Origin of the sequence: Halalkalibacter alkalisediminis (assembly GCF_028610705.1) — a bacterium.
Taxonomy (GTDB): domain Bacteria; phylum Bacillota; class Bacilli; order Bacillales; family Bacillaceae_D; genus Halalkalibacter; species Halalkalibacter alkalisediminis.
In genome coordinates this window covers 461,372-508,782 of record NZ_JAQQWT010000001.1, presented here as the reverse complement: position 1 = coordinate 508,782, position 47,411 = coordinate 461,372, and the positions used below count along the sequence as shown (strand labels likewise).

Below are 47,411 nucleotides of genomic sequence, written 5' to 3'. Positions count from 1 at the left end.
GAATATTCTTTCTAATTTAACCTTCAACGAAACAATTCGATTGACAATAGAGATACTTATTTATGCAATGCTAATGATTTCTAATTGCTTATTTCGTTTTCTTAGTTCCGCTAATTCTTTTTGTTCGTCTGTTAAGTTGTCCTTTTCCTTGAAAGAACCGGAGGTCTGACTCTGACTCACCCATTTATCTAAAGATGAAGGAGTAAGGTCATATTCACGAATAATCTCTTTCCTTGGTTTACCGCTGTTATAAAGCTGCACAATCTGTTGTTTAAATTCTTCAGTAAATGTTCGGCGTTCTCTTTTAGTCATCGTAGATTCTCCTCGATTGTATTATCTGTAGTCTACTTGACCTTAATTTTTCTGTCTAGTTCAGTGTAGCCGATTCAATTAATCCAAGACATCACATGCAGTATTACTTTTCCTATTTTAACACCGTAATATATAGCAATTAATAACAACAAACAGATTAAGGTGATTAGAATAACATAGAAGCTTTTTAAATTACTAAAGACTCCTTTTTCAGAAACCTTATTATCTTTATTATTTGAAATCACTACAATGTTCCGATTGAAAGAATCCATGCCGGAGACAATATCATATTTGGAATCTATTTCTTTTTGATATGAATTTAGTATATCAGCAACTGTAATATCTAAGTCTATACCACCGTTAAAATAAAATACCGGTTCAGTGTTCTCGAAGATATAAAGGATTGCTCTTTCATTTATTAGCAATGTTTCTATTTCTTTTTCACTTTCAATATCGGAGTTTAAGCGGTTAATAATGTAATCATAAATTAACCGTTTTACTGATCTATAAAAAGCCATGCTTCGGTAGCGAAGCATAGCCTTTTATAGTCAACAGAAGAAAGAGACGCTATCTTTACAAACTCGTCTTAAATCCCTCAAATCCTGACTCTTCCAATATTTTTAAAATCGTTTCTTTATCGTTACGTGTTTTATAACGGTACTCTTCTGTATAATTTTCCGGACCTTTTCCTGTAATAATCATTCCATCGCCTTTTCTTAATAGAGATAAAACATGTGCTATTGCTTCCGTTCTATCGTCCAAAACAACAATCTTTTGATATGGCTTGCTTAGTTCTCTTAACTCAGCCAACATCTTTTCTTTTTCCGTTTCATTCAAATCATCCAATGTTAGGAATACATAGTCACTAAGGTTTTGACTAATTTCAACCATCGTTTCTCTTTTGGAACAATCTCTTTTTGCCCTAAAACCCAAAATATGATAGAGAGATTGTTCTGTGCATTCTTTTGCTGTTTGTAACGCATACTGAAGACCATCTGGTGTATGCGCATAATCAATGAACGCCCTTGCGCCATTTGGTATTTCCACTGTTTCGAATCTTCCGGGGACACCTTCAAATGTTTCCAACGCCTCGATGACTTCATTAGGAGAAAGCCCTATCTCTCTTGCGCATATATAGCTTCCTATCGCATTATAAACATTGTGTTCACCTTGAATTTTCATTTGGATGACTTGCTCTTTTCCATTGTCATCAAATACTAAATTCACGTTAGGAACAGTCTGATAAGCTTTTAAATAAATCGACTCTCCCCCGCTTGACTGTCCAAACGAAATAGAAGGAATCAATTCTTCCGCTAACTCTTCATACAATCTCTCTCCCCATGAGCCATAGGTTCCAACTAAACCTTTGCCTTCATTTTTTAGACACCGAAATAATTTTTTCTTCGTTCTATAATAATTTTCTAGGTCTTTGTGATAATCTAGATGTTCATGACTCAAATTTGTAAAAAGTGCATAGTCGAACATTGGACCATGTACCCGATATTGGTCTATACCGTGAGAAGAAACTTCCATAACTACATATTCATCTTCACTTTCATGAAGCATTTGTTGTAACAAAATGGCATCCGGCGTAGTTAAACTAGATTCTCTCTTATCCCCATTTATCACATATTCAACGGTTCCTAACCTAGCGACCGTTTTTCCATTATGTTGCAATATATGGTGTAACAAATAAGAGGTTGTTGTTTTTCCATTTGTCCCTGTAATGCCAATCATTTTATGCTTGTGGTGAGGCAAATCGTAGAAATGATTAGCCAATATCGACAGTGCCTTCCTTGAATCACACACTTGGATATATGGAACCGACAGTATTTCTTTAAGTTTCTTCTCGCCAATAATAGCAACAGCTCCATTTTCAATCGCAGAGTGAATGAATTCGTGACCATCTGATTCATGCCCAGAAACCGCTACAAATAAATCCCCATCCTTAATTTTTCTTGAATCGAGTTGAATTCCAGTAATGTCAATATCCTCGTTCCCTTGTATTTCTAAGGATTCTAATAAACCAATTAACGTTTTCTTCATAAATTTTTGCCCTCGGTAAATCGATGATTTAAAAGTATAAGCTTTATTAATGTGTACAAATACTCCTCTATTTAATCGAAAAACATCGTTTTATCTTGAGGTATCATGTCATTCAGTATGTGAATTTATTAACTTCCTACTGGATATTCAGCACCGTTTTCGGTAACAATGGAGATAACAAGGTGATGATTCCACTATTCAAAGGAGCTAATCGTTAGATGGCAGACAATAGGAAGGGAACCGTTAATATCATTACTAATGAAGCCATTCGCGGCAAGCCATATCTTGACATTGACCGTGTAATTACCGAAGAAGGTAAATCAAATAGTTTGAATAAGAAAAGTAATAAATAAAAGCTTTCTAACAAATTCATGGAAAAGCGGCTAAAAAAGTCTTCTTTCACGAATTTTCATTCTGGAATTTTTTAAGACCGCACTTACTTCTAGTATAGTCTCCTTCCTTCATTTCAAGTGAATAAAGTTTACTCTGTTTATAATTCCGTATAGGATATGGAGGCTCAAACATTGAATCTATATTCTGTATCAGCCTAGTACGTGTATGATCAAGGAATTCACTTTAAATTCGACAAAAATCCCTACACACTTCATGTAGGGATTCTCACAAACGAATGACCATCTATTAATAAAATAAGAAAAGACGTCTTAAACTCGGTATATCCATTTGTTTTAGCAGCAAGGCTAACATAATGAAATTCAGAGATGCTTTTCTAACGTTCTTCCTGTAACCCTTGAAATTCTTGAATAACTTGACCGAGTATTCGAACTCTCTCAACAATCTCCTTTTGAGTAGCATAACTAAAGAATAATTAATAGAACAAAAAAAATGTGAAAGCATTTCTACATTTTTTTGCATCAATTCAATATAATACTTTTGAAGATAAACAATATACTCTCAAATTTGAAAATCCATTACATCAATGATAAATTCATCACGCTTATTTATACTAATTCCTTTCACTTTTAATAACTGCTCTAATGATAAATGGTTCAGTTGTTCTTTGTATTTTTGATTCCAATTGACAGTATTAACGGTATCACGAATCGATCCTTTCATACTCGCAAACAAAGTAATAATCCCTTTCTCATGATAGAAATCAATCATTTCCTCCAATGTATCAACCGATATTGTATCAACATCATTGACTCCAGACATATCAATGATCAACCATCTTGCCCCCCTTTTCTTCTTTAAGACGTCTTTTACTTTTTCTTCCACAAAAGAGATATTGGCAAAATGGAGGTTAGAATCGATTCTTAAAATAACTGCCTCATCTGAAGTCTCTGCTTCTTTGTATCGTTTAATATTACGAAACGTTTTTTCTCTTTTTACATAACCCAATTCTACAATCGCTGGTTTCGAACTTCGATTTAACAATAACACTAACGTGAAGACAGCCCCAATAATAATCCCCCATTGGATACCTATAAATAGCGTGACGAGAAACGTTGTAACCCATACCCAGCCTTCGAACCTTTTCACTTGAAAGAGGTGCTTCATTTCCTTTACATCGATTAACTTATATACAGCTACTAAAATAATAGCTGCCAAGACGGCATTTGGTAAATAATAAAAGAATGAAGTAAAAAACAACAATGTAATAATAATCATTACACCTGTTATGATAGATGTCATTTGAGTCGCACCGCCTGATTGATGATTCACAGCGGTCCGTGAAAAACTGCCATTGACTGGAAAGGATTGAAAGCAAGCTCCAATCATATTAGATAACCCTAAAGCCTTTAATTCTTTATTTGGATTGAGTTTATATTTCTCTTTCTTCGCAATCGCTTTTCCGATCGCTAGGGACTCCATAAAACCCAGAAGGGCAATGGTGATTGCCATCGGAATGAGGAGCTGAGCCGTTTCAAGTGAAAACGAAGGGATCACCAATTGTGGAAAACCTTGGGGAACATTTCCAACAATTTGAACACCATTTTTATCTAAGCCAAATAAGGAGACATATAGAATCGATAAAGCAACAACCAATAAAGCACCCGGTACACGAGGAGCCATTTTTTTGGTGATGATAAGGACTATGATACTAGCTACTCCAATCATAACCGTTATTAGATTAATTCCCTTTATATTTTCTAAAACCCCAAGTAGGATATAGTGAACTTGTAAGTGATTTCCTAAATCAATACCTAATATATGTTTGATCTGACTAAGTCCAATAACAATCGCTGCAGCAGATGTATATCCATTCATCACCGAATGCGGAATGAATTTAACAATAAACCCTAATTTACTAACCCCTAACAAAAGCTGTATAGCCCCCACCATCACTGCAAGCATTAAAGCATATGAGATATACTCCCTTGAACCAGGCTCTGCCAAGATAGAAACCCCTGAAAAAACAAGTAAAGATGTGATGGCGACTGGACCAATGGACAAATGTTTGGAAGAAGAAAATAAAGCGTAAATAAACAAAGGAACCGTAGCTGCATATAACCCCATAACTGGCGGAAGCCCAGCTAACATTGCATATGCCATTCCTTGAGGAATAAGCATAACAAAAAGTGTGATCCCCGCTAGTAAGTCTCTCATCAACAGCTCTTGATTATAATGAGCCAACATATTGCGATTAGTATGGTTAAACAATAGACACCCCTCCTTTGCAACTTTTTTTCAGATAATTCCTTATACAATCATTATAGATCAACAGCACTTCTAAATCCCATATTTCCTGTTGAACTATCAGGAGTGTTTTTCGTTCGAGCAGCCACCCTGTAGCGATTACAATAGGATTGATGGCAAAGATAGGAACCTCCCCTCATCACTCTTTCACTTCCTTGTTTCGGTCCTTTAGGATTTTGTATCACATCCTCATTTGGATGTACCTGATGAACCAATCTGAACACCATTCCCATACATTTCCTGCTACATTGTACAAGCCAAATTCATTTGGTTCGAACGCGTCAACAGGGGCTGTTGACAGATAGCCGTCCTTGATTGTATTTTTCACTGGGAATTCTCCTTGCCAAATATTACATAAATGCTTTTTCTTATACGTTAATTTATCTCCCCATGGGTATCTCTTTTGAACAAGACCACCACGAGCTGCATATTCCCATTCAGCTTCTGTTAACAATCTTTTCCCTGACCATTTACAGTAAGCGATCGCATCATTCCATGATACATGAATAACGGGGTGATTCATTCGATCTTCAATGGAAGAATTTAGCCCTTCTGGATGTTCCCAACTAGCTCCTTTTACTGCTAACCACCATGGTGTTTGTTGGGGCGAACCGATGACTTCACGTTTCGTTTGATCGGATGCCAAAAGATGAAACACGTACGACCATCCGAATTGTTCTGCATCCGTCTTATAGCCAGTTTCGTCAATAAATTCTTTGAATTGTTCGTTTGTAACTGTAAAGCGATCAACAGCAAATGGTTTCACGTATACATTGCGAATGGGGCCTTCTCCATCAGATTCGAATCCATCCTTATCATCTGTTCCCATTAAGAATTCTCCACCGGGGAGTTCAATAAGGTTTTCATCATGCCTACGCTTCATAGATTTCTTAATCTCCATTGACTCTTTTTTTTCCACTATTACACTAGTATTTAGATTTCGTTTAACCGAACAACATGATTTCTCTTTCATACGATCACCTCTTCTAAGATAAAGAAAAAGAAAAAGAAATAATATTATGCGCTAAAACAGAATGAGGAATCCTCCTAACACTGCTTTAACGTACAAGATCATTCAATCCTTTTCATTATACTACAAGTTTTATACAAGTTTGATAGATAAGCAATACTTACTTTGTCATTCACGAATGGCAATTTATAGCTAGGAAACATGATTTTTCCCCCAGTGTTTAACAACTGGGGGAAATGTTCATCTAGTTTTTTTCAAAACTAATTTATCTGAAATGATTAATTGAGGTTCCGTTGAATGAATGATGTCCTCAATGGTATAGCCTTCAACAACCTCTACTAATTCTAGACCAGCTTCTGTCACATCTATCACTGCTCGATCTGTAATAATTCGATCAACTACCCTTTGACCCGTCAAAGGCAACGAACATTTTTTTAATATTTTCGGTTGGCCTGCTTTATTTACGTGTTCCATAATAACAACGATTTTTTTAGCACCGTGCACTAAATCCATCGCACCACCCATCCCTTTAATCATTTTTCCAGGGATCATCCAATTTGCCAAGTCGCCATTTTCGGCCACTTCCATTCCTCCTAAGATCGCTAAGTCAATATGACCTCCTCTGATCATAGCAAACGACTCTGCATTACTAAAAAAGCTAGCACCTGGTATCGCTGTGACCGTTTCTTTTCCGGCATTAATTAAATCTGGGTCCACTTGATCTTCTGATGGATAAGGACCTATTCCTAATAAACCATTTTCTGATTGTAAAACGACGTTTTTGTTTTCAGAAATGTAATTAGCAACCATTGTCGGCATTCCAATTCCAAGGTTAACATAAAATCCGTTCTTTATTTCTTTTTCTGCTCTTTTTGCAATTTGAACTCTAATATTTTTACTCATCGTTTCTCCTCCAATTTTTAACCGAATTTTACGCCTGCACCGTTAATCGCTCAATTCGTTTTTCTTGTTTTCCGACTATTAGACCTTGAACGTAGATACTTGGAGTATGGATTTCGCCCGGATTTAATTCACCCACTTCGACAATTTCTTCAACCTCAGCGATTGTGATTTTTCCGGCTGCCGCCATCATTGGGTTAAAGTTTTGTGCTGTTTTTCTGTAAACTAGATTACCGAGCTTATCTGCTTTCCACGCTCTAATTAAACTAAAATCAGCACTAAAGGCTTCTTCCAATAAGTATTCTTTTCCGTTAAACAGTCTCGTTTCTCTTCCCTCAGCGATCGGCGTTCCAACGCCAGCTGGGGTGTAAAAAGCAGGGATTCCTGCCCCGCCAGCTCGAATTTTTTCAGCTAGTGATCCTTGGGGAACGAGTTGAACTTCCAATTCACCACTTAGCACTTGTCTTTCAAATTCTTTATTTTCACCGACATAAGAGGAAATCATTTTTTTAATTTGTTTATTGTTTAAAAGGAGACCAAGACCCCAATCATCTACCCCGCAATTATTTGAAATAACGGTTAAGTCTTTTACCTTTTTTTCACAAAGGGCCTTAATGAGGTTTTCCGGAATTCCCACAAGTCCAAATCCCCCAACCATTAATGTCATGCCGTCTTTAATTTCTTTTATCGCCTCTTCAAAACTTGTATATAATTCTTTCATTTTCCTACCCTCTTCCTATTGATTTTTCTCAATAATAGTAGCGACGCCTTGCCCACCGCCGATACATAACGTCGCTAATCCATATGTACCATTACTCCGTTTTAATTCATGAATAAGTGTGACAAGAATTCTTGCTCCACTAGCCCCAATTGGGTGTCCTAAAGCAATTGCTCCGCCATTTACATTTAAAATGTCTTTAGAAAATTGCAGTTCCTTTCCTACCGCTAAGCTTTGAGCAGCAAAAGCCTCATTTGCTTCAATTACATGTAAGTGATCCATTGTAAGTCCGGCTTTCTCTAGAGCTTTCTTTGTTGCTGGTACTGGACCTAAGCCCATAACACTTGGGTCATTGGCAGCACTTGCATTGGCTCGAATCGTCACTAACGGTTCAATTCCTAATTCTTCCGCTTTACGACGGCTCATCACAAGTACCGCTGCGGCCCCATCATTTAATCCCGAAGCATTACCTGCTGTTACACTGCCATCCTTTTTAAACGCTGGTCTTAGATGACTTAATTTCTCTTTGGTTGTCCCTGCTTTTACATATTCATCTGTGTCAAATAGAACGGGTTCACCTTTACGTTGCGGAATTTCTACCGGAACAATTTCGTCCTTGAACTTACCTACTTCTATTGCTTTTGCCGCTTTTTCCTGACTCCAAGAGGCAAATTCATCCTGTTCCTCTCGTGTTAGTTCATGTTTGTCACAAATATTTTCAGCCGTAATGCCCATATGGGAATCATTAAAAGCACACCATAAGCCGTCATGAACCATACTATCTATAAACTTCTGATCTCCCATCCGAAAACCATCTCTAGCATTCATCGATAAGTAAGGTGCTTGACTCATGTTTTCCATTCCTCCAGCCACAACAACCTCCGCATCTCCTGCTAAAATCGCCTGAGTCGCCAAGTGAACCGCTTTTAAACCAGAACCACAAACTTTGTTAATCGTTAAAGCTGGAACACTTTGAGGCAATCCAGCATGAAGTGCCGCTTGTCTAGCCGGATTTTGGCCAAGCCCCGCTTGAAGAACGTTGCCCATAATCACTTCATCTATTTGACTTACAGTAATCCCTGCCCGTTTCGTTACAGCATCAATAACCTTTGCGCCTAATTGAACTGCGTTTATATGTTTCAAACTTCCTCCAAAACTTCCAATCGGCGTCCTGACAGCGCTTACAATAACAACGTCATTTTTATTCATATTCATATTCTATTTCCTCCTTTTTCTGAAAGCATTTTCTTTTTTCTGAATTTTTTATCTATTAATCTTTATTAAAGTTTACAACATCTTCTTATATGAGTAAAATGAATAAAAGTAATAATTTTTATTACCATACAGAATAAATGAGGGATTGTTTTGGAATTAAAGGATCTGCGGTATTTTATTGAAGTCGTTCATTATGGAAGTTTTACAAAAGCAGCAGCCAATATTTACATTTCCCAGCCAACTCTTAGTAAATCGTTAAAAAAATTAGAGTCTGAACTCAAAGTAGAATTATTTGAGCGATCTACACGCAAATTGAAATTAACAGATGCAGGTGAGATTGTTTACAAACAAGGAGTAAAAATATTAGGAGCTACGAATGAACTTAACTCATTATTGGATGATTTAATGAACCTGCCTACAGGAGAAATAAAAATTGGAATTCCACCATTAATAGGAACTCTCTTTTTTCCTACCATTGCTAAGAACTTCGGAAAGACGTATCCCGAAGTGACATTAGAATTAGTAGAATTAGGGGCAAAACGGATAGAACATCTAGTAGAAGGGGGGCAAGTTGATGTAGGTATTATCGTTTTACCGACAGATACTAGTAAATTTGATATTCTGCCCTTTATAAAAGAGGAATTTATGCTATATACGCATACTACTCACACATTAGCAAAAATGGAAACTGTTAACATCCAACAGTTAGAAGAAGAAAACTTTATCCTTTTTAATCGAGAATTTGCCTTACATGAACTCGTTATTGAACAGTGCCAAAAAGCAGGGTTTCAACCGAAGATCGCTTATGAAAGTTCACAATGGGATTTAATAGCAGAGCTTGTTAGATCCCAATTAGGCATTACAATGTTACCTAAATCGATTTATACGAAGATGGATCAAAAAACGATTCAAATGACCTCATTAGAAGCTCCTCCCCTATGGGAACTGGGAATTATTACGCGAAAGGACCGTTATCAATCTTTTGCGGTTCGGACATTGCTTTCGTTCCTATCAGAAGAGTTTAATGTGTAACGCTCTTCTAAATTACTTTTGTATGGTTCACCTTAACGGTTCTATCGACAAACGAATAGGAGTTACATTACACTTGCTAACTTCATCTAATAAGATAAATATTACAGAAATCCATACGTTTCCATAGATATCAACCAATAAAGAGACTTCAAAAAACTAAAAAAAGAAGCATAAATTTGCCAAAACGGCAATTTATACTTCCACTAACATACGAGTTTCTCTTTTCGGATTTGCTTGTTTTTTATCCACTAAGCCAAGCGTCTGTGCTGTTGAGGTATGAATTTCGTGCAGAAGCTCTGGATTCTCCATTAGTGACACGCCATAAGAAGGAATCATTTCTTTAATTTTTGGTTCCCACTCTTTCATATGTTCAGGGAAGCACTTTGATATTACTTCAAGCATGACATGAACGGCGGTAGAAGCACCCGGAGAAGCGCCAAGCAATGCTGCTATCGAACCATCAGCGGCACTAACCACTTCCGTACCAAATTGAAGCGTTCCTTTGCCGCCAGCTTCAGTATCTTTGATCACTTGCACACGTTGGCCCGCTACTACTATATCCCAATCCTCGCTTTTGGCGTTCGGGAAAAACTCACGTAACTCTTCCATTCGCTTTTCTTTTGATAACATAACTTGATTGATCAGGTATGTTGTCAATGGAACGTTTTTTACACCTGCTGACAACATAGTTAAGAGATTATCCGGTTTTACAGAAGTTAATAAATCAAACATTGAACCGTATTTTAAAAATTTTGGTGAGAAGCCAGCAAACGGTCCAAATAGCAACGATTTTTCATTGTCGATAAATCGTGTGTCAAGATGTGGAACAGACATTGGTGGAGCACCAACCTTAGCTTTGCCGTATACTTTTGCATGATGCTGCGCTACCACATCCGGATTATTACACACCATAAATATTCCGCTAACAGGGAATCCTCCAATATGTTTCCCTTCAGGAATACCAGATTTTTGCAGTAAATGTATACTTCCTCCTCCGCCCCCGATAAAGACGAATTTTGCAGTATGGCGTTCGACAGTACCGCTATCCAAATTTCGCACTTTCAATTCCCACAAGCCGTCGCTAGTACGTTTAATATCATTAACACTATGTTTGTAGTTTATATCTACATTTTCACTTTCTAAGTGGTCAAACAACATGCGCGTTAAAGCGCCAAAGTTGACATCAGTTCCAGAGTCGACTTTTGTTGCCGCAATAGGTTCATCAGGTGTGCGGTCTTTCATAATAAGCGGAATCCATTCCATCAGTTTTTCCGGATCATTGGAAAATTCCATCCCTTGGAATAGGGGATTTGTTGAGAGCGCTTCAAAACGTTTCTCTAAAAACGATACATTTTGTTCCCCTTGTACTAAACTCATATGAGGCAATGGCATGATAAAGTTCTGTGGATTACGTATGAGATTGCTGTTTACAAGATAAGACCAAAACTGCATTGAAACCTGAAACTGTTCATTAATTTTTATAGCTTTACTAATATCTACAGATCCATCTGGTTTTTCGTCGGTGTAGTTAAGCTCGCACAGTGCCGCATGCCCCGTTCCCGCATTATTCCATTCGTTAGAGCTTTCCTCTCCTGCGTTTGAGAGCTTCTCGAATACTGTAATCTTCCAGTCTGGTACCAGTTCTTTCAGAAGTATCCCCAAAGTCGCACTCATGGCTCCGGCACCAATTAAGATAACGTCTGTTTTATTTTGTCTGTTACTCATTTTTACCTTCCTTATACCCTAAGATTTGCAGAAAGGATGTAAACGCTCCCGCTTAGGCGCACAGCAAGCCAGGGCGCAACCTAATCACACATCTTTTCTAGATCAATTATAACCTAGTATTAGTGTATCACTATTTTTAAAAAATTAAAATATTTATCTACTAATATAAGATAGTAATAAGCTATTTAAAAGCTGGTAAATTTCAGTGGTGACATACTGTTACAGTAAAGCTGTTGAACTATTTACAGCTTTTCAAAAAAAGAAAGGCCCTTTCACAATACGATGCGACTGTATAGTTTTTCCTGGTTTTTGTGAATTAATTAGGATTCCCCAGTTTAGCCCAACAACATTTCTAGTTGTTGAATAAGGTTCAGTTCGTAGAATCGCAACCATAACCATGCGATAAGTAAGGCTGTTTTCCTCAGCAACATCTGGCTTCATTCCAACTTACATCGAAGCCCCTTACCAGACTTAATTAAATCGATTTGACTACCTTAATTTGTCGCCGCATTTTTTAAAATATAACCCTTATCATACCGACTTCTAATTTTCCTTTGGATTAATTTATGCCTGCTTTTCTTTTGGTGTTATAGCTGGCTCATTCCTATCTGGTATGACACCTTCTTATCTGTTTTTCATTGGATCTATCGTTCTCCTTTTTGTTGTTATTTTATTTAATCTGGTCACTAGTTTAAAAACATACCTATCCATAAAGTGAAAAACAAGAGCAACGGCAAGGTTGCTCTTGTTTTTTTCTAGACAGTACAACTACGATCTAGGATGTTATTAGTATTATGAAAATTATAGTTCTTAAAAGTAATAAATGTAGCTCTTTGTTTTAAGAAAGTTCACCTCAGTCTGGCCGTACAACCAGCTACCGACTACATAAGATATTACCATGTTTTGTATGGTGGCGACCCTGGTGGTGCATTCCCGATAATTTCTATCAACGGAATCACGTATCCTATTGCAATAACAACTAGCATAATGACAATCACACGTCCCCAATTTTCTGTCCAATAAGGTGTTTTCGCTGCATTCTCTTCTACTTCAGCGATAGGAAATTCTGTTTCTCCTTTTGGTGCAAAGAACATTAGATGGACGACTGCATAAACTTGGAGAATGACCCCGATCATTAATAGAGTTCCTCCGACAGCTAAGAACATTAAATACGGGTCCCAACTCAATGCCGTTGCATTGTCAAAATAGGTAGTATAGGACGTTCTACGAGGTGAGCCTAGTAAACCAACCCAATGCATCGCAACTGCCATTAATGCCATTCCTACTGTCCAAATCAATGTTTGGATCACTCCTAATTTATTCATTTTAGGCGTTAACACCCGTTTTGATAAATAAGGAACTAACCAGTAACTAATTCCGAAGAACGTAAGAACAACAGAGGTTCCTACAGTTAAATGGAAATGCCCGACAACCCACATCGTATTATGAACGACTTGGTTTAGCTGATTCGTACTTTGAACAATTCCACCTGCACCACCTGGAATAAAGGCGATCATGGCAATCATGGGTGCCAAGAAACGAACATCGCCCCAAGGCAATTTTTTGAACCAACTAACTACGCCTTTTCCTCCTTTCTTCTTTGCCGTTTTCTCAAATACAGAAAACATAGCGTATGCTGTCATTAGCGAAGGAAAACCAATCGCTAGACTCATAAAGACGTGTAGAAACTTGACATGCTCTGTTATTCCAGGGTCAATAATTTGATGGTGAAAACCACCCGGAATATTCATTATGACGAGTAACATAATAACGACACGAGTTAATGTATCACTAAATCGTCTTCCACCGATGACCTTAGGTACAACCACATACCATGCAGAGACCGCTGTTAAATACCAAATATTTACCAACGTGTGTCCAAAAGCCCAAAATAGTGTTCGGGCAAGCATCACATTAATCGTTTCGACCCAGCCGATTGCCCAAGGAATAATCATTAACACTTCAATCGTTACAGGAATGCTTCCAAAAAACAACAGGACAAATACTCCAGTGGCAAAATAAGCAAGGATTGGTACATGTTTTCCTTTGTTAAGCTTTCTCCAATTTGCTACCTGAATAAAAGCTCCAAATGCGCACATCCATACACCCAACACAATGAAGACTAAACCAATATAAAAAACTGGATGGGCTGCCATAGGTGGATAAAATGTATATAAAACAGTTGCTTCATTCATTAAAATCGGAACAACGGCTAGCACAAACCCTATCATTTTCAATCCAAAACCGGTCCATGCCAACTTTCTCACTTTAGGAAGAAGGCTCCCTAACGTATGAGAGAGTACTGCATAGAAATAACCAACCGTAAAGAACGCTGTTAATACAAGAACTAATAGTAAACCATGTGCTGTTAACACTTGATAATAAGAAAACCAGGATGGCAATTCTAAAAGACCCGCACGGTTTAATCCTTGCAATAAACCTAATGTTCCACCAATAAAAAGAGCTGCAAATGCGATAAGTAAATAAGATTTTGATAGAATAGCATCTTTGGAATTAATCCCGAACACTTCATTTGCCTTTTCATTAAATACATTTTCACTAGCTGTTTCCACTTTTTTATTCCCCCCTTTATTTCACCGTAATCGTTGTAGCCATATGCTGGTGACCGACACCACAGAATTCATTACATACGACTAAATATTCACCTGTTTGATTAAATGTCTGTGATATTTTTTGTATATGCCCTGGCGTCACCATTGCATTTAAATTGGTTCCTGCAACTTGGAATCCGTGGACCACATCTTTTGACGTCATCGTGAAATGTACCGTTGACCCAGCAGGGATTTCAATGTTGTTTGGGTTGAATCTAAAAATTTCCAATGTCATAACCACTTCATATTCGTTCTCCCCAATTTGTTTAACACCTGGTTGATCAAATGGTGCTGTTTCATCCACCTTTTGTGGATCAATGGTTTCCATGTGGCTTGGTGGCCCCATGCCTAAAACAAATGTTTGATAACCAGTAAATAACATAAATCCTATGATCATACCAAAGCTTACAATAAGCCATATTTTTTCATCGAGATGGAATTTCATCACTACTCCCCCTATACTCTAGCTAAATATACCGAAAACATTAATAGATACGTTGCGAGAATAACTGCCGCTACCACTCCTAAAGAAAACCAGGTACCTATCCGTGAACCATGCTCTTCCATATACTCTTCCACAGCTTTCTGCTTAATCTGTCTTTCTTCCATAAATATCAACCTCCTTATCTTCTTACTCACATCTTATTTAATAACGCTTCTTAGAGTGGTGAGTTGAATCACTTATTAAGTGACTAAATAGTGAACAGCTAACTCCCTAAAAGAAATGTAAATGCGACTTTCCCAAAGTAGAAAAGAGAAAAACAGATTCTTAAGGAAAATCGAAAAAAATACCCCGAAAGTTTGCAATAAAATTGCAAACTCCGGAGTCATGACTTTGGTTAACTAGATATGGGTAAGGTAACAATAATCATCAGAATAAGTATTATCATTAAATAATTAACAGAAAACAAGAACATAATGCGTGCCCACTTTAAATCATTTCTTGTGAAAAGTCCGTATAGACTTAAAGCGAGCCAAACTACGTTTAGTAAAGTTGCGATAACAACGAAGGCTGTTCCAAGTGGCGTTAAATAATAAGGCAATGGCAATAAGCAACCGACATAGACAACCATTTGACGCTTCGTCACGTTAAACCCGTGTACTACGGGTAGCATCGCAACTCCTGCAGCTTGATATTCTTCATATTTCCGTATCGTTATAGCAAAAGTATGTGGCATTTGCCAAATAAATAGGAAAAGAAATAAGACGATCGGGACGATAGTTGAAGCTGGTTGTATGGCAGCCCAACCAATTAGTGGAGTAACGGCTCCAGAAACACTTCCAATAAGAGTATTTAGGGTATATCTTCGTTTTGACCACATTGTGTACAAAACAACATAGGTGAACCACCCAACAAACGCATAAATGGTTGCTTCCACAGTTGTAAAAAGTAAAAGAATTAATCCAAGAATTGTCAAGATGATCCCCAGCGTGAAAACGACATGAAGAGGAATCGTACCCGTTACCGTTGGGCGATTTTTCGTTCTTTCCATTAACTGATCTATATCAACATCGTACCAGTTATTGAGGATGAGAGCACCTGCAATGACGAATGTACTCCCTATTACCGTTAGGAAAAATACACCCAAATGATTGACAAAGGAGGCATTGGAAAAATACAGTGCTAACCAAAATCCAATAAATACAGGTAACACATTGGAAAGCAACACCCCTCGTTTAACAAGTGTGGTTAATTCAGAGATTAAATAGAAACTCTCACCCCACTGTAAAGAAGGAAACTTATTTAGTCTCATCTACTACCCCTCCCTTTGAATAAAATTGAAAACTAATAAGCTAGAAAGAGATCTTAGCTTCTAGCATTAATAGTATCAATTTTATAAAGGGAGCATAGTGACCTAAGTCACGTACCGCAAAATGCAGTTTTCTTACACCGATTTAAATGTATGAGAAACGTGATTAGATTTTGGCAACTATCGTATTGAAAATCTGTTACAAGACATAGATGCAATCAAACGGAAAAGCAACCTAATTATTTGATTAGAAAATCACTAATGAATAACAGTTAATAATCATTATTAGTGAGCTCCAAAATCTGTTTGTAAGCACTCTGATAAAGGTCAAGATTAGGATCTTCCCCCTTTATCTTTGGTACGTCAAAGTCAGATAGTACAAAATAATGCATGGGTTTAACGTCATGTCTAGCTAAAGAATGTTTGCAACATGATAAGGGACAGCCATCAATGGCGATGATATCTCGCCCAGATTTCGCTGTTCGAACAAGTGGTTTGACATCACCTCCAACACCAGCAATACAAGACATTTCAGCAACTTTCTCTCGATCCATTTTTATCGCAATCATGTTAGCGGTTTGTGCGGCCGAGGAACAACCAGAGCATGAATACACTAGAGGTAAATCAGTTCTTTTCATCTTTTTAGCTCCTTCCCTACTTTACTTTAGTAAACAACATTAAGTCTTAATTGACTTGAGTCAAACTTCTTTCTTCACTTTAATTTATTTGTTTTGATAAATCTGTGAATTATGGCACATCTTTTAATAATGATTCACAAATATAATGGATAAAAACAAGGGGGACTTTTAAAAGTCCCCCTTGTTTCTCTAGTTATACTCCCATTTCCTCCAAAATAACATTGCGGTTATGGCTACTACCGAAGATAGTAAAGCAATAATGGTATTACGAAAGACTAATTCAAATTCTAATCCAAGATATGCTTCAATCGTCCACTGTAACATCACCACATTAATGGCTAATGTGATAAAAATGATAGCCCAACAGATCTTTTTAGCCATGTCTAATCTTCCTTCCAACTGCATAGACAGTACCATTTTGAACTTCAATTTCGATTAAAGGCAATTCACGCTGAGGTGGTCCTGCAATCGGATGACCATTATTTAAATCAAAATATCCTTGATGACACGGACATAACAGCACTTCACTTTCTTGCTCATAAAACACCGGACACATTAAATGAGTACAGGCACTATTATAGGCTTTTAGCTCCCCTGCTTTTGTATGAATTAACAGGGCAGGATCTTTTTCTGTCGGATAATGAAACGTGATGGACGAGCCTTTAGGGATAGAATCTAATTTGGCAATTTCTACGAGTTCTCTTTCCTCTTCAAAATCTCCTAAGAGTGCCTTTACTGAGAATGGTAATGTTGTGAGACCTAGAGCTACAGTTGCTCCAACTGCCGTTTTCAAGAAAGCTCTTCTATTAAACTTTAAGTCATCAAAACGACTGATGTTATCCGTTAAGTTGATCATATCTTCCTTGCTTTGATACTTCTCACGTTTACATTTTATATTGTCCGTCATGCTTATTCCTCCTCTCTAGTCTGAATACACCCCGAAAAATTCTGGTACATATTTCCATTTATCATTTTCACTTGGTTTCTTACCTTCGATTAAGTTCATTTGTGTACGACGTCTCCGGAGTGACTGCATTTCTTCAAAATCGATAAAACGAATGGCGTCACTTGGGCATACGGAAGCACACATTGGAGCAATATCATATTTTGAGCGGTCATAACACATGTCACATTTATACATTTTGTTTTCTTCAAAATCAAACTTAGGAATCCCAAATGGACAGGCAAATGTACAGTTACGACAACCGATACACTTTTCATCCATCGCTGATAAGACGACTCCCTCCTCCGTAATCTGAATCGCATTGGCCGGACATACTCTCGCACAGGCAGGGTCTTTACATTGCATACACATCATTGGAAATGTCTGTCTGCTCTCAGTAAAATCAATGTATTCCACATAATTCCGTTCTTTCGCGTCATGATCTCCACATTCTCGGCATGCTGCTTGACATGCACGGCAACCGATACACCGTTCAAATTCTAGATACATGATTTTATTCATAAATGGGTCCCCCAATAAGCTTTTGTTTTATATTCTTTCAAGTTTCACGGCTGCGACTTTAAATTCTGGCATTCTTGAAGTTGGATCTAATGCAGGGTTTGTTAGCAAATTAGCTGCAAGTTCTTTTCCCCAGTGATAAGGAATAAAGACGGTATCTTTTCGTATCGCTTTAGTAATTCGAGCCTCAACTGTCATCGTAGAACGAGGACTGGTTACCTTAACAAGATTTTTCTCTGAAATGTTATATTGACTTGCAAGTTCAGGGTGGATCTCGATATATGGTAAAGGACATTGCTGCATTAAAAAGTCAACACGTCTTGTTTGCGTACCTGATAAATAATGAAAGACTACGCGGCCTGTCGTTAAAATGTGAGGATAGTCCTTAGTAGGTGTTTCACCTGGTTCAGCCCAATCAACAGCAGCCAAGTTCGCTTTTCCGTCCTCTGTCCCAAACTTCTCTTTAAACATAGTTGGTGTTCCAGGATGATCTTCAGACGGACACGGCCAGAAAACTCCATCTTCTTTTTCAATCCGTTCCCATGTAATACCGTAATAATCAGCTTTTCCACCTTTAGAAGCCATTCTTAATTCTTCAAAAATTTGTTTTGGATTATCGTAGTTAAAGAATTGTTCTTTCCCCATTCTTTTTGCAATATCACACATGATTTCCCAATCAGTTTTGGACTCTCCAACTGGCTCAGTCACTTTTCTAACGCGAATGACACGCCCCTCTAAATTCGTCGTCGTCCCTTCATCTTCTGCCCATGTCGTTGTCGGTAGAACCACATCAGCAAATTCGGCTGTTTCAGATAAGAAGAAGTCACTAACTACTAAAAAGTCTAGCTTTTTTAAACCACTCCAGATGTACTCGAGATTAGGTGCAGATACGGCAGGATTGCTACACATAATATGCATGCCACGAATGTTCTCTTTTTGAATTTCATGAAACATTTCATAAGCAGAGACGCCTGCTTTGGGCATTTCCTCAGGTTTAATTCCCCAAACTCCCGCCACATGCTTCACATGCTCCGGGTTATCAATCTTTCGATAACCAGGCAATGCGTCAGCTTTTTGTCCATGCTCACGACCACCTTGACCATTTCCTTGTCCTGTAATCGTCGCAACACCAGATGCGAATTTCCCAATTTGCCCACGAAGTAAAGCCATTGACGTATAGAGTGTAACGTTATCTACCCCTTTGTTTTGTTGTTCAATTCCACGGCAGAACGTTACAATCGAACGAGGAGATTGGCCGTAAATGTGAGCAGCTTTAATAATTTTTTCCTTCTTTACTCCTGTGATCGATTCTGTATATTCAGGTGTAAACTTCTTAACCATTGCCTTTAACTCTTCATAATTGTTACATCTTTCGTTTACATATTCTTCATCAACATAGCCTTCTTTTACGAGTAAATGCATAATGCCGTTTGCTAACGCCGAGTCAGATCCTGGTTTTAAATCTAGATGAACGTCAGCTACTCGTGCTGTTGGTGTTTCCCTTGGATCGGCAACGATTAACTTCGCTCCTTTATCCTTGGCCTTCCACAACCATTGAATCATCGTTGGATGACATTCAGCCGTGTTTGAACCGGCCATAAATAAGCAATTGGTATGCTCAAATTCTGGTAATGGTAAACTTGACCCGCGGTCTACTCCAAGAGTTTTCATAAATCCACCAGCTGCTGAAGACATACAGAATCGGCCATTATAATCTAGGAATCTTGTACCGATTCCAACACGAGCGTATTTACCAACTAAGTAACATTTTTCGTTGGTCATAGATACCCCACCAAATACACCAACCGCATCTTTCCCATAGTCTTTTTGAAGTCTCTTGAAATTTTTCTCAATTAAGTCGTACGCATCTTCCCAACTTGACTCTATAAACTGTCCATTCTTTTTAATAAGCGGCTTCAAAATTCGTTCTTTATGATTGACCGTCTGATAAGCCGTAACCCCTTTTGGACACATTTTTCCAAGTGTAACCGGCCAATCATAGCGCGGTTCAACTCCTACGACCTTTCCAGACTTTTCATTCACTCGTATATGCATCCCACACTGCATGCCGCAATAGCAACAATGTGTGGTCACTAGTTTCTCGCCAGGCTTTTGTAAATTCTTTACTCCGTCTTTTACAAGAAATTCACTCATTTATTCGTCCCCCGTTTTATCATAGTAAGAATCTTCTCGTTTTTGTCCGAACCCAGGAATATGAATGCCCGTATTCGTTTGGATTGGATTGTTTGGAGAAGGTAGATTCGATTGAATATTCAATTGCTTCATCACACGAATTCTTCTTCGGCAGCTTGGGCAGTAATCCGCAAGATACGAGCCATCTGCTAATTGAAGGTCAAAGCTTTGTACGCCGAGAATCTCTTTTACATCGGCAATTTGATCATCATTACTATAAGGTACTTGACATGATTTACACTCTCTCGTATCGCTGCCAACCACTTCTTGATAATTCATAGGTACAGCTGTTGCGAGTGGCCTTACCGGTAGATGGAACAGCTTACCAAATGGAAAATACACTAAGAAAATAACAACTGTTATTTGGTGAATAAGTGCTAAGTAGTTGTGCATCCAGCCCCCTAAGAATTTATAAGAAACCGTTAGTATTAATCCAGATACCGTTACCCAAAGGAGGATATATAATGGAAATAAATCAAATTCAACTCGTTGGGTTACTTTCACATCTTGGTTTTTAGAACGTCTAATCAGTGCCATAGTTACACCGATTAATACCATCATCGCTGTAATATTTAACCCGTTGTACACTAGTTCAGCAAATAATCCATTTGCAGCCATCGCAATAGTAGGAATTCCCATCACAACGATCTGATAAGTTTCTGGATCAATTAGCTTGAAATGCATCCAACCGAAAGTGAGGCCAAAAGTGATCGCAAACGACCCTATACATCCCCATGCAATCAACCAATGCATAATCCCTCTATAAATACCGCGTTTAAAAATGAACTTCTGAAGTATGATGTTGTCAAAAGCCGTTTTTGCAATGGCTTTCCAGTTGCTTTTTGCTCTTTTCTTTTTCTTCAAATTTTGAAAACTTCTTTTAAGCACTTGGTGAGTCGCTGGCCTAATTGCCCATGCACATAATCGAATAGTCATTCCAATAGCAAAAACAAATGAACCGACTAAGTAACCGAACAACATGATATCGACATGTGAGAATTGTCCCGTTCCTATCCACATTAGGATAATTAAGACCATAACAATAACAAAAGAATACATACTTGCTTTCGAATAAAATGACTTTTCAATCTGACTCATTTTGCCACTCCTTATTTGTGACTCTTAGTTTGATACGTTTATTGTAAATTTTCTTCCTAAGTTAAACTGTGAGGTTCATCACATCAGACAAATTCAATGTGAATTTTTAATGAACTTCATCATTTGAACATAAAAAAACGAGATTCCTTTTCGTTTCGAGGTCTCTCGTTTTCCTGTCAAATAAAGTTAATAAGCATGATCTTTTTCTACCTGTAATACTTGTTGGTAATCTTCTTGTGTTCGTATGTGGAAAGTGAATAAAAGATTCTGTTCATTTGTATTCTCAACTAAACTCTTAACTTTAAATGAAACCTTTTCAAGTATTTTCATTAATCCAATTTCTTCTATCTCCAATAATTCTTCCGTAACACTCAAACACGAACGGTCATATACCCCATGATATAACTGAAGGTTTCCGTTCCATTCTGGTGCAATAACTTGAACCCCTGTTTTCTTTTTAAGGTCTAACATTTCTGTGACTATATCTGAATTTAATAGTGGCATATCTGACGTTACGAGCCATAAAGAATCATTCTTTGATAACGATAACGCCGCATGCATGCCACTTAATGTACCCGCCCCTTTAAAGTAGTCAGTGATGATCCGAATGCTGTTTCCAAAGAGCGGCAAATACACATATGGATTTTTCGTCACTAAAATTACTTCATCACAAATTTTCTTCATTTCCATGACTTGTCTCTCAATTAACGTTTTATCCCCTAACTTTAATAAACTAATTAATTGATCATGATCTATTTTGTAACTTTCACTATCTAATATTACGCCAGTTAACTGCATTACTTTTCCCTCCTTGTCCTTACAATATAAAACGAAAAAGGGTGTAAAACTGTTAAGTCTGTCACAGTTATCACTTATCAATAATCTAAAACGAATTAAAAAATTTGTCATGGCGAAAATGGCCAACTTGAATTTGGCAGGCATGTAAATACAAATAAGAATCAACAAGGTGATCCGTATCACAGCCTTTATGTTAGACATTCGATAATCTAATCCTAAAGGAGTGAGACAAATTTTAAATGGAAAATGTTATTCCCGTTACTAGTGGTAAAGGCGGCGTCGGGAAATCAACGGTTGCAATTAGCGCTTTCTTTAGCGAATTTAAGGAAGGAAGTTGCCCTTATAGATCTAGATGACGATTCCTACTTAGTCAAAGCCCCTTGCAGTGTTTTTTGTTGTTTTCAGCGCCCTCTGAATTAAAGTGTTTTTTTCTTTCACATAGCTTTCTTGTTTTTCTTCACAATATCTCCACAAAGTGCTCTTTTACCATTTTCACCCACTATGGCAATCATTTCGTTACTCAATTGAAAGATTATGTGACATTGATCACATTCAAGTATTTCGTTTATTTGTATGCTTTTTTTATCAGTATTCATACAAAAACAAATTATTAGGAGGTACCTATGGCGCGAATTACAGAGTGGAAGCCAGAGAATAATGAATTTTGGGAAAGGGAAGGGAAACGTCATGCTAGGCGAAACCTATGGATATCCGTTCCGACGTTAATGCTTGCTTTTATTGTCTGGCAAATTTGGTCAGTCGTTGCCGTCCGATTAAATGACATCGGTTTCCAATTTACAGAAGAACAATTATTCACATTAGCGGCCATTCCAGGTTTGGTTGGAGCATCTTTACGTTTTGTATATACATTTGCACTGGGCAAATTCGGTGGAAGAAACTGGATTGTCTTTTCAACAGGAATATTAATTATTCCTACACTTGGAATTGGATTTGCTGTTCAAAATCCAGAAACACCCTACTGGGTGATGCTTACCTTAGCAGCACTTTGTGGACTTGGTGGGGGTAACTTTTCATCTGCATCTGCTAACATTAGTTTCTTTTTCCCGAAAAAAGAAAAAGGAACAGCCCTCGGGATTAACGGTGGTTTAGGAAACATGGGGGTATCTGTTGTCCAATTTGTTACTCCGCTTATTATTGTCATTGGTACGTTTGCTGCTATTGGAGGGGAAGGTCAACTCTTGCCTAACGGACAGGAAATTTGGCTTCAAAATGCTGCATTTATCTGGGTTATCCCTATTATAGTCATGACAATCATTGCTTATTTTGGGATGGATAATCTCCCAACAGCCAAACAATCTGTGAAAGACCAATTTATTATCGTAAAAAGAAAACACACCTGGATTATGACCATTCTTTATATTGCGACATTTGGCTCTTTCATTGGGTATGGTGCTGCTTTTCCTTTGTTATTGCGTTCGCAATTTCCGGAATATGTGGCTTTAGCCTTTCTTGGTGCCTTCTTGGCAGCTGCTGCACGACCAGTTGGTGGATGGATATCTGATAAAGTTGGTGGAGCTCGAGTAACAGCCTATGTATTAGTTATTATGTCCCTAGGCGCGTTGTCCGTTATTTATTTTATTGATCAACAAAACTTCGTCGGGTTTCTTGTATCCTTTTTACTATTATTTATCGCTGCAGGAATCGGCTCCGGTTCTACATTCCAAATGATTCCCGTCATCTTCCCTGCTAAAGAAGCGGCACCTGTACTCGGATTTACCGCGGCCTTTGCTGCATACGGATCGTTCTTTATCCCCCATTTATTTGGTTGGTCTGTATCTAATACAGGTACACCAGTAACCGCGTTGTACTTCTTTATTGGTTTCTATGCTATTTCCATCTTACTGAATTGGTACTATTATCAAAGGAGCCGTTCAGGAATCAAGGTTAGTGACGCACCCATTAAAAGAAAAAGAGTGAAATAATAACAAAAAATAAGTGCTATAGAATTTTTTTATTCCATAGCACTTACGTTATAAAAAAAGGTAAATAGAAACTTGATCTAGTTACACCCACCTTTTGGGGTAATTTCTGCTCTCAAATAAATTATTATATAAAACCGAGATGCCTACGACGATAAAAGCACTAAGTACAATCGTTAAAAGCAATCCCCAACCAGCTTGGGAATTGATCGCAACAATTGCACTGGCAGCAGCAGGCGGATGCATCATTTTCGTAATGATCATTAGTAATACGACAATAGCTAAAGTAATTCCAATCGTAATATGAGACCTCCCAAACAAATCCCAAATCGACAATGCTGCAACAGTTGATAGAAAGTGTCCACCAATAATATGGCGTGGTTGGGAAAAAGGTCCTTCATGTGCCGCAAATACGAGTAAACAACTAGCACCTATAGGGCCTAAAGCCATTGGGTAGCCAAGACTAACTGCGAGAAAGCTTATCATTGTCATTGCAATTAGTCCACCACCTGCAGATACTAGAGAATCTGTTATGCCTACACTATGATCGTTTACACTAACACTCTTCATTTTTCTTATATAATGCGTTAAACTCCAACTCTTTTCCATATCAGCAGGTTTCTTTAGTTCCCCTCTTTCCAAAGACAAAAGCAAACCTCTCCTTCCACGACCCAAAAGTCAAGAGACTTGTTAGATTTATTCACATAAAATTCATTATAAAGGCAATTTATAGAAAGGTAAATACACTATGGAGTTAATCTTCCCCCTCACGACTAGGGCCTGTAACACAAGAACCAATAACCTATGGTTATTGGTTCTTGTGTTTCGGAAATAGAGTTGAATCATACTTAAATTTGTCCTTAGAAATCTAATTGAATGAATTTTCTCTCTAAGCATAAATGAAGACGCACAATGTCAGTCACTGTGCGCCTTGATCTATTTATCTATAATTTATTGAAAAAGCACCGTAAGTGTAAGGGCCATTAAAGTAAAAATACCTGGGTTTTTTAGCTTCTGATTTTTCATCATCATTACCTCCTTAGTATCGTCTCTTTTGTTAAAACAATCATAACACCAATAATAAGAACTGTAAGTCTTCTGGTAAGGAAACCTGACAATAAAAAATATATATAAAATACATGTTTTACTTCCTTTTGTTTCCTTCCTAACCAGGCTTGATTGTCTAACAAACGTAGATAAACCTCAGATACTCCATCCTTTAATTATGAGGTCATAGATGTTTTGAACCCTAATCTCCCAACTCATCTATGATGATGCACGTCTTTTCTTTGCTTCTACCAGCACCCGTGATATTTTTATTAAAAGCCCTAGCCATTTGGTATTATTGTAGTAGAACCTACAAACGTATAACCTTTCAGTTAGATATGAGGTCAGAATAACTCAGATCTATGAATGAATCCAATCTTTAAAAATGGGTTGGTAGCCTTTTTTATAAAGGGCATCGCAAATGTCTCTTACTCCACGTTCATCGGAAATTTGAAATTGATTTGTTCCTTGGCTTTCAAGGGAATAGCCACCAACCTCCGTTGATGCTCCTGCTGACATCCTCGTGATTCCAAGAGGTATAAGGTGATCTCTAAAGACCGCACTTTCACGAGTAGATAATGTAATGCCCGATCTAGGTAAAAGCAATCTTAATGCAACGAGGCTTTGAACAAATGCTTTATCATTCACCTCTGATCGCGGATTGAAATTACCTAAATGAGGTCGGATTCTTGGAAGTGATAGACCAATTTCTGTATCTATGTATTTATTTTGTAGATAATTGGCGTGCATCCCAGTGAAAAACACCTCTTTCCTCCAGTTATCTAAGCCAAGTAATGTACCGATATTGACACTACGAAGTCCTGCTTCACACCCTCTTTCAGGTGTATCAAGACGATAACGGTAATTGCGTTTTGGGCCTTTTACATGAAAATCCCGATAAACATCTTCATTGTATACTTCTTGATACACGGTAACTCCATCAACACCAGCTTCCCTTAATTGTTTGTACTCTTCTGTGTCTAGTGGATTAATTTCAATCGAGATAGAAGAGAAATATTTTTTTAGAACTTCCACTGTTTCCTTAATATACGAAACAGAAGAATGTAGTTTCGATTCTCCAGTCAATATTAAAATATGTTTAATTCCGTTACTCGCTAAGTTTTTCGCTTCCCTGTCGACTTCTTCCATCGTAAGTTTTTGTCGTTTAAATTGATTAGTAACACTAAAGCTACAATAGGTACAGTGGTTAACACAATGATCAGAGATATAAATAGGATTAAATAACTGGATCGTTTTTCCAAAATGTTGAACCGTTACACGATGGGCTTTTTGCGCCAATGCCTCTAAACATTCCTCTGCAGCAGGGGATAATAACATTAAAAAATCTTCATCATTTATCAAATCTTTATGTAATATCCTTTTTATATCATTACTTGTTACCGAATTGAGAAAGCCTTCAAAATCAAGCAATTTTAATTGCTTATATACATGATAAAAACTCACGATCTATGTCCCCTCCCTAAAATCACATTCCATTTTCGGTTCGTTATTTTATGACAAAAAGCCTGTTAATGGAGAGGACGCCCTTGCCTCTAGTGTACTAGTACCCAACCCGCTCAAATAAGCTGTTCTGCCTGCTTTGACGCTGTTTGCAAATGCCGCTGCCATACTAATAGGATTGCTTGAAGTCGCAATAGCTGTATTGACTAGCACTGCATCTGCTCCTAACTCCATCGCCTCACAAGCTTCAGACGGCCTTCCAATTCCTGCATCAACAATAATTGGAACCTTACTCTCTGCAATCATAATACGGACCAACTCTTGAGTTCTAAATCCACGATTGGAACCAATTGGTGAGCCTAATGGCATAACTGCAGCTGCCCCAACTTCTTCTAATTGTTTAGCTACCATTAAATCAGGATTCATATAAGGTAAGACCATAAATCCTTCTTTTGCTAAACGTTCCGTTGCTTTTAACGTTTCGTAGTTATCAGGGAGTAAATACTTTTGGTCCGTAATCACTTCAATTTTCACCCAGTTCCCAAGCCCTGCCGCCCTAGCTAGCTTTGCGATACGCACAGCTTCTTCAGCAGTCCTAGCTCCTGAAGTGTTTGGAAGTAGAATCATATCTTTTGGAATGAAATTCATAATGTTTTCCTCTTTTGAACATAGATCGACACGACGCATGGCTACCGTAATGACCTGCGCCATAGAACTTTTTATGACGTCAGGAATCAGACTATCATTATGAAATTTTCCTGTACCAATACAAAGTCGACTTTTCAACTTAATACCACCAATAGTTAACTCATCTTTCATTTTTTCTCTCCCCTCCTGCTTAAAAAAAATCACTGAAATCGTAAAAGAACTGTTTCCTTTCTCTTTCCTAGCAAGTAATATTCTTCCCTTATAAAAATTATTTCGTAATAAGAAAGGACTTTTGCGAAAGAAGGTTCTTGCGTAGAAGTCTATATGTACTTTTTTTACTCTACAATCAGTTTTGCTGTCATTTTGTCGTGATCCCCACCACAAGGGATAGAGCAATAAATAATATATTCTCCAGCTGCTAGAGTTACTGTTTGTTCACCATCTCCATCGATTTTTAGATCTGCACCTTCAATTTCTACTCCATGATATCCTTCTACGTTCTTTAATTGGATGGTTACTTCTCCAGCTGAAACTTTATATTCTTCCTGATCAAACTTCCAATTAGATGCCTCCAATACTATCGTGCTACCACTTTCAATTGTTGAAGCCTCTTCGCTTTTAGTTGTCGCAGGTTCATCACTACTGCCTGCGCATGCCACTAAAGAACCGATTAACAAGATGGATACTCCAGTAATGAATAATTTTTTCATTTTTTGCATTCTCCTTTTTTAATCCGTCTCTTTTAACGATATGGATCTAGTATAAGTGTTTACATAAAACCAATTGAACGTTCTATTCTTCTCCCCTTCATAAAGTTTTAGGTGACTGCCTTTACCCTAGCAAACCTGTTGTGCAAATTCGGTGATTCATATCACACACCATTCATTTTTTTGAAACTGTACCATAGTTGTAAAAACTTTATCAGCGTATTCTTAATTGAAATCTTTATTTTTCAGTGAGATCTGCCTATTAGAAAGGTGCTCTTAATTGTTTTTCACACACCCATTCCTCAGCCTAAATCCTATTTTTAAAGGCCCTGCCCCCAGTTAGAACAGCGCATAAAAATAACTTTTATTTTAACTTGGAACACCAAGTGCCATTTTTGCATAGCGGGACAACCGGTCTTTTGACCAAGGCGGACTCCAGACGACATCGACTTGAATGTCATTGATCTCCTCCATTTTAGAAATTCTTGTTTTCAAATCAGCAATGATTTCTCCTGCCATCGGGCAGCCCATTGAAGTCATCGTCATTTTGATCGAAGCATTATTGCCTTCATCTACATCCACTTCATAAATAAGTCCCAAATTCACAATATCAATTCCAAGCTCTGGATCATTTACTTCTTTCAACATTTCATAGACTTGATCAACTATTTTTTTACTCATTTACTTCACTCCTTCTCAACTACTAATTAAATCCTCAGTCACACTGTAACAAAAAGATTTTGATTGGTTTGTGAGTCGAATCACACGGTATCAGTGAGGAGGCTCGTGAATTTATATAATTTCATCTTGCAATTTTTTTAAACTGATAAGGAAATAACCCTCTTCATCCGTATCAATCAGTTCTTTCTTCCGTAACCGATTAATAGTACGGTTTATCGTTTCTCTCGATGTTCCAATCATATTGGCTAGTTCTCGATTGGTAAAATGGGTTGTAAGTCTATATTTTCCGTCGACTTGCTCACCATTTGATTTACATAAGCGAAGGAATAACATCACAATTTGTTCATATGTGTCACGAAGAATTTTTTCCTCTAATCGATTTTGAAGATCCACGATTTTTTCTCCTAAAACTTTGAACATTTTAATACAGAGTTCAGGATATCTAAGAAGGATTGACTCAAACTGCCCAACTGGAATAACAATTAACTCTGAGGTCTCAAGGATCTCAGCATGTGCTGGGAAGTTCCCTTTCCGGAAAAAACCAGCGTGCGGAAACATATCTCCAGCTTCGAGGATGGACACAATTTGTTCTTTACCTGACAGATCCGTTTTGTGAATTTTCACCTTGCCAGAATGGATAAAAAATACTCGATCAAGTGGTTCACCCTGCATAAATACAAATGATCTTGCCGAATAAGTCCGTAATTGAGAGATATCGACGATCGGTTGAATTTCTTCTTCTGAAAGCTCCTTAAAGAGAGATACTCCCTGTAGATGTTTTTTAATCATTGCTATTTTCATATTAAAACCCCTTACTCATCAAGTTATACTCTTCATTCAATTGTAGTAAAACACCCAAAAGAACACTGTGATTCATATCATAGTTAGCTTAAGAAGCGCGATTGTTTCTAAACTAGTCTATTTGAAAATTATTATTCACTACTATTAAGTGATCTAAATCACTACGTAAACGATGATTCGTTGTTATCCTTTATTTAGATCCAAAATTGAATCACATGGAGGAATTGAAATGGAACGAACATTTACTGAAACATCTGTTGTAGGTGAAATCGTAACGAAATTTCCAAAAGCAAGTGACCTTTTTAAATCTTATCGTATCGACTTTTGCTGCGGAGGTAACCGTCCGCTTATAGAAGCCATTCATGAGAGAAGTTTATCAGCAGATGAAGTATTAACAAAGCTAAATACACTTTATCAGGAAACAACCGCATTAAATGAATCAAGAATCGAGTGGGAACGCGCATCGTATAGTGAATTAATCGATTACATTATCAATAAACATCATCGCTACATTAATGAAGAGCTACCTCAATTAAGTCCATACGTCACAAAAGTATTACGTGTTCATGGGGCAGGACAACCTCATTTAGCTCAAATCCATCGATTATTTCATGAATTGCGGGTTGAGTTAGAACAGCATTTAATTAAAGAGGAAACGGAAGATTTCCCTCTCATTTTAGAAGTTGAGCAAAACAGGACTGAGGAAAACTATAAGAAATTGCAAAAGGTCGTTGATGAATTAGAATCTGAACATAGCAACGCCGGTAATATTTTAAAAGAACTTCGTGACATTACAAATGATTTTACTCCTCCAGAGGGAGCATGCGGTACTTATCGTTTAGTCTATCAACGGCTTGAGGACCTGGAGGCTGATCTGTTCCAACACATTCATTTAGAAAACAATGTACTGTTCCCACGAGCAGTTGCGCAAGTGTAAGTTCTGACTCAAAAAGGTAGTCATTTAATCAGATATTCATTCTTAAAAGGATCGTCTTATGAAACGATCCTTTTTTCTAATGTTTCTTCACAAAAAGTAAGACATGAACGCTATTGTTCATGTCTTACTTTTTCTTTATTCTGTTTTCTCATTGATTTTGGGATGTATACACAGTATGGTTCACTTTCCATGTAATCCCCAGTCATTGCATAGGCTCTAGACCGTGATCCTCCGCAAACATATCGAAATTCACAGACACCACACTTGCCTTTATATTTATCAGGATTACGTAAATCTTTAAAAATAGGTGAATCGCGATAGATATCAGCTAATGGCGTTGTGCGAACATTTCCAGCTTTAACAGGCAGCAATCCACTTGGATAGACATCTCCTATGTGTGAGATAAAGACAAAGCCGTTACCATCATTGACTCCTTTTGGTGCGCGACCAAGTCCATCAAATGGGCCAGTCATCCCTTTCATCAATGCATCCTGATAGCGAATCGCTTGATCAGGAGTGGGATTTTCTCTCATTTTCTGTTGAATAACGACACGTCGATAATGCTGAGCGGCGGTTGTTTTAATATCAAAAGAAACTTTTTTACTCAATTGATGAAGCCAGCGAAACACCTGTTCATGCTCTACTGGTGAAATCATATCGTTTTCCTTCCCACGCCCTATTGGTACGAGGAAAAATACGCTCCAAAGCACGCAATTCAAGTCTTCTACTAATTTAGCCATTTCATCAAGCGCATCAACGTTATATCTAGAAATCACGGTATTAATTTGAATAGGGATTTCCAATCTATGCAGATGACGGATTGCATTCATTGTTAACTTAAACGAACCTTCCGTACCTCTAAAATGGTCGTGAATGGCAGATGTAGGTCCGTCCAAACTAAACGCCCATCTAGCAAGTCCAACGTCTTTTGCCTTTTGAATCGCTTCTTTCGTAACGTTTGGGGTTGCACTTGGTGTCATCGAGACACGGATCCCTTTTTTAACCGCATATTCAGCAATCTCATATACATCAGGACGCATTAGTGGGTCCCCTCCCGTAAACACAAGCATCGGGTTATCCATTTCATATATGTCATTAATAAGTTTTTTTCCTTCTTCAAATGTCAGTTCAAGAGGATGACGGTGGTGCTGAGCCTCCGCTCGACAGTGAAGACACTTTAATTCGCATGCTCTAGTTAATTCCCAAATAACGATAAATGGATTTTCATTAAAATCACGGTTAAACATACAATCCCTCCATTCAATTCATCTCCATTATAGGCTTGTGTATGATGTTGGGATGTGAGATACATCACGTGACTAGCAGGATCTTTTAGTTCATAGATCTAAGACTCGTCATCTCACTAAATCATGAATTTTTGCATTTAGAAAAAAAGGGAACACGGACGAGTAAGCCATGTTCACCAAATTATTAAATGGTACCTATTTGATTCTCCAATTTTATTTTCTCTTCACTAGTTAGTAGTTTTTCTGCCATTGGAAATAAAATTTCTTCTTCCTTCAAAAAATGTCCTTGTAATACATGGTAAGCTTGGTTATAGAATTCTGCCATTTCAAGTATTACGATACTGTTGAGGCATTTTTCTACATGAATGGTTTCCTCTAGAAACTTTCGTAAGTTGCCTTTTGCTTGATCGTGCTCATATTCCATCACATATATCGGACCTACATCTTTTCCAATGTAATTGGCCACCATCGGAAATAACACTCCTTCCTCCTTTTCAGAATGAGGATCTAAGAGAGTAACGAACTCGATGACTCCATTTCGAAGTTGCCATAACTTATCTTTCATTCTCCCCATCTCTTTTTCTTTTTCAATTGATACAGACAATTCATATAAATTTTTCATTTGTGCTCTTAAAGGTACATGTTCGCTTTTGAGTCTTTGAAGAGGCGGACATAACTTTACTGATTCATTCCCTGCTAGTTCACAAAATTGGGTCATAACTGAAAACCTCCTTTTTTACAAGATTACCAGAGAAACAATTAAGAACATGTGATTGGAATCACATAATTTAGAACTATTTAAAAACACCTAATAAATTTTATAAAACCAAAGTTATTATATAGTTGCAATGAGAAATGGCGCTCTCTCGAAAATGATACGGACTAAAAATTTGACCATTGTGTGGCAAAGAAAAACTTATATCAACTTTTAGGAGTAGGTGTTAATTAGGTCACAGTTGTTTGAAGACCCTATTGTTACTATTAAGAGATATTAAGGTCAAACTTAATAAATATGTGAAATGGGGTGTATTTTTGAACTTTCCACAATTAAAAATCGGTCATATGTTGCCAAAGGTTCCAATCATTCAAGGTGGCATGGGTGTAGGAATTTCATTAAGTCGGCTCGCATCTGCAGTTGCAAACGCAGGAGGAATTGGGATTATCTCAGGGACAGGGATTACAGTCAATGAATTGAGGTCACATATAAGGAAGACTAAGGAGAACATAAACAATTCAGGATATATTGGGGTAAACGTTCTCTTCTCCATGAATGACTTTGCTGAAAAGATGAAAGCCGCCATTGAAGAAAAAGTTGATTTCATCATATCAGGCGCTGGAATTTCAAGAGATATGTATGCTTGGGGCAAAGAAGCTGACATTCCCGTCATCTCGATTGTGTCTTCAGCGAAACTTGCTAAGCTATCAGAACGTCTTGGTGCTTCCGCAGTTGTTGTAGAGGGCCATGAAGCTGGTGGGCACCTAGGTACTAATAGACCTTTGTTTGATATATTGCCGGAAGTGGTTACAGCGGTTAAGATTCCAGTCATTGCTGCTGGAGGGATTATGACTGGAGAAGATCTCGCACGCGCATTAAATCTGGGTGCTTCTGGGGTCCAAATGGGAACAAGGTTTGTTGCTAGTGAAGAGTGTGATGCACCGTTATCATTTAAAGAAAAATATGTACATGCGAAATATGAAGACACACTTTTGGTAAAAACAACTGTTGGTCTCGAGGGCCGTGCAATTAAAAACCATTTCACTGAACTTATTTCAGATGATAAAAAGGTGAAAATTAAGAAGTGCATGGATTGCTTGAAGAATTGTTCTTATCGTTTTTGTACGCTAGATTCTTTGATTACATCTAAGAATGGAGATTGCGAGAATGGCCTAGTTTTTGCAGGTGCAAGAGTACATGAAATTAAAGATATTCTACCAGTTAAGACAATCATCAACAATATCATGAGAGAATATAAAGCTTGCATATGATTTGAATAGGTGCCTGACCATTTTAACATTAATCTTATTTGGTCAGGCACCTTTATATTATAACAAGCTTGTGATTAGCTCAATGAAGACAACGAATGGATCATGTGTACAGAATACAGAGAATTAAATATCTCATTGTAGAATCCGAATATATGTAATCACCGAATTGTAATTTGGACAGTTGTGTTTTTTTACAAGGGTGAATGGTGCCTGAATAGATTCATTCATCGAGACTTTTTCCTGAAGCGAGATTTGTCACCGACTTTCTTTCAGATCATAGGTCGCGCTAGACGTCCTAAAGATTGTGCACATGTCTAAAAGCACATAAAGAGACAGGAAAATTCCTGTCTCTTTATGGTTAGATTTCATTTAATATACATCACGCTGGTAACGTTTTTGCTTTTGCATTTCTGTTAGATACTCTTCCGCTGCTTCGCGGCTCATATCGCCTTCTGTTTCAATAATGTCAATAAGCGCGTTATGGACGTCTTTAGCCATATATTGTTTATCTCCACACACGTAGAAATATGCTCCAGCTTCTAACCAAGCAAACAATTCGTTGCTGTTCTCAAGCATCTTATGCTGTACGTACACTTTCTTTTCCGTATCACGTGAGAATGCAACATCTAATTTTGTTAGAACTCCATCGTTTTGATATCTTTCTAGCTCATCTTGGTACAGAAAATCAGTCGCCGAATGCCGGTCCCCAAAAAACAACCAAGATTTACCTGCTCCTTCATTCACTGCTCGTTCTTGAATGAAAGAACGGAATGGAGCAATTCCTGTTCCTGGGCCTACCATTATAATGTCTCGTTCTGTGGATTCTGGTAGAAAGAAGTGTTTATTTTGTTGAATGAATACTGGGAGTGTATCTCCTTGGTCAACACGTTCTGCACATTGTACAGAACATACCCCTTTTCTTTCACGTCCATTCGTTTCGTATCGTACAGCACCAATTGTCAAGTGTACTTCATCTGGGTGTGCTGTTAAGCTGCTCGCAATCGAATATAGGCGTGGCGGCATTTTTCTTAAAAGAGAAACAATATCTTGAGCTGATCCATTTAATGGCCCAAAGTCACGTATAAGATCGAGCAAATCGCGTCCTTCTATATATTCTTTTAGTTGATCTTTATTCTCCGGTAATACAAGCTTTTGAATTTCCTCATTTTCTGTAAATTGCGCCGCTTGCTGCATAATCTTTTTCGTTAATAAAGTAATTTCAAAGTACGTTGTCAAAGCTTCGCCTAGAGGAAGACTATCCCCCTTTTTATTAATTGTTACGCTTTCTTCTGAATCCCATTTCATTTCCGTAAGAAGTGTAGCCACCAGCTCTGGATCATTTTCAGGAAAGATCCCAAGACAATCACCAGGAACATATGAAAGGTTCGAACCATTTAAAGATAATTCGATGTGCCGGGTTTCTTTATTAGAGCCAGGTCCATTCAAATTTACAGTTTTAAGAACTTCCGCTTGAAAAGGATTCGTCCTTGAATATGTAACTGAAACCGCTTTCTCATTTGTTGTCTGTTCCGTGCTTTTCAGATCACTATTTTGCACAATATTCACCTCATGTAAGTAGTTTTTCACTTTTCTATTTCTTGGATATATTAAATTATTCTTTATAGATCCACTATATCCTTTAAATGTGTAACTTTATATATGAAAAACTTATGAATTAGTTTTATATTTAACAATATAAGTAATCTTTTTATTAAATTTAAAAATGTTCATCACTATACTGTTTGCTTCTGAGTATGCGAACTATACGTTCTTTTTTATGTATTACCGAAACTTTCTTTTTTCTAATAAAGGAAGAGGACTTCATAAATCATAATTAAGCCCCCCGAAGCTGAAGCACGTTTTACCGAGAAGACTAGTAAACTCCCATTCTTTACGAATCACATGATATAACTTATTGTACGTGAATTTTAAAGGAGACTATTCCACATCCTCGATTTTAAGAACTACAAGGAATTGCGTTTTTAAAACAACCATTAAGGACGAATGACCCTTATAGACATTTCTTCGAAAGCTTCTATTTGGTCCTGATCTGTCTTAGAATCTGTTATAATATAGGTAATCGTATTTATAGTCGCTACACGTGAAAATGCTTGTTTATCAAATTTAGTATGATCAGCTAACAAATAGACTTCATCAGATATTTCGATCATTTTCTGTTTAACAAGTGCCTGCATTTCATTTGAATCACTTATTCCTCGTTTCGCATGAATCCCTTGGCAAGAAATAAACGCCTTGTTAACATGATAATATTCTAGTGCATTATTCGTTTGTGGCCCAACAAAGGATAGAGACTTCTGTAACATCGTCCCACCTACTGTAATGACAGATATTTTTTCTCTGTTCGCTAATTCCATTGCTACTTTCATTGAGTTTGTTAATACAGTTAAGGGCATATCTGGCAATCTTTTTGCCATATACCAGGCAGTTGTGCTCGCATCTAAAATGATTCGATCATTTGTTGCTACATACTTGATTGCTTCCTCTGCTACGGCCAATTTTTCTTTCACATTTTGTATTTCTCTTTCGAAGTACGGGGCCTCAATTTCATTTTCTTTAATACTAACTGCACCGCCATGGCTTCGCTGTAATTTCCCCTCACTTTCAAGCTTCTCTAAATCACGACGGATAGTCTCTTCCGTCACACTAAAAATTTGACTTAATTCAGTAACGCGGATACTTCTTTTTTCATTGACAAGCTGAGTGATTTTTTCATGCCTTTCAGCTACTAGCATTTCGTCACCTCCGAAAACACTCGTGTGTAAACCTTTGTTTTATATTGTTTCAAGAATAATCTTTAGCTTTTGAATTAAATATACCATTTTTATTATATAAAAGGAAAAATGCACCCAGGCAAATTTATTTCACTATAAGCCTGACTGCAACTAGGTCCTATTTTCTATTAGAAAGAACTTTTTCTTCATACTCTGAAACCTCTTCTAACCACAGTTCTTTTACTGGAACATTCATTTGTTCACAATAATAATTCCAGATTGCTCCGAATGGGTACGTTTTAAATTCTTCAAGGAGAGCGAGTCTTTTCGTGTAATCACCGTTCTCTTGTAGTTCTTTTAATTGTTGATTTGGCATGAGCATTGCAAACAATAATGCCTTTACCATATTACGGGTCCCAATGGTCCATGCAGCGATACGGTTAATACTTGCATCAAAGAAATCAAGTCCGATCATTACTTGATCAAGAGCATCATTGCGAACGATTTCTAGGGCAATTTCTTTTAATTCGTCATCAAACGTGACGACGTGATCACTATCCCAACGTACAGGTCTGGAGACATGTAAGGCAACCTTATCATTAAATAAAAGCATCGCTGAAATTTTGTTAGAAACGGTTTCTGTCGGGTGGTAATGCCCTGTATCTAACAAGCAAAGCTTGTTGTTTTTTAATGCATAACTTAAGTAAAATTCATGCGAACCTACTACAAATGATTCCGAACCAATTCCGAATAATTTACTTTCTACTGCATCTAGATTGTAAGATTCGTCCAACTCTACTGCAAAAATCTCATCAAGAGATTCTTTCAAGCGTTTCCTCGGTGTAAGTCGATCACTCGGAGTATCCTTATATCCATCAGGAATCCAAATATTTGTCAAACAAGGTGTTCCTAATTCTTTCCCGAAATACTCTCCAATTTTTCTACTAGAAATACAATGATCAATCCAGAACTTTCGGATTTCTGGATCAGGGTGAGTAAGTGTCAATCCATCTGCAGCTTTTTCGTGTGAGAATAACGTCGGGTTAAAATCTAAACCAAGACCATGTTCTTTTGCCCATGATACCCATTTTTCAAAATGCTTCGGTTCTAACTGATCTCGTTCAACTACTTCTCCGTTTGTCTCAGCATAAATCGCATGTAAATTAATACGATGCTTACCTGGAATAAGAGAAAGAGCCTTTTCTAAATCCATACGAAGCTCGTCAGGAGTCGTCGCTTTCCCTGGGTAGTTACCGGTCACATCGATTCCACCAGATAATTCACCTTTATTTACTTCAAATCCACTTACATCATCACCTTGCCAACAATGAACAGAGATTGGAACATTCTTTAATTTTTCAAAAACTTCTTCAACATTAATTCCCCACTGTTCATATTCCTTTTTTGCTAGGTCGAACTGATTTCTGACGCTCATGATTAGCCTCCTTGTAGACATTTATTTATCTTCTTTTTTCTGACATTTACTATAATCAAATTTCAACAAATCCTGAATTCCTCTTCTGCCTACCTCTTGTGATAAAAGAAGAAGAAAATCATCATTTAACTCTAATTCAAAGGCTTTTTCAAATGATTCAAGTAATATTTCATCGCTTAGCCTATACAAAATGGATTCCCATTAGAATATACGTATTTCTTCACTTCAAAGGATTGTTTGATTATATGTCTTGCCTTTTCAATGTCCTTAATTTCACCTAATGCAATCAACTGTACAACAAGGTTCCCGATCGCAGTTGCTTCAACAGGACCAGCATACACCTCTTTTTGAGTTACATTGGCAATTAATTGATTCAATAACTCGTTCTGACAACCGCCGCCTATGACATTTACAGTGTTAAATACTTTTTCAAAAATATCTTCTAATTCAGAAACTGCCTTTTGATAACTGTTGGCGAGACTTTCAAACACACATTTAGCGATTTCGCCCGGTTGTTCAGGAATCTGCTGATTTGTTTCTTGGCAGTATTGTTGAATTTCTTCTATCATATTATCTGGTTTTAAAAATCGCTGATCGTCCACATTCACGGTGGAATTAAATAAAGAAACGTCCTGAGACAACTCAACTAGTTCTGCAAATGTATACTGGTTATTGTAATTCCTTCTTACCTCTTGAATCATCCAAAGACCCATAATGTTTTTTAGGAAGCGAAATTGATAATCCATACCGCCTTCGTTTGTAAAATTATAATCCAGTGCTTTCGTTACACAAATGGGAAAATGATTTTCAACACCAATTAGCGACCATGTTCCAGAACTGATATAAATCGTATCCTCGAGTTCAGGTACTGCGAGGACAGCTGAACCAGTATCATGAGTAGCGGGTAAAATGACGTCCATATCAAAACCAAATTCCTCCACTAATTTACTTCTCAAACTACCGAGTGTTTCTTTTGGCATTTTAATCTCTTGAAACATCTCAAAATTCAAACCTAATGTATCAATAATCTCTTTATCCCACTTCTTTGTAAAGGCATTGATGAGTTGTGTCGATGTTGCATTTGTATACTCATTCGCTTTTTCGCCGGTTAATAAATAGTGCAGATAATCCGGAATCATCAAAAATGATTTTGCTTTTTCTAATACTTCTGGGTTCTGTTTCTTTAATGCATATAATTGATAGATTGTATTGAACTTTTGAAATTGGATACCTGTTTCTAAATACAAGCGTTCCTCCATCAGTAGATCTACTACTTCCTCCATGATGCCGTCTGTACGAGGATCACGGTAAGAAATCGCCTCTGTTAACGGCTGATCGTGTTCATCAAGTAAGACAAAATCAACAGCCCATGTATCAATTCCAATGCTAACTGGCTGAACACCAAAATCGTTGCACTTTTTTATCCCTGCCTTTATCTCAGCAAATAATGCCTCAACATCCCAACAATAATGTCCCTTTTTCTCAATGATTTGGTTTTCAAAGCGATGAATTTCCTCTAAATGTAATGTCCCTTCATGTAAATCACCTAGAATAAGTCTTCCACTTGAAGCTCCAATATCAACAGCCAGGCAATGATTCTTCATATGGCCCCCCCCTGTAAGCGCAACTCTCTTTATACATAAAACATCCAACCCCGGAGTATCCATTTCTCTACCGAGGTTAGATTTTCACCTTTTTGTATAGTTAATATTAACGAGTGAATGCCGCAGGCACACCACCGTCAACGGTGATCATACAACCTGTAGTCTTCTCAGCTTTTGAAGAAGAGAAGAATAAAATGGATTCAGCAATATCTTTCGGATAGATATTCACTAATAGCGTCGTACGTTTACGATAGTGATCTTCTAATTGTTCTGGCTCAATTCCGTATGCTGCTGCACGCTCTTCACGCCATCTTGAACCCCAAATGGCTGAACCTTGAAGAACCGCATCTGGAAGAACCGAATTCACACGAATCCCAAATTCGCCTCCTTCTGCAGCGATACATCTTGCCAAATGAGTTTCTAGTGCCTTAACCGAACTATATGCAGAAGCATTCTTACCTGCATACACGGAGTTCTTTGATCCAATAAAGACCATGCTTCCACCAATGGCTTGATCTTTCATTTGTTTAAATGCTTCGCGAGCAACTAGGAAATACCCTGTTCCAAGCACATTCATATTTAGGTTCCATTCTTTAAGAGATGTTTCCTCAAAAGGACTTGATGTTGCTAAACCAGCGTTATTAACGATGATATCTACACCACCGAATGTTAATGCGGCTTGTTCAAAGGCAGCTTGTACCTGCTCTTCACTTGTCACATCCATTTTAACCGCAAGTGCGCGACCCTCCCCATATTGCTCATTTATTTCAGCAGCCACCTTCTCGGCACCTTCTAGGTTTAGGTCAGCAAGTACAACGTGTGCTCCTTCTGCCACAAATTGACGGCAAGTCTCACTACCGATTCCACCAGCTCCGCCTGTTACAAAAGCCACCTTTCTAGAAAACTCAGCTTCTGCAGGTGCAAGTGATAGTTTGTAAAGTTCTAGTGGCCAGTACTCAATATTATAAGATTCATTTTCGTTTAATGAGACAAATTTCCCAAGAGCAGTTGAACCTTTCATCACAGCGATAGCACGGTGGTAAAGTGCACCACTTACGTTAGCCATTGCAACATTTTTACCAGAGTTCACCATTCCAATACCAGGAATTAGAATGACTCGTGGTGCAGGCTCGAACATTACGTCGCCTTCATTTTTGTTACGCTCAAAGTATGCTTTATATTCTTCTTTAAAACGCTCAACTCCTGTTTTTATTGCTTCAATTAATTGTTCAACATCTTTTGTAGATGGATCCCAATCAATGTATAAAGGCTTCATCTTTGTATGCACTAAGTGATCAGGGCACGCTGCACCAACTTGAGAAAGCTCTGCTGCATCATGGCTGTTCACAAATTCTAGTACATCATCAGCATGATCATAAGTTAAAAGCATTTTCTTTTCATCGCTTACTGCCCCGCGAATAACTGGCATCACTTTTGCTAGAATGCTTTTTTGATCTTCTCCAGTTAATGAGTCAAACTTTTTGCCACCAAATGTAAAGTTCACATCAATACGTTCGTTAATATATTCTTCTGCTTCATTAATTACAGAAATTGTTTTGTCATAGCTTTCTTTCGCTGTTTCTCCCCAAACGACCAAACCATGTTTCTCCATTAATACAAGGTCTGCATTAGGATTATTTTGAACGCCTTCAGCAATCATTTTGGAAAGAGTGAAACCTGGACGAACATAAGGAACCCAAACAAAACGATCTCCAAAAATTTCTTTTGCCAATTCTTTTCCATTATCTGCACAGCAAAGACTGATAATCGCATCTGGATGTGTATGATCAACATGCTTAAATGGTAAAAATGCATGAAGCAACGTTTCGATTGATGCACGTGGATGTTTGCTATCAATCATGCAATGTGATAAGTATTCTACCATTAATTCATCTGGCATTTCATCACGCTCAATTAACGGACGAATATCTTCAAGATTTAAACCTGTGAAGTTCTGATCCTGCATGGTTGCAAGATCAGAACCACTTCCTTTCACCCACATCACTTCAATATCACGACCACGGAAATCTTTTTCAACCGTTTTCATTGATGTATTACCGCCGCCCCAGTTACAAACAGCGCGATCAGTTCCTATTAAATTAGAACGATATACCAGTTCACTAAGTCCAGCAGTTAATGTTGCAGACTTTTCTTCATTCCATAGATTTTGTACCATAATTACCTCCGATTGATGTTTGTTTTTATTTGAATTAAATATAACACTTCTGTTTTCTTTTGTATACATTTAAATTTGTTTTTTGATTCTCTTTTTTACTCAAATATAACAAAATAAAAAGAACGCTAGAAATCCATTGCTCTATCTAGCATTCTTTTTAACTTATCTTAAAAGCATTATCTACAAATTAAAGGCTTCTTCCAATTCTTCTATTTCTTCATCTTCATCAATATGATAAATCTCACCAAAACCAGTTGTGAAGATAAAGGCTTTAGCACTTTATTCCGCAACTTCAAGACGATCAAAAGCAATTAAAAGGCTAGCCCCTGCAAAGCAAACAAAGGTATTGTTCTTATATCAAATTCCACCTCAGTTACTGCAAAAGCCATCATACTTGGTGGATGCGCGATCATGACTGATTCAATGTGTGGATGTGTTTCATATATATTTTTGTGCAGCGACTATTGCTCACCCCTTTTATTTTGTCTATCGATTTCACATTTTTGGTTATGTATTTTTTTGTTGTTTTGTTTTTGAATTCTGTGTTTTAATTATGAATTTTTAACATGTCGGTTCATAGATCGTTCCATATTTTTCTTTCTTTTAAAATTAGCGAATTCTTCTTTAAACAAACTAACTTAAGGGGCTAATAAACAGCATAGGACAACTTAATTCTGAATCCATGTGAACATCAAATCGATCCCGAGAACTCATATTTCTGGCTATTTTTTCATAAACTCTTAATTTTTTTCATGACATACCTATAACGGAATCAATAAATAGCACGTATATTTCTTTATTTTTTTGAAATTCTAATAAAATCTGTATTGTTAACCCTTACCACTTAATAAAAAATCTTCCCTTTAAATAAGGAGGCAATCATGAAACTACCGGGGTATAGAAGTAAAACAGGTTGGAAAATGGGCCTGGCTACATTAGGTTACGGACTTCTTCTCCTTGGCCTTATCGTTATCATTATGGGTCCTTTCACGGACGAGGCCGCTAATGTAAATGGAATAACAGCTCAAAATGTACAAGAGCATCCTCCAGAGATTCTTGAAGTTCGTGATGGATTAGTTGTCCAATATCAAGACGAGATCAAACAGATTACGTCTTCTTTAAACGCCGCTTTTTTGAGCCTGAATGATCATTTAGAAAGCTTTGATACAAGTTCTGACTGGATTGAAACGGCTCGTACAGAAAATAATGCAACGTATGCATTAGCGACGCGCTTCAAAGAGTTTCAGAATGTACCAGGGCACTTTACTCCTATTCATGCCATTTTCTTGGACAGCTACCATGATATTGAACAATTTCATGTCATGTTTGCTGAAGCCTTAGATGTAATGGAAGCAAAAGACATCGAAAAAGGACGCGGAATGATGCATGAAGCGATTCCTTATTTAGAGACAGCTCAGACTTTTTTTTATCAGGCTCATATTCGAATGGAGTAAGCACAAGAAAAAGACGAGATGTTCCTCCATCTCGTCTTTGTTTATCATAACAGTACTGCTGGCTATTTCTCATCTAAGAAAATGCTTCTTGAAGTTCTTTACATTCTCGGTTTTAACTCCCTTCTTCATCCTCTTCTTTTTTGTCTTCAACCTCTACTTCTTCATCAATTTGTTCATCTTCATCATCTCCATCCTCTTTATCCTTACCTTTATCTTTGTCATCTTCCTTTTTATCTTCGCTCTCTTCTTCCACATCCTCAGCATCATTTTTTTCATTCTCATCTTCTTCTTCTTTCTCCTCTACCTTATCCTCTTCACTTTCTATCACAGGTGTATGATCTTCTTCCCTTCTTTCAATCTGTCGTGAATGAGTCTGCTTTTCCTTTTCTTCTTCTTTATTAGATCTTGATTGCTTCTTTTCCCATTCTTCTTCAACAAGCTTGTACGCATCTTTAATCGTTGTACCAGAAACAAATAGTTCCGTTACGATATCTTTGTTATTAGATTTCCCTGATGCTCTTTCGCCCTTTTTTGTATCAATCGTAATTTCTTCAACTGAATTGGGTTTTGTGAAATCACCCGTATTCTCATCGATCATTTCAGACATCACTTCTCTAAATATATGTTGAGCGATTTGTCTGTCTTCTCTTGTTTTAATGTAGTTGTCTTCATTCACTTGTCGGTAACCGGTCCAGACAGCTGCTGTATAATTAGTTGTGTAACCAGCAAACCACACATCTGGTACTCCTTCTGAGATTACATATTTCTGTTTGGTTTCATCATTGAAATTTGTCGTACCTGTTTTTCCTGCTACTTCAATACCTTCAATATTGGCCAGTTGTCCAGTTCCTTCTTCAACAACCGTTTTTAGCATATCCGTTACGATATAGGACGTGTAATCACTCATCGCAACAACTGATTTAGGCTGCATTGTCACTTCTTTTCCATCAGGAAATACAACTTTTCTAATTGCATGCGGCTCGTTATAAGTTCCTTCATTCGCAAAGGCTGAGTAAGCACCTGCAAGTTCTAAAGGTGATATTCCCTCAGTAAATGATCCTAGCGCGTAGGATTCATAAAGAGAACCCTCAATCGATAACCCTATGTTAGAGGCAAACTCTTTAGCTCGCTCACGTCCTAGTTCCTTGAACGTTTTTAATGCCGGGATGTTCCATGATTGTTTTAAAGCTTCACGAATCGAGATGATTCCGTGGTATTGATCATTGTGATTTCGTATCACTTGGTCCGAGCCTGAATAGGTCATTTCTTCATCTTCAATTTGTTGATAGCTTGACCATTTAAAATGTTCAATAGCAGGACCATAACTTAGGATCGGTTTAATTGTCGAACCTGGTGAACGTTGAATATTAGTTCCATAATTTAGACGGTTCTTTCCAGACTCTTGATTTCGTCCACCTCCTATCGCTTTAATTTCACCCGTTCGGTGATCAATAAGAGCTACTCCTGCTTGAAAGCGATCATCCGGGTATGAGACGAATTCATCTGAATTTAACACTTTCTCCACATGTTCTTGTGCCTCTTTATCATAGGTCGTGTAAATTTCTAGACCACCACTATAGATCATCGAAGCATCTATCCCTTCTATGCTCTCGAGTTCTTTATACACTTGGTCCATAAAAGCATCTGATATCTCCTCTACACTTTTTTTCTCTTGCACCATCTTTCCTATTGCAACACTTTTAGCCTTCTCAAATTCTTCATCAGTTATAAAATCATGCTCGTTCATGACACCAAGGACTATATTTCGTCGTTCCTCTGCTAGGTCAGCGTTTTGATATGGATCATAACTTGAAGGACGCCGAGGAAGTCCGGCTAAAAATGCGGCTTCTTCAAGTGTTAATTCCTCCACGCCTTTGTCAAAATATGTATTTGTAGCATTCACAATCCCGTAAGCACCATTGCCAAAATAAATCTTATTTAAATAGAATTCGAGAATCTCATCCTTCGTATATTCCTTCTCTACCTCAAGAGCTAGATAGACTTCTTTCACTTTTCTTCCAATTGATTTCTCCGATGTTAATAGCGTATTTTTCACTACTTGTTGAGTAATCGTACTCCCACCTTCTGAGCCGAATCCATTTGTTATATTCGATAAAACGGCTCCCCCAATTCTTTTTAGATCAAGACCTGAATGCTCACGAAAGCGAATATCTTCTATCGCGATAAAGGCATCTTGTACATGTTGTGGGATATCTTCAACTTTTATGGACTGTCGGTCTTCTCCATTACTTAAAGTCATAATGATTTCGTCATTTTCATCATATAACGTTGATGACTCTGCAAAATGAAAAGTCTCTTCATCGATATCAGGTGCACTTTGAACCAATCCATATAGTTGAATGCTACTTACTAATCCAGTAACTAAAATGAGTAAAGAAAGAACAATGCCCACTCTAAAAAATAGTCTTTTCCTGTATTTATTTACTTCCTTTTTTCCTTGTCTTGTTGAATAATCCTTTTCCATACAGGATCTCCTCCTTAGTTCCCATTCGATTACGTTTTTACTTCCCTCATTCTTAGAATTTAAAACAACGAGGAGTAACGTAAGTAATTCCGATCATTTAAAAATCAACTATTTTTTTGAAATAAGGTCGGTCTCCTGTGTCCGCAAAACATTTACCAATACAAGTTACTACATAGTGATTACAAAACAATGTGCTCGTACTTTAATTACACTTCTTCACAATCTTTATATCTATTGTAATATTAGAATTTAATAATTAACGTAGCAAGTAGCATTGCTTTTAACATAAATGATTAAAAATTCACTGTCTGCTACCAACAAAAAAAAGTAACAGGGAATGTCCCCGCTACTAAATTACCGAAATAAATTTGGCCTATCCAACCTCCGCAACGATCTTCCCTTGCTGCAGTTGATACATTTGAAAATACTTACCCTTTTGAGATAGCAGTTCATCATGACTTCCTCTCTCTACAATTTCACCGCGGTCCAATACTAGGATTTGGTCGGCATTACGAATCGTAGAAAGACGGTGAGCAATAATAAATGTGGTTCTCCCTTCTTTGACAATGTTTAAAGCGTGTTGAATCATTGCTTCGGTTTCGGTGTCGATGTTAGCTGTTGCTTCGTCTAAGATTAAGATGGCTGGGTCGTAAGCTAAGGCACGTGCAAAAGAAATAAGCTGTCTTTCACCAGCAGATAAAGTGCTTCCTTTTTCAAGAACTTCTTCTTCATATTGATTAGGAAGTTTTTCGATAAATCGGTCAGCCCCTACATCCTGCAACGCCTTTTTAATAGTCTCCTTTGATATATTCGGATTATCAAGACTGACATTGGACTCAATCGTTCCTGTAAATAAGAATGGATCTTGAAGAACGATACCCATATGTTTTCTAAGTTGTTGACGTGGGATATCCTTAGCATCCATTCCATCGATCGTAATCTTCCCTCTTTCAATATCATAATAACGGAAGAGAAGATTAATAATTGAACTCTTACCTGATCCAGTATGACCAACTAGAGCCACGGTTTCTCCTTTGTTTGCTTCTAGACTAATATGTTTTAAGACATCAGTCTTGCCATCATAAGAGAAGGATACACCATCAAAACGCACATTGCCTTCATATCTAGGAAGTGGTTCAATATTCACCTCTTCTCCCTCTTCATCTAGAAGTTCAAATACTCTTTCTGAAGCCACACGTGCTTGTTCTAATTGGGCTAACTGATTAACGATATCCGTCACTGGTTGGAATAAGCGATTTAAATAATCGACAAAAGCATAAAGTAATCCAATGGAGACCACTCCAGCTGCCGTCATTGATTGCCCAGCAAAATACCAAATAAGCACAACAAAAGCGATGTTCCGAAGGACAAACACTAAATTATGAGAGGTTAGAGCATTCAAGTTTAGTAATTTATTTTGATACATAAAATGTTCTTCATTTAACGTTTCAAATTCCTTCGACGTTTGCTCTTTCCGTCTAAATGACCGAATGATCGGCATACCTTGAATCGATTCATTAATCATTCCATTAATGTCGCTGTTTCTTGTACGAATCAAGTGATTGTACTTTGATGCAAATTTCCGGTAAAGAATCATCCAAAGGACAATAATCGGAACGACTAACATTGTAATGAAAGCCAACGTAGCATCAAGGAAGAATAAGGCGATGAATATCCCTGACATGTAAATGATACTTGTGAAAAAAGTGGCTAATACTTTAACATACAATTCTCTAATCGCTTCCGTATCATTGGTGACGCGTGCGACAATTTTGCCAGCAGGGCGATTGTCAAAGTAGGAAATCGGTACCCGCTGAATATGTTCAAAGACATCGGTCCTCATTTTTTGGATAATCCGATTCGCTGCTTTTTGAAGCATCAACGATTTTCCATATTGGAAAAAGGCTGCAACAATGAGTAACCCAACATAAAAAGCTAGAAG

General features: G+C 37.5%; 40 protein-coding genes and 2 pseudogenes (1 of these 42 cut by a window edge). 7 read left to right on the top strand and 35 right to left on the bottom strand.

From position 1 onward, the window contains the following. Positions 1-75 precede the first annotated feature (75 nt). Positions 76-312: pseudogene (locus tag PQ474_RS02500) on the bottom strand (transposase); the annotation flags it as partial. Positions 313-885: 573 nt separating this feature from the next. After that, on the bottom strand, positions 886-2,358 hold the full coding sequence (locus PQ474_RS02495) for a UDP-N-acetylmuramoyl-L-alanyl-D-glutamate--2,6-diaminopimelate ligase (protein WP_273840260.1): 1,473 nt from the start codon (positions 2,356-2,358) through the stop codon (positions 886-888). 218 nt (positions 2,359-2,576) lie between these two features. Between PQ474_RS02495 and PQ474_RS02490 the strand changes: the two genes are divergently transcribed. Beyond that, the gene (locus PQ474_RS02490; protein WP_273840258.1) at positions 2,577-2,711 is read left to right on the top strand and encodes a hypothetical protein; all 135 of its coding nucleotides are present in this window, start codon (positions 2,577-2,579) and stop codon (positions 2,709-2,711) included. Between the two features lie 559 nt (positions 2,712-3,270). Here the strand turns inward: PQ474_RS02490 and PQ474_RS02485 are convergent. The 5 genes and pseudogenes from PQ474_RS02485 to PQ474_RS02465 form a co-directional block, all read right to left on the bottom strand. Continuing rightward, positions 3,271-4,980, bottom strand: a complete 1,710-nt coding sequence (locus tag PQ474_RS02485; protein WP_273840256.1) for a SulP family inorganic anion transporter — start codon at positions 4,978-4,980, stop codon at positions 3,271-3,273. A 50-nt stretch (positions 4,981-5,030) separates the two neighbouring features. Then, positions 5,031-5,989: pseudogene (locus tag PQ474_RS02480) on the bottom strand (formylglycine-generating enzyme family protein). Between the two features lie 237 nt (positions 5,990-6,226). Continuing rightward, positions 6,227-6,889, bottom strand: coding sequence for a 3-oxoacid CoA-transferase subunit B (locus tag PQ474_RS02475; protein ID WP_273840254.1), 663 nt, complete (start codon positions 6,887-6,889; stop codon positions 6,227-6,229). Between the two features lie 28 nt (positions 6,890-6,917). Further along, on the bottom strand, positions 6,918-7,607 hold the full coding sequence (locus PQ474_RS02470; protein WP_273840253.1) for a CoA transferase subunit A: 690 nt from the start codon (positions 7,605-7,607) through the stop codon (positions 6,918-6,920). A gap of 15 nt (positions 7,608-7,622) precedes the next feature. Then, complete coding sequence (locus PQ474_RS02465) at positions 7,623-8,813, bottom strand: acetyl-CoA C-acetyltransferase (RefSeq protein ID WP_273840312.1); 1,191 nt, start codon at positions 8,811-8,813, stop codon at positions 7,623-7,625. 156 nt (positions 8,814-8,969) lie between these two features. Here PQ474_RS02465 and PQ474_RS02460 point away from each other — a divergent pair, with 156 nt between their 5' ends. Beyond that, positions 8,970-9,851, top strand: coding sequence for a LysR family transcriptional regulator (locus PQ474_RS02460; protein ID WP_273840251.1), 882 nt, complete (start codon positions 8,970-8,972; stop codon positions 9,849-9,851). 192 nt (positions 9,852-10,043) lie between these two features. Here PQ474_RS02460 and PQ474_RS02455 read toward each other — a convergent pair whose 3' ends face one another. From PQ474_RS02455 to PQ474_RS02400, 12 genes are all read right to left on the bottom strand, one after another. After that, on the bottom strand, positions 10,044-11,576 hold the full coding sequence (locus PQ474_RS02455) for a malate:quinone oxidoreductase (protein ID WP_273840250.1): 1,533 nt from the start codon (positions 11,574-11,576) through the stop codon (positions 10,044-10,046). Positions 11,577-12,469: 893 nt separating this feature from the next. Next, positions 12,470-14,149 (bottom strand): cbb3-type cytochrome c oxidase subunit I, encoded by a 1,680-nt coding sequence (locus PQ474_RS02450; protein WP_273840248.1) that lies wholly within the window; start codon positions 14,147-14,149, stop codon positions 12,470-12,472. A gap of 16 nt (positions 14,150-14,165) precedes the next feature. Further along, the gene (locus PQ474_RS02445) at positions 14,166-14,633 is read right to left on the bottom strand and encodes a cytochrome c oxidase subunit II (protein WP_273840246.1); all 468 of its coding nucleotides are present in this window, start codon (positions 14,631-14,633) and stop codon (positions 14,166-14,168) included. A gap of 11 nt (positions 14,634-14,644) precedes the next feature. Further along, complete coding sequence (locus tag PQ474_RS02440; RefSeq protein ID WP_273840244.1) at positions 14,645-14,797, bottom strand: hypothetical protein; 153 nt, start codon at positions 14,795-14,797, stop codon at positions 14,645-14,647. Between the two features lie 230 nt (positions 14,798-15,027). After that, positions 15,028-15,942 (bottom strand): heme o synthase, encoded by a 915-nt coding sequence (cyoE, locus tag PQ474_RS02435; RefSeq protein ID WP_273840242.1) that lies wholly within the window; start codon positions 15,940-15,942, stop codon positions 15,028-15,030. Positions 15,943-16,211: 269 nt separating this feature from the next. Continuing rightward, entirely contained in the window at positions 16,212-16,577 is a 366-nt protein-coding gene (locus PQ474_RS02430; protein WP_273840240.1) for a putative zinc-binding protein, read from the bottom strand. Positions 16,578-16,766: 189 nt separating this feature from the next. Continuing rightward, positions 16,767-16,958 (bottom strand): hypothetical protein, encoded by a 192-nt coding sequence (locus PQ474_RS02425; protein WP_273840239.1) that lies wholly within the window; start codon positions 16,956-16,958, stop codon positions 16,767-16,769. Then, complete coding sequence (locus PQ474_RS02420) at positions 16,951-17,484, bottom strand: QcrA and Rieske domain-containing protein (protein ID WP_273840237.1); 534 nt, start codon at positions 17,482-17,484, stop codon at positions 16,951-16,953. The genes PQ474_RS02425 and PQ474_RS02420 overlap by 8 nt, the downstream gene beginning before the upstream one ends. A gap of 15 nt (positions 17,485-17,499) precedes the next feature. Further along, complete coding sequence (locus PQ474_RS02415; RefSeq protein WP_273840236.1) at positions 17,500-18,042, bottom strand: 4Fe-4S dicluster domain-containing protein; 543 nt, start codon at positions 18,040-18,042, stop codon at positions 17,500-17,502. A gap of 27 nt (positions 18,043-18,069) precedes the next feature. Further along, the gene (gene fdhF, locus PQ474_RS02410) at positions 18,070-20,193 is read right to left on the bottom strand and encodes a formate dehydrogenase subunit alpha (protein ID WP_273840234.1); all 2,124 of its coding nucleotides are present in this window, start codon (positions 20,191-20,193) and stop codon (positions 18,070-18,072) included. After that, positions 20,194-21,330 (bottom strand): MFS transporter, encoded by a 1,137-nt coding sequence (locus PQ474_RS02405; protein ID WP_273840233.1) that lies wholly within the window; start codon positions 21,328-21,330, stop codon positions 20,194-20,196. A gap of 186 nt (positions 21,331-21,516) precedes the next feature. Next, a complete protein-coding gene (locus PQ474_RS02400; protein WP_273840231.1) occupies positions 21,517-22,128 on the bottom strand; it encodes a molybdenum cofactor guanylyltransferase in 612 nt (203 codons plus the stop codon). Positions 22,129-22,367: 239 nt separating this feature from the next. On the opposite strand from PQ474_RS02400, the gene PQ474_RS26510 reads away from it, so the two are divergent. Continuing rightward, entirely contained in the window at positions 22,368-22,484 is a 117-nt protein-coding gene (locus PQ474_RS26510) for a P-loop NTPase (protein WP_390185976.1), read from the top strand. A gap of 267 nt (positions 22,485-22,751) precedes the next feature. Next, complete coding sequence (locus PQ474_RS02395; RefSeq protein WP_273840230.1) at positions 22,752-24,071, top strand: NarK family nitrate/nitrite MFS transporter; 1,320 nt, start codon at positions 22,752-22,754, stop codon at positions 24,069-24,071. An 81-nt stretch (positions 24,072-24,152) separates the two neighbouring features. On the opposite strand, the gene PQ474_RS02390 is transcribed toward PQ474_RS02395, so the two are convergent. The 6 genes from PQ474_RS02390 to PQ474_RS02365 form a co-directional block, all read right to left on the bottom strand. Next, the gene (locus PQ474_RS02390) at positions 24,153-24,716 is read right to left on the bottom strand and encodes an HPP family protein (RefSeq protein WP_273840227.1); all 564 of its coding nucleotides are present in this window, start codon (positions 24,714-24,716) and stop codon (positions 24,153-24,155) included. A 759-nt stretch (positions 24,717-25,475) separates the two neighbouring features. Continuing rightward, complete coding sequence (thiH, locus tag PQ474_RS02385; protein ID WP_273840226.1) at positions 25,476-26,579, bottom strand: 2-iminoacetate synthase ThiH; 1,104 nt, start codon at positions 26,577-26,579, stop codon at positions 25,476-25,478. A gap of 48 nt (positions 26,580-26,627) precedes the next feature. Continuing rightward, on the bottom strand, positions 26,628-27,395 hold the full coding sequence (locus tag PQ474_RS02380) for a thiazole synthase (RefSeq protein WP_273840225.1): 768 nt from the start codon (positions 27,393-27,395) through the stop codon (positions 26,628-26,630). Positions 27,396-27,559: 164 nt separating this feature from the next. After that, positions 27,560-27,934: a cupredoxin domain-containing protein gene (locus PQ474_RS02375; protein ID WP_273840223.1), complete on the bottom strand. Its 375-nt coding sequence runs from the start codon at positions 27,932-27,934 to the stop codon at positions 27,560-27,562. Between the two features lie 366 nt (positions 27,935-28,300). After that, the gene (locus PQ474_RS02370) at positions 28,301-28,612 is read right to left on the bottom strand and encodes a metal-sulfur cluster assembly factor (RefSeq protein ID WP_273840221.1); all 312 of its coding nucleotides are present in this window, start codon (positions 28,610-28,612) and stop codon (positions 28,301-28,303) included. 111 nt (positions 28,613-28,723) lie between these two features. Beyond that, positions 28,724-29,413: a Crp/Fnr family transcriptional regulator gene (locus tag PQ474_RS02365; RefSeq protein WP_273840219.1), complete on the bottom strand. Its 690-nt coding sequence runs from the start codon at positions 29,411-29,413 to the stop codon at positions 28,724-28,726. 229 nt (positions 29,414-29,642) lie between these two features. On the opposite strand from PQ474_RS02365, the gene ric reads away from it, so the two are divergent. Then, positions 29,643-30,350, top strand: a complete 708-nt coding sequence (ric, locus tag PQ474_RS02360; protein WP_273840217.1) for an iron-sulfur cluster repair di-iron protein — start codon at positions 29,643-29,645, stop codon at positions 30,348-30,350. A 110-nt stretch (positions 30,351-30,460) separates the two neighbouring features. On the opposite strand, the gene PQ474_RS02355 is transcribed toward ric, so the two are convergent. Both PQ474_RS02355 and PQ474_RS02350 read right to left on the bottom strand, forming a co-directional pair. Beyond that, positions 30,461-31,597, bottom strand: a complete 1,137-nt coding sequence (locus PQ474_RS02355) for a TIGR04053 family radical SAM/SPASM domain-containing protein (RefSeq protein ID WP_273840216.1) — start codon at positions 31,595-31,597, stop codon at positions 30,461-30,463. 184 nt (positions 31,598-31,781) lie between these two features. Next, positions 31,782-32,315, bottom strand: coding sequence for a hemerythrin domain-containing protein (locus tag PQ474_RS02350; protein WP_273840215.1), 534 nt, complete (start codon positions 32,313-32,315; stop codon positions 31,782-31,784). Between the two features lie 296 nt (positions 32,316-32,611). Between PQ474_RS02350 and PQ474_RS02345 the strand changes: the two genes are divergently transcribed. Next, positions 32,612-33,583: an NAD(P)H-dependent flavin oxidoreductase gene (locus PQ474_RS02345; protein ID WP_273840310.1), complete on the top strand. Its 972-nt coding sequence runs from the start codon at positions 32,612-32,614 to the stop codon at positions 33,581-33,583. A 369-nt stretch (positions 33,584-33,952) separates the two neighbouring features. On the opposite strand, the gene PQ474_RS02340 is transcribed toward PQ474_RS02345, so the two are convergent. The 6 genes from PQ474_RS02340 to PQ474_RS02315 form a co-directional block, all read right to left on the bottom strand. Next, positions 33,953-35,140 carry a sulfite reductase subunit alpha gene (locus PQ474_RS02340; RefSeq protein WP_390185982.1) on the bottom strand — a complete coding sequence of 396 codons (1,188 nt, stop codon included), beginning with the start codon at positions 35,138-35,140 and terminating at the stop codon, positions 33,953-33,955. A gap of 437 nt (positions 35,141-35,577) precedes the next feature. Next, positions 35,578-36,336 carry a DeoR/GlpR family DNA-binding transcription regulator gene (locus tag PQ474_RS02335; RefSeq protein WP_273840213.1) on the bottom strand — a complete coding sequence of 253 codons (759 nt, stop codon included), beginning with the start codon at positions 36,334-36,336 and terminating at the stop codon, positions 35,578-35,580. A 157-nt stretch (positions 36,337-36,493) separates the two neighbouring features. Next, positions 36,494-37,750, bottom strand: coding sequence for an L-rhamnose isomerase (gene rhaA / locus PQ474_RS02330; RefSeq protein WP_273840212.1), 1,257 nt, complete (start codon positions 37,748-37,750; stop codon positions 36,494-36,496). Between the two features lie 21 nt (positions 37,751-37,771). Then, the gene (gene sda, locus PQ474_RS02325) at positions 37,772-37,939 is read right to left on the bottom strand and encodes a sporulation histidine kinase inhibitor Sda (RefSeq protein WP_273840211.1); all 168 of its coding nucleotides are present in this window, start codon (positions 37,937-37,939) and stop codon (positions 37,772-37,774) included. After that, complete coding sequence (gene rhaB, locus PQ474_RS02320) at positions 37,927-39,354, bottom strand: rhamnulokinase (RefSeq protein WP_273840209.1); 1,428 nt, start codon at positions 39,352-39,354, stop codon at positions 37,927-37,929. Before rhaB ends, sda begins: the two co-directional genes overlap by 13 nt. Before the next feature lie 106 nt (positions 39,355-39,460). Beyond that, positions 39,461-41,530: a bifunctional aldolase/short-chain dehydrogenase gene (locus PQ474_RS02315; RefSeq protein WP_390185985.1), complete on the bottom strand. Its 2,070-nt coding sequence runs from the start codon at positions 41,528-41,530 to the stop codon at positions 39,461-39,463. A gap of 881 nt (positions 41,531-42,411) precedes the next feature. Here PQ474_RS02315 and PQ474_RS02310 point away from each other — a divergent pair. Next, the gene (locus tag PQ474_RS02310; protein ID WP_273840206.1) at positions 42,412-42,984 is read left to right on the top strand and encodes a hypothetical protein; all 573 of its coding nucleotides are present in this window, start codon (positions 42,412-42,414) and stop codon (positions 42,982-42,984) included. 112 nt (positions 42,985-43,096) lie between these two features. On the opposite strand, the gene PQ474_RS02305 is transcribed toward PQ474_RS02310, so the two are convergent. Both PQ474_RS02305 and PQ474_RS02300 read right to left on the bottom strand, forming a co-directional pair. Next, the gene (locus PQ474_RS02305; protein ID WP_273840205.1) at positions 43,097-45,469 is read right to left on the bottom strand and encodes a transglycosylase domain-containing protein; all 2,373 of its coding nucleotides are present in this window, start codon (positions 45,467-45,469) and stop codon (positions 43,097-43,099) included. Positions 45,470-45,842: 373 nt separating this feature from the next. Beyond that, a protein-coding gene (locus PQ474_RS02300) for an ABC transporter ATP-binding protein (protein WP_273840204.1) crosses the window boundary here: on the bottom strand, positions 45,843-47,411 show its 3' portion. The gene runs 465 nt beyond the window's last position; the window shows 1,569 of its 2,034 coding nt (coding positions 466-2,034); its start codon lies beyond the right edge, outside the window — the gene reads right to left on this strand; the stop codon is at positions 45,843-45,845.

Coding starts and splice junctions, on each gene's coding strand:
- PQ474_RS02415 (WP_273840236.1), bottom strand. CDS start 18,042: ATGAATAAAATCATGTATCTAGAATTTGAACGGTGTATCGGTTGCCGT.
- PQ474_RS02365 (WP_273840219.1), bottom strand. CDS start 29,413: ATGAAAATAGCAATGATTAAAAAACATCTACAGGGAGTATCTCTCTTT.
- PQ474_RS02375 (WP_273840223.1), bottom strand. CDS start 27,934: ATGAAAAAATTATTCATTACTGGAGTATCCATCTTGTTAATCGGTTCT.
- PQ474_RS02395 (WP_273840230.1), top strand. CDS start 22,752: ATGGCGCGAATTACAGAGTGGAAGCCAGAGAATAATGAATTTTGGGAA.
- PQ474_RS02305 (WP_273840205.1), bottom strand. CDS start 45,469: ATGGAAAAGGATTATTCAACAAGACAAGGAAAAAAGGAAGTAAATAAA.
- ric (WP_273840217.1), top strand. CDS start 29,643: ATGGAACGAACATTTACTGAAACATCTGTTGTAGGTGAAATCGTAACG.
- PQ474_RS02455 (WP_273840250.1), bottom strand. CDS start 11,576: ATGAGTAACAGACAAAATAAAACAGACGTTATCTTAATTGGTGCCGGA.
- fdhF (WP_273840234.1), bottom strand. CDS start 20,193: ATGAGTGAATTTCTTGTAAAAGACGGAGTAAAGAATTTACAAAAGCCT.
- PQ474_RS02370 (WP_273840221.1), bottom strand. CDS start 28,612: ATGAGTAAAAAAATAGTTGATCAAGTCTATGAAATGTTGAAAGAAGTA.
- PQ474_RS02475 (WP_273840254.1), bottom strand. CDS start 6,889: ATGAGTAAAAATATTAGAGTTCAAATTGCAAAAAGAGCAGAAAAAGAA.
- PQ474_RS02400 (WP_273840231.1), bottom strand. CDS start 22,128: ATGCAGTTAACTGGCGTAATATTAGATAGTGAAAGTTACAAAATAGAT.
- PQ474_RS02315 (WP_390185985.1), bottom strand. CDS start 41,530: ATGGTACAAAATCTATGGAATGAAGAAAAGTCTGCAACATTAACTGCT.
- PQ474_RS02335 (WP_273840213.1), bottom strand. CDS start 36,336: ATGCTAGTAGCTGAAAGGCATGAAAAAATCACTCAGCTTGTCAATGAA.
- PQ474_RS02470 (WP_273840253.1), bottom strand. CDS start 7,607: ATGAAAGAATTATATACAAGTTTTGAAGAGGCGATAAAAGAAATTAAA.
- PQ474_RS02465 (WP_273840312.1), bottom strand. CDS start 8,813: ATGAATAAAAATGACGTTGTTATTGTAAGCGCTGTCAGGACGCCGATT.
- PQ474_RS02445 (WP_273840246.1), bottom strand. CDS start 14,633: ATGAAATTCCATCTCGATGAAAAAATATGGCTTATTGTAAGCTTTGGT.
- PQ474_RS02425 (WP_273840239.1), bottom strand. CDS start 16,958: ATGGCTAAAAAGATCTGTTGGGCTATCATTTTTATCACATTAGCCATT.
- PQ474_RS02420 (WP_273840237.1), bottom strand. CDS start 17,484: ATGACGGACAATATAAAATGTAAACGTGAGAAGTATCAAAGCAAGGAA.
- cyoE (WP_273840242.1), bottom strand. CDS start 15,942: ATGAGACTAAATAAGTTTCCTTCTTTACAGTGGGGTGAGAGTTTCTAT.
- rhaA (WP_273840212.1), bottom strand. CDS start 37,750: ATGAGCGTCAGAAATCAGTTCGACCTAGCAAAAAAGGAATATGAACAG.
- PQ474_RS02355 (WP_273840216.1), bottom strand. CDS start 31,597: ATGTTTAACCGTGATTTTAATGAAAATCCATTTATCGTTATTTGGGAA.
- PQ474_RS02405 (WP_273840233.1), bottom strand. CDS start 21,330: ATGAGTCAGATTGAAAAGTCATTTTATTCGAAAGCAAGTATGTATTCT.
- PQ474_RS26510 (WP_390185976.1), top strand. CDS start 22,368: ATGGAAAATGTTATTCCCGTTACTAGTGGTAAAGGCGGCGTCGGGAAA.
- PQ474_RS02495 (WP_273840260.1), bottom strand. CDS start 2,358: ATGAAGAAAACGTTAATTGGTTTATTAGAATCCTTAGAAATACAAGGG.
- PQ474_RS02440 (WP_273840244.1), bottom strand. CDS start 14,797: ATGGAAGAAAGACAGATTAAGCAGAAAGCTGTGGAAGAGTATATGGAA.
- PQ474_RS02490 (WP_273840258.1), top strand. CDS start 2,577: ATGGCAGACAATAGGAAGGGAACCGTTAATATCATTACTAATGAAGCC.
- PQ474_RS02430 (WP_273840240.1), bottom strand. CDS start 16,577: ATGAAAAGAACTGATTTACCTCTAGTGTATTCATGCTCTGGTTGTTCC.
- rhaB (WP_273840209.1), bottom strand. CDS start 39,354: ATGAAGAATCATTGCCTGGCTGTTGATATTGGAGCTTCAAGTGGAAGA.
- PQ474_RS02350 (WP_273840215.1), bottom strand. CDS start 32,315: ATGACCCAATTTTGTGAACTAGCAGGGAATGAATCAGTAAAGTTATGT.
- PQ474_RS02310 (WP_273840206.1), top strand. CDS start 42,412: ATGAAACTACCGGGGTATAGAAGTAAAACAGGTTGGAAAATGGGCCTG.
- PQ474_RS02380 (WP_273840225.1), bottom strand. CDS start 27,395: ATGAAAGATGAGTTAACTATTGGTGGTATTAAGTTGAAAAGTCGACTT.